We start from the raw sequence: 57,671 nt of genomic DNA on the forward strand, positions 1-57,671 counted from the left end.
TTAGTCTGGCACACTCGCGAGGTGTGAGTCTTCTGGGATTAGAGTTTTCACCCTGCGGTATAAGTACTTCAGAACCATCTTTATAATATCGGGCACTTAATGTTCGTGAGATTCCATTTAAATCAGTCATGCCATAACCAAAACCATTACCTTTTGCTTTATGTTTTTCTGCATAATTTCGAAGATATCCCCATAATTTATCTGATAGCGTATATTTATCTTCAGGATTAGGTTCAAGAATATCACTTATTGTTTTTTGAGGTTCTGATAATTCAGGGAAAGAAAAACTTTCTTTGCCTTTGAAATATAGCTTATCAAAACCTATGATCATAATACGCTCTCTGTGTTGAGGAACGAATGCTTTTCCATCCATTATTTGATAATAAATATCATAATCCAAAGCTTTTAACGTTTCTGAGATAATTTTAAATGTATTACCTTTATCATGTGAAACGAGATTTTTAACATTTTCTAGAAAAAAGGCCTTAGGCCTTTTACGATCGATAATATCTGCCACATCAAAAAATAACGTACCTTGGGCTTTATCCAGAAAACCATGTGCACGCCCTAAACTATTTTTTTTGGATATTCCAGCTATTGAAAATGGTTGGCAAGGGAAACCTGCACATAGAATATCAAAATTATCTGGTATGTATTTTTTAGTATCTTCTTTGGTTATATCTCCAAAAGGCATCTCTCCGAAATTTGCCATATATGTTTTTTGGGCAAATTCATTCCATTCAGAAGAGAATACGCATTTTCCTCCTTGTTTTTGCATTGCAATGCGAAAACCTCCCATCCCAGCAAACAGATCAATAAATGTAAATAGGGGTTTTTCTGGAGAGGGATAAGGTATATTGAAGATATCCTTGAAAAGACCATATTGTAAAGGATTTTCTGCAACAAAACTTTTTAGATTAATATTGGGATATTTATATGTAACTAGTTCTTTTATTCCTGCAACGGCTTCCTCTTTATATGTTTTTGCACTTTCTGAGTCTCTATTGTGCAGATAATGAGTAATAAGAGCTAACTGCTTGTTCAAAGAATCAGGTCCATATATACGGATTTTCATCTTTTTACCTGCAATATCACTAATATATATTTTTTCCGGAAACAGTTCAAGATTTACTTTTTTCTCCATGTCATTATTCTCTTTCTAATACAAAGGTACAATAATCATTCATTATTTATTCAATGATTGACTCTGTAATTTTTGTAAGTGTATTTTCTCTTTGGTTTGGCTTAAGTTCACATTCCCAAATAATCAAAACCTTCCATCCTGCTTCTTTCAATTGTTTTTGTTGTTCTATATCTCTGATTTTGTTTTTGTTGATTTTTTCCATCCACCAGTCTGTTCTTGTTTTGGGGACGACGAAATAGGGGCATCCTTCATGTTTATGCCAGAAACAACCATTTATAAAGATAACGATTTTGTAACGAGGTAATACTATATCAGGTTTGCCGGGAAGATTTTTGACGTTAATGCGATAACGAAATCCTCTATGAAAAAGGTATTTACGAACTATGATTTCCGGTTTAGTGTTGTGATTCTTTATCCGGGACATATTATAGCTCCGTGTCTCTTTTGAATGTACGTCTGCCATTTGCTATTGTCATTTTTGATACAAACCTATAAAAAAGAATGGATTTAAAATATATAATTATATTATTTTTTGAGGCATGTTGAAGAATGGAATGAGGAAAATATTCAAATTCGTGCCCATGAATTAGCAGAAAAGGCAAAAGAAGTTTGGAAGTATCCTTATTTGCCAGTAGATATTCTTGAAGCCTATAAATCATCAGATATTGAAAATCCTGAATACACATTAGAGCATTATGAATATTTGAAAGATGATATATTGACATTGTATTATGCTTTACGTAAGAGGATTATGAATACAGATCCTTCCGTAAAAGAGGAAATGAAGAAATTGTATATTGCTTTTAAGGCTTATACAAATTTTGTTGATATTGTCCCTCAGAAATCGAGGTTGCGCTTGTCTTTGAATATTGCTTTTCCGGATATCCTTGATCCTAAAGGGCTATGTAAAGATGTCTCGGAAGTGGGACGATGGGGAAATGGAGATGTAGAAGTTGGCTTATATAACTTGAATGAAATAGATGATGTTATGGATTTAATTCAACAAGCCTTTGATAAGCAAATGGAAGATTATTGAATTTTGATAAAATAGGACTATTTTAAATGCATCCGAATATACTTATTCACCGGTTTTTCAAAATAGCGGTATGATAGTAGGCTGCAACAGATGGTAATCAAGAGTAATATTGGGATTACTATTTGCCACGGATAATTCCAACCGGTGCTTTTGTATAATTCTATAATAAACAGGTGGATAAGGTACATGGCGTAACTTATGTCGCCACCGATTACAAGATATTTATTACTCAGAAAGCGGGAAATCATTCCTTTGTTCATTGCAAAGACATAAAGGAGCAAAGAGACGGGTAACCAATAATATACCGAATACCGATATACTTTAGGTAGTACACCGGCTGAACCACAATAATAAAACGCAATGAATAATGCTACCGCTCCGATTTCAAACCATGTCGCCCGATTTACACTCCAATTTCCTGTACTCTTGTCATACAGTTTGAAGAGCAACATTCCCACAAGGAAATCCGGTAGCCGAGTCAATGGATTCACATACCAGTAAGCCCGTATCTGCTCTTCAGGAGTGAAATACATACCACAGGCAACTATTAAACCTGTTGCAATCAATATCCAAAACAACTTACGGGTATCGTTTAGCCATAAAGCTAAAAATGGAAACAAGAAATAGAACAGTTGTTCACACCCCAAACTCCAGGAGGGGGAGTTGAAAGCAAAGAAGTAGTCCGTCTGCGGAATGAACGGGTGAACCAAAAATAATTGTGACACAAGTTTTAATACCGTATCCCAGTTCATTGCCAATAGAGCCCCTCCGACCAGAGGATACAACATAAGAGTGGCGATATGCAATGGATAAACTCGTGCGAAGCGGGCTATCCAAAACTCACGACGAGATATACTTTTAGATTCAAATTTTCGTTGATAATTGTATGCGATGATAAAACCACTTAATACAAAGAAAAAACTTACCCCGACAAACCCTTCTTTATATAAAAAATGGGAGAAATGAGGATCGATTACATAACAATGTGCGGCAAATACCATCAATGCAAATATAAACCTTAACGAGGTAAGAGGTTTTATCATGTCTAAATTTTTATTTCTGATTATGGCTGCAAAGATAATTTAAAGTAATCTCACGTCCTAACGATTCATCTAATCATTACAGATTGTCATTTTGATAATTATCCCTTCATTCTCTTGCTTTGTATGGAGAAGGGTAGGTGAGGAATGCTCTTTGGGGGCCTCAGCAGAGGTTGAGGTTTATCATAAAGATTTTTGTAGGAGATAGAAAAGAAATTTGATAAGACAATAAAACAATCATCGTGATGATTTCAGGGCTAGTGATAGGGAAAAAGCAAAATCTGCAGCAATCTGTCAACTGAAAATGAACTGTTCAGAAAGAGCTTCTAGCTTTCAGAAAGACACGTAAACCTGGTATTAGAGTATAATCCCGAAGATAATTTCCCAATATTTTGTAGTGTTAAAATTTTCATCACAATGATTGTCCCACTTCATTGTGATGAGTGCGTGAAGTCATTGTGATGACTCTGTCGGGACATTGTGATGATAAGGAAGATTCATTGCAATGATTTCCGAAAGGAGGGGTTATGAAGAGAGGAAAACAGGGTGATAAGGTGGTCTTTTCTTTCGGAACAGCTGTTTGAGTGAAAACCGCTGTTAGCCTGATCAGTAAAAATCGAACATTCTGAAAGCGATGAATGTTTATCTTTATCTTTTTGATTAATCCGAATAAAATGGAGGAAGAGTATGAAGAAAAGAGATTTTTATGGACAGATGCTGTTGCAGGAAGAGGATAAACGTTCCTGCGGAGATGAAAGTACGGCTGACCTGTATCGGGCAGTCAGGAATCATTTTATATGTTTCTTGGGTGGTAAGGAATTGTGCCTGAAAGATGTGACACCGACTTTGGTTGAGGCGTTTCTGAAATGGTTGCGTGAGAAAGGGCTGCGTGTGAATACGGTGAACAGTTACATGAGTAACCTTCGGGCGATGTATAACCGTGCCCGAAGGGAATCGAAGGAGAAAACGGGAGAGTCGCCTTTTGCCGGGATTCACCTCAGACGGGAAGAGACGCACAAGCGTGCTGTGCCGGTGGAAGTGATAAAGGAAATAGCCGCTCTGGATTTGAAAAGTGAGCCGAAGAAACAGCTTGCTATTGATTTGGCACTGTTTTCGTTTATGGCTTGTGGCATTCCTTTTGTGGATATCGTGCATCTGACGGGTGAGAATCTGGTGGAGAACGGTACGGTACTACAATACCACCGGCAGAAGACGGGAGCCTTTATCCAGATGGAAGTGACTTCGGGGATGCAGATGCTGCTCGACCGGTATAAAGACGAAGAGAGGCGTTACCTTTTCCCTGTATTGCCGGAAGATGCGACCCACGAACAGTATAAAGCCTGTCTGGCGACGGAAAATCGTTACCTGAAAGAAATCAGTGTGATGCTGGATTTGCCGGAAACATTGACGACCTATTCGTTCCGCCATGCCTGGGCTTCGGAGGCGTACCGCCTGCATGTAGCTATCGGCGTGATCAGCCAGGCACTGGGGCATACATCGGAAAAAACGACCCGTCTCTATTTGCAGAAGTTTGACGTATCGGAAATAGCCAAAGCAAACCGGCAGGTTTCCGAAGCGGTCGGCAGCTGTTTGCGGGTGGGGTAAACCTTATTTATATAATAAGGGAGAACATCCTCTTTTAGTCTTACAATCAGTGTTTTATAAATAAGAAAAATCCTGAATTGTAATGAAGTACGTGGCAAACGTAAGAAGAAAAAAATGAAAAAACAAGGAGTGTAGGGTGTTTTCTTAAAAAACGCATATTTATTTTACTAAATTTCACAAGTTAACCTATTTTTTAGCCATATAATATGAATTTCATTACAAGATGGTATAGAACAGGCCCGGACTGCCATCGTTTTTAAATCTGTTAAGAGAAAACTGTTATTTCCGCAGTTCCGTTTCTTCCTCTAAAAAGACTCAAAAAGACATCAATCCTTCATTTTTTACCCTAAAAACTCCCTAAGGAGGTTCTTCGGGGAAGGGCTTTTTTCACCCTCTACCCTTATTATATAAATAAGGTGAACATTTACAGAGAGTTAGTGATAATCATAGTCACTGTTCAGTATTGAACAAACTGGTATTATATATTAATATGTATAGGATAAAAGGTCCACACCGGAAAATACAGGTAAGAACAATCTTCCTGTTACTGCTCAACTTCCTTTTGGGGATAGGAGCGGATGCCCAGACTACGACCTATTATAAGGCAGAATCGTTCCTTTTCTCTTTCCGCCGGGATAATGACCTGTTCCTTGCCGACTACGGAGACAACGCTTATCAATTGGAACGTATGGGCGGTTTACTCGACGTGTCCCGTGACCAAATCCTAAAAGGTGATTGCCATTTGTTGATCGTCTCGCATGTGAATGCCTATGAATACGAAGATAAAGAGGTGGTGAACGAAGCCTCACTGCGTGCAGGTCGTATCCGTGCCTACCTGAAAACCCGTTTCGATATACCCCATGATTGTGTTGCCTTTTATATTGACCGTAGCGGAAATTATCGTGATCAGGTGCATGTCTATAAGGTGTATAAACCACTTCCGTGGTTTGCGAACATTTCGATTCATTACAGTGAAAGCCGTTATCCGGTAGCGGTAGCGGCTGCCATCGGTGAATATGGGGCAGTCCCTTATGTAGACCTGTACCGTCGTGGTGAGACAGGAGGTTACGACCGTGAAGTGTACCGTATCGACGATCCTCTTTTTGACCGCACGGAACTGGAAGATTACCGTTTGGCTTCCGTAATGGATACGGTACGCCATAGTAAACGGATAGAAGAGCCGGACATCGCTTTAGCCACCACCGTAACAACCAGGGAAACAGTACGGAAGGTGACAAAGTATAAAGAGACAACCGGGAAAACAGTTGTTTCCGAGAAAACCGGATTGCAAGCAGATAATAAAGAACAGACGGAGAAAGACCGGAAAAGACAACCAACTGAATCTGTAAGGACGAAAGAAACTCCGATGAAGCAAAACCTAGTATATCTGGGGGTAAAAACAAACCTTCTTCCCTGGTGCGGTGTAGTCCCTTCGATCCGTTTAGGAACCGGGGAAACAAAGATAGAAACGGGGGCATTTATGCCGAACCTGGAAGTGGAGTGTTGTTTCGCCGGTCGTTGGTCGGTAGCCTTGTCGGGAATATATTCCGACTTTGCCTATAAAGACAAGACGCGCGATCACTGGGCTGTATCCGAAATCTCCCTCGAACCTTGTATCTGGCTATCTCCTTCGGGTAGGTTTACCGGATTGAATACCGGCTTGTTTGTCGAATACGGAGATTTCGATGTACGTGGAAGCGCGATCGACGTGTCGGAAGATATGCTTTATGGACGGACAGGTTGTTTCTGGTCGGCAGGTCTGTCGATGGGTTATCGCTTCTCTCTGGTCGGTGGCTTTGGAGTAGATATGCGTGCCCGTGCCGGTTACCGCTCAGTTTTTAGTGGGAAGAAATACCGGTATGATCCGCTTGATAACCGTAATTATCTGGAAACCCGTTTTGTTTCGACAGGTTTTATGATTGGTTTAAAGATCAGTCTATCCTATCGTTTTCAAATCAGATAAAAGGAGGTGAGGATATGGAAAGATATAGAAATAAAAGAGGTATAAGATATAAAGGATATAGGATGATGCAGGTAGCCGTTTGGGTGATCGGTATCGTCTGGATTATGATGATTTCATCCTGTGCCTACCGCATGACGGATGAAGATTGGGAGAAGAACGGAAAAGTACGTTTGCTGCTTCGAAAGTCAAACAGTAGTTGCCCGGATAATATGACCTGGTATTTCTACCCGGAAGATTCGGAAAGTCCGCTCATGCGTACAGGGGACGTTTCAGGATATGAGGGTACGTTGCCTTTGGGGCGTTACCGGGTAGCCGTCTGTAACACCGGTTGTACGGGTGTCACGCTTGAAATGGAGAAGGGGTATGAGGAAGCCTGCGGAAGGGCGAAACAACTCTCTTCCTTAAAATCAAGTTCCGTACAGATAGCCTGTCCGGGTAGCTTGTATGGTACAGGTCTGGAGCAGATTGAGGTAGTCGGAGGGGAAACGGTAGCAAAGGAGTTGACTCCGGCAAACCTTGTCCGTACTTTGGAAATGAATATAAAAGTCACAGGAGGGGATAAGGGGGATGTCGTTCCTACGGTATTGTCCGGAAGGTTGACCGGTGTATCGTCACGGGTTCATATACCTTCCGGCAAGCCGCTGTTCGATACGCCTGCTTTTATGACGTTCGAGCCGGAAGAGGTCAGTCCGGGTGTGTATGCCTCTTCCCTGAGCTTATTCGGTTTATCCCCGGGTGAGGAAGAGGAGGGAAGCGACGAACCCGTCGACCTTTCCCTTACGATGACATTGGCAGATGGAAAGGAAATCACTTCGTCCACGGATATAACGGAAGATGTGAAAGATGCGTTCACCGCAACTGTCACGACACATGTGATACTTGATCTGGTTGTCCGCTATGATGAAATAAGCGGTTTGACGATCACGCTGACGGACTGGAAACCGGGCAGTGACGGTTCGGGTGTGGTAATTCCCTGAAACGAAATGAAAATGAGAACAATAGTAACAATAAAAACACTGGTATAATATGAAAACAGGAAAATTATTGATCATGAGTCTGTTAGTGGCTGCTTTCTTAGGTGATTGCACGAACACGGAAGAGCCGGTGACGGATGGAACTGGCGAGGCAATAGAAGTGAATGCCGGAATAGCGGAGGCTACCCGTGCAGTGATCAGCGGCGGTTATACGAATGACCTGGAAGTCTCGTTCGCCCGTCTGGATAACCCCGGAACAACGGGTGCTCAATGGAATACCCCGTCTATCGATGCGGTTCGCACAGGTGGTACAGGTAACACGGTTCTAACGTTTGAACCGGAACAAACCTATCTGCCGGAAGAAGGCGAGTCCGTCTTGATCGGTTACTATCCACGCTGGGTATTGAACAGTGGAACCGCCAACCCGGTCAGTGTCACTTATACTATTGCGGGTGAGGAGGATATAATGGCAACAGGAGTGCAGACCGGTTCGCTGGTGAATAAGTTCGAGACTTTCACCTTCAGCCATCTGCTTACCCAATTGCAGTTTAAATGTACGGGTTCTACCGGAGCGATCGCAAAATGGACGGCTATAACTTCCATTAAAGTAAAGAATGTAGCAACAGGATTGAAACTATCGCTCGATAAAACCAAGGGGGCTCAACTGACGGCAACAGGAATAGCCGACCAAACGCTAACGGTTAAAAACTGTCCGTCTACAGTTTCGGCTTTGGATGCCGAAAAACCATCGACCGGCTATCTGTTGCTTTACCCGACAGCGAATATGGGAACAGAAGATTTACCTGTCAGTTTAGAAGTGAAAGGAACTTATGACGGAAGTCCCAAAACATTGAACGTAACCGTCTCCAATATCAGTGAAGGCGTGAAAGCCGGTTATTCGCACCTTATCACGCTCACCTTTACGGAGGACGGCAAAATAGCAGTAGAAACCGGTATCTCCCAGTGGCAACCGGGTAATAACGGCAGTACTATCATTACCCCCAAAGAGTAACCTTTCCCCTCTTCGAGAGGGGGCAGGGGGTGTGTAAATTAAAAAAACAAGACAACTATCAAAATCATGAATAACTTCATAGTCATAGCATTCATATCCATCGCCATCCTTCCGGGCCTCGCCGCCTGTTCAGACAGCAATCCTACTCCAGAGCCGGTTCCGGAAACAGCGGTCTGCCTGGAAGGGGCGATCGGACAATCAACGCGCGGAGTGATCGGTTCCGGCTATGAAAAGGATTTAGAGGTTTGCTTTGCCCGGCAGGATGAAACGGTTGTTCCAAGAGAAAGTTATGGTGCATGGGGTATATATGAAGCAGTGCGAACAGGCGGTAAGGGGAATCGTCCGATCGTGTTTGTCGAGTCCCAGTCATACCCGGAGGATGGTCGTCATATCCACCTGCACGGCTATTATCCGGCAAAGGGTGAAGCGGAAGCTGTGGCAGGAACGGGCAAAGTAACCTTTATAGTGGATGGTACAATTGATATTATGTCAACGGGAATCCTAACAGGCAGCGGATATGTTCCGGTACAAACCTGTACGTTCCGTCATTTACTGACACAGGTTCGTTTGGTTTGTTACAGTGACCAGGCTGATAGATGGGGAACGATAAAAACAATCGAAGCAATAGACGTACATACACGGCAGGAACTGGATTTGAAACAGGAAACTCCCCATTTGGATGATATATCGTCAGATGATGGAATAAAAAATATTCCGGTACAGGATATAACAAACTTACCGGTCCCGGAGGCAATAGCCGGTGAAGATCTTCCCGAACCGCAAGGATATCTCCTGCTTCCGGTTTCCCCGGTGGACGGAACTGCAGAACACCCGTTGCACCTTCGGATAACAACGACGAAAGACGGCAGGGGAACCGAACATGAAACAGTTTCGGAAATCTCTTTCTATATAGAAGGTGGCTTTCAGACAGGTAAAAGCCATGTTGTAACACTCTTCTTTACGGATAAGAGTAAAATACAAACAACTTCTGTCAGTGTGGAAGCCTGGACGGATCATGAACAGGATGATATGCCGATATAAAATATTACATAGAAACACTTTAAAACGAAGGAAAATGAAAACAACTAAGACAATGTGGGTTATGTTGATAGCCCTTCTGACAGCGACAAGCTGCTCGGAAACAGAAACAGAAATCGACCCTGAACCGGGTAGTGGCGGTCAGGTAGCTTTGGGTATCACTCCCAACCTGAAAGTGGATGCGGGAACCAGGGCGGAAACGAAATCGGTGGTAAGCGGTGGAGCAATCACCTATCCGGTAGACCAATACGCCAGTTCCGATTATGCGCCGGGATTGGGCGTATGGGTTACCAATAGCGGGGCAACCGGTTGGTACACTCCCGACGGAACAGAGTATGAAGGTCACCATGTCTGGTATATGGGTGACGAAACAGGAAAGAACTGGATTTCGGTCAAGGATAAGAAAGATACTTATAAATTAACGAAAGAAGTCCCTTATTATCTGACCAAAACGGTCGGAAAGGTTTATGCTTATTATCCTTATGATGCAACTCTAACAACTACCCTTTCTTCCATAAGTAGTGAATCCGACCTTAAAATCCCAGTAAAGGTCCTTGCCAGCGGTGAGATAGATGCCTCTACAGACAATGCTAAAAGACGTTGGGTAGATGGTAAGTGGTCACCTGTAAGTAATAAAACTCCGGAAAACTTGTCGTTGTCGACCGAGAAGGATTACCTGTATTTTGCCGCAACAGAAGGCCGTTATGTCAACAATGGACGTGCGGACGGACAAACCCCTGTAACACCGGATGCCGATCCGGATAATAACAATGCAGACAACCCCGGTTATAAGATCAATCTGGATATGCATCATGGGATGGCGATGATCTCTTTCCGTGTGTACGATGGCGGGCACTTAAGCGATAACGATGTGAAGTTTACAAAGTTTGAGGTAAAGAACCATACCGGTGGTACGAACCTGTTTAAGACCGGCAACGGAAAGATGGCACTGAAAGACGGGGCAATCACGGAAACATCTACCACTACCGGTATGGCACGTACGATAACTAATTATATATTGATGAGACAGATAGAAGAAGGAGGGACTGAAGGTGCACATGCTTTCATTGCTGCCGGAAGCGGTTCGTCTGCTATAAAAGGTACATTCGTTTCCCGGACAGTCAGTGCGGTTATTTATCCGATTGAAACTTTTGGAGACAATGAAATCGATGTGGAGATCACGTTGCAGGAAGGGTCGAAAACGGCAGTCGTTTATCCGATCACCTTGCCCGGAAACAGTTGGGATGCCGGAAGCAATTACATCTATACGTTTTCAGCCGGACGTAACAAGCTGACGATAATGGATGTAACGGTAGAAGCCTGGGCTGAAAGTGAGCAGGAAGAAATACCGTTGTAATTAACTTATATTAAAGACAAAGCCCATGAAACAGAACTTATACATATTACCGGTTATACTCCTGTTGCTGTGTATCGGTTGTACCGAGGCGGATATCGTTTCGCCCGGGCCCGGTGGTGGTGAAAGGGAAGAAGGTGTTCCTCTAGGTATCAGGGACCTGGGCTTGTCATTGGAAGTAGAATCCCGGAGTGTCGTTACAGGAGGGCCGGGGGAGGAAGACAAGAATCCGAACCCGCTCACCTCTGTTGCAGTATGCGTTACCAAACAAAATAGCAGCGGTGCTGTCAGTTTCTATGAAAGCAGTGTCCGGGGTCAGTTATTTACATACAATGCCGTGGCTACACTGCCTGTCTGGGAGTTGGCGGAAGGAGAAGAACCTCTTTGCCTGTATACCGAAAAAGGAACTGTTTATGCTTATGCCCCGTCCGAGAAAAGCGTTTCGCTTTCGGGAACTCCGAAAGTGCCGTTGATGAGCGGTGTCAAGGTATTGGACAAGCAGAAGTTTTACTTCTATGACGGCGGTCAGCCGGTGGATGCCGCGACCGATGTGCAATGGGAAACCGACCAGGACGATTACCTCTACTGCATGGCGGCGGAACAGGTAGACCGCTGGCATCCGGAGGTATCGCTTCTGATGCAACATGCGCTCTCGAAGGTGAGCTTCCGGGTCTCGGAGGAAGGTTCGGCTTTTGCCGGTTGCCTGATAGAGAAGGTGGTATTGAAAAGCAGCGGAGGCTTTAACAAGTCAACCTCCGCGAAACTGAACCTTTCGACGGGTGGCTTGGAAGGTACGCTGACGGCAGTCGATCAGCTGGTGTTTACGGCAGGTGGCGATATGCGTGGTATCGGGAGCGTAACAGGAACGGGAGATACCCCAAAAACACCTGTTCAGGCATTCGGGTTGGTTGTTCCGGTGACGGGTGCCGGTGTCACATTGGAACTGACGCTGGATGATGGCCGGGTATTTACGATGAAGCCGTCTGAGAGTAGTGGAACGGATCCCGGCACGTTTACTGCCAAATGGGAAAAGGGATATAATTATATCTACAATATCCGTATGCAGGCGCAGGGTATCGAACTGACGGATATACAGGTGGCAGGCTGGAATGATGGCGGTGAATATGATATACCGGTAGAATAATGGAACACACATAAAACATTATAACATGAAACGATATTTGATCTATCTGATAGGGTTACTGTTTTGTGGATTACTGATCGGTTGCACAGCCGGTCCGGTGGAGGAGATGCCGGAAACGGCGCAGCTGGTGGCAATCAGTTTCGGGAAGCCCGACCTGGGTATCCCGGTCGTCCTGACCCGTGCAGATGAAACGGTAACGCCAGCCCCGGAACCGGCCTTCTTACCCGCAGGTGCGACCGTGCGTATCTGCGGCTATCTGAGGGGAGAGGCGGGTACGTCTACCTCTCCTGTATCTTTTGCGACGGCTGCCCCTTCGTTTGAAGTGACCTATGTGGTGGAAGCGGACGGTTCTTTATCTCCCTGTGTGGTGGATGATACCGGAACGGAGCTTCCCGGAAATGCCGGAGAACTGATCGTAAGGGGAGGTGTCTATGATTTTTATGCCGTTTCCCCTGCCCGAAAGCCGGTGAAGGATGCCGATAATCGTTATACAATGACCGCTCTTCCTCATAAGGAAGACATAATGACCTCTTTTGCCCGTGAGGTCACGATCTCGCGTACTTCGCGTGTAGTGAAACTGGAAACCTTCCGCAGGCAATGTGCGCTTCTGGTGTTCAATGTCGCCCCTTCGCCGGGTAACGCACTCTCGTTTGAACAACTATTCGGAACGAAGCTGGTATTGAGCAATATCTCTTCCTCCAATGCCGGTCTGATCGTCGGTGCCGATACGGGAATATCCCCGACCGGCGGTGAAGGCGGTGCGGAGACGGAGGTGTTATTCGGTAGCGACGAGTTTGTTCCTGTGGAAGAAGGTTCCGATCCGAAGAATATGAAACTGAACAAGGCAAAAGGAGTTATCCTTCCTAAAAACGACCTGCCTTTCGAGGTGGAGATCAGCGTGCAGAGGGATAACGAGACAGCCACCCTGAAAGCGACCGTCGACAAACGGATCACTTTTGATGCGGGCAAACGGTATGTATTTACCCTGGAAGTAAGGAACGACGAAAGCCGTTTGAATCTGAGGGTATTGGCATGGAATGCCGTTCCTTTTTCCGACGGAAATGTGGGAGGTCCCGATAAACCTTATCCTGACCCCGATATTCATCAGGGGATAGGTGTCGTGATGACTGTGGCAAGTTGGAAGAATATCATCTGGAGCGGAAACGGAGAAGTCGGAAACTGAGAATAATGTAAGAAACAATACGACAATGAAACAGATGAGTGAAATAAAGAACGGACTAAGGCTTTGCTTGTTTTTCTGGATGGCTTTTCATTATTTGTCCGGTTGCACGCAAACGGAAGTGGTGGATGAACCGCAGTTGCCCGAAGAAGGAAAAGAGGTTCGGGCGACGTTTCACCTGAATGTGCTGGCGAACCGGGACTCTCAGACACGGAGCATCGCGTTTACAGCCGACGGTACGACTGAAACGGATTCCATTCCGGCAAATCCGAAAGATACAGTTGTGACAAAAGCAACTACAGCATTGCCTGACGCAGAGGAAAGCGGGATCGCTCATCTGTGGATCGGTCAGTATGATACGGATGGCAATTGTATCTTCAACCAGTATTTTTCTGTAATAACCGGTAACGAGGTAGATGTCCGTTTGAAAGATAGCGGAGGCAAAGAACATCATATCTGGTTTGTAGCGAATACCAGTGACCTGGGAAAGATCGAAACCGAAGCGATTTTGCAGAAACATGTGTTGACGTATTCATCAGAAGGAGACGGTCTGCCTTCAAACCGATTGTGCGAGATGGTGGGTTCATGGAGTGGTTCCGTTGATGAGGGAGGTGTAGAAAATATCCATGTGGATTTGACGCGGTTGGTGGCAAAAATATCGTTTGCCTATCTGATCGGAGGAACAGGCTTCTCATTTACTCCAACGTCGGTGACGTTAAACTCCGTACCGGACAGATATCAGGTTAAAGCTCCGGTAAACCAGTTGACAGCCGATATGATTTATAAAACATATAATGGAACGGCCAGTAAGGACGGTGCTACGATGTATTGGTACCTGCCAGAGAATATGGCTGGTACGGTAAGCGACGAGAATACTGTCAAGTCAGATAAGAAGAAAACGGGCAAAGGAGTGACAAATGCCACTTATATAGAACTGACCGGTCGGGCAGTGCAGTCCGGTGTGACTTATGAGAATGTCCGTTTCCGTTTTTATCCGGGCAGCAATGAGAATAATTACGATATCGAACGTAACTCCCATTATACGATGAATGTCACACTAGCCGGTATAGATATAACCGACGAACGTATCACGGTGGGTACGATTCCTCCGGTCGAGATCACTCCGGGGAATATGCCTGCGGGGATAGGTGGCGAAAAAGAGTTACAGATCACGGCTCGTCCGGGACAGTCATGGGCAATTCGATTGCCGGATTGGCTGTCGGCACTGATAAAAGGCAAAGATCTTTCCGTACCCACAAGCGGAAGTATCACCTATCAAGGCCCTGCTCAACTACTGTTTAAGGCGGAAACAGCCAATCCCAAAGCGGAAACGCGCACTTTTTCTTTTCCTCTTACTATAACGAGTGAAGAACAAACGATAGAGATCGTACAGGATGGTTCGACTTTGGAGGCTGGCGGTTCGATATCTCTTGGCGCCGTTTCCGGGTCGGAGGGCAGTTCTATTTTTACGGCAACGAAAGGTTTGCCGTGGCGTGCTGTCCTGTCGGATGGAGGTTGGTTGACCTGGGCATCAACCAATCCGGGAACCGGCGGTGATGCGGCCACAGGTGAAAGCCAGAATTTGATAGTAAAAGCTACGGCTAGTAATCCGTATGCAAAGGAACGCTCGGTAAATATAACGGTGGAAGGGGGAGAGTCGATCGGAAGTATGGATTATCATAATCTTCAAAAGAATATATCGGTTTCGCAGGTAGCTTCTACGGTAACTTGTCCGTCCAATCCGGTTGTAGTGACAGCCGAAGGGGTAAATGACGCAACTTCTTCATTTACTGCGACCTCCGGTCTATCATGGCAAGTAGCAGTATCGGAAGATAATAAGTGGATAGGCTTGACCGGTCAAACGACAGGCACGACGACGGCTGAATCCCAAAATGTAACGTTTAATGTTCCTGTAAATCCAAACTCCAGTGTGCGCAGTGGAGCAATAGCCGTACGTATAGGAGACGAAAGCGAGGGACCGACAGGAACGATAGCTGTGCAGCAGGGGGCATCGTCGTTAACAGTAGAAAATAACCCAACTCCTTTGGATCCGACGGTCGGAACTACAGCCACATTAGGATTTACAGGAACCAAAGGCTTGAGTTATAATATCGTTTGTCCCGATTGGCTTGAATTTACCAATGGGACTACGGGAACGACAACAGGAAGCCGGCAGGCTATTGAGTACAAAACAAATAGCGTAAACAAAAACAAAGAAGCACGTAGCGGTCAAATATCAGTAACAGCAGGAAATATTGAAAAAGAAACTGCGATTACTCAGAATGCTTCGTCATTCACGGTCGAACCTACTGAAATAAATTTGCCGTATAAAGAAAGTACGGGAACTGTGACTGTGACAGGAACTTTGGGATTGCCTTGGACGGTGATGCGGAGCGGTGGAGACGACAATGCTGTAATAGCAGCAAGTACAGCGAGTGGTACAGCAACAGGGGAAGGGCAGACTGTTACATTCAGTGCACCGGTCAATGAGAATAATGTACGTTTTGCAACATTTATTATAGCAGTAACTGGAGGAAACCATTCTGCAACAATTATAGTGAATCAGAATGCGACTTTGGCTGCAACCGAATTTAAAATAGATGAGTCTGTTTTAAAAAGATATTATAATCAGATTGTTACTAATGTGAATCCGGATTATAGTTGGATAACTCACCCGCCGTTTAATGTTGAAGGTGCAGATAAGTCTTCGTCTTTTGGTATAACGAATGTGGTATTGAATGATAATCCCACGATGACAGGGTCTTATATATTGCAAGTACAGAGAGGACAAAACTCTGCAGATGCTCCTTATAGTAATCAGAAGAATTATTGTGAAAATTTAGTGGAAGATGGCTACAGTGATTGGCGTATACCTACTGAGTTGGAAGCATATGAAATGTGTGCTAATAGGGTAAAAATAGAAAAGGGAGAGGGGGTTACACCTTTCTGTGCGGCATGTAATGAAGATATTGAAAGCAAAGGTCGATGGATGTTGAGTTGTTCACGTTTTAAAGGAGGGCCTGATTATTGTAGGGTACGGTCAGTTGATTGTGTACTTGATTATAATCGTTACTACTATGGAGGATTTGTCCGTTGTGTGCGTATGGTAAAGAAATAATTATTATTGAGTTTGAATTGAAAAAATATAGACGAATTAAATTTAGTTATCATGAACAAAGCTGAATTAGTGAATGAGTTAGCCGCAAAAATGCATATTACGCAGGGACAATCGCGGCAATTTCTCAATACCTTTCAGGAAGTATTGACAGAAGCAATGAAAAAAGATAGCCCTGTCATGCTTCAAGGTTTCGGAACGTTTGCCCCTTGGGTACAAAAAGAACGTTCCGGTCGTAATCCTCGTACGGGGATTTCCTGTGCAATACCGGCACGTACGAGTGTCAAGTTCAAACCCGGAAAATTTTTACTCAAAGAGCTAAACACTTGAAAAGGCTAGTACACAGAGGGTAGTGGTGCAGGATTTTAATTTGCCGGATATTCATCAGGGAATTGGTATTGTGATGACTGTGGCAAGTTGGAAGCATATCGTCTGGAGCGGAAACGGAGAAGTCGGAAACGGAGAATAATGTAAGAAACAATACGACAATGAAACGGATGAATGAAATAAATAACGGGTTCTGGGTCTGCCTGTTTATGTGGACGGTCCTACATATTTTGTCAGGTTGCACGCAGACGGAAGTGGTGGATGAACCGAAGTTGCCTCAAGGAGGTAAAGAAGTTCAGGCGACATTTCACCTGAATGTGCTGGCGAACCGGGATTCTCAGACACGTAGCATCGCGTTTACAGCCGACGGTACGATCGAAACGGATTCCATTCCGGCAAGTCCGAAAGATACGGTTAAGACAAAAGCGGCCGACCAGTTGCCCGAAGGGGAGGATAGCCGGATCGCTCACCTGTGGATCGGCCAGTATGATGCGGATGGGCATTGGATCTTCAACCAATATTTTTCTGTAGTAACCGGTGGTAAAGTAGATGTCCGTCTGAAAGACAGCGGTGGAAAGAAGCATCATGTCTGGTTTGTTGCCAATGCCGGTAACCTGGGAAAGATCGATACCGAAGCGGCTTTGAAGGAACATGTCTTGACGTATTCTTCCACTGATGTAGGCCTGCCGGAAAACCAATTATGCGGAATGACAGGTATGTGGAACGGTGTAATCAATGATGGGGGAGTAGAGAGTATCCATGTGGATTTGACACGGTTAGTGGCAAAAATATCGTTTGCCTATCTGACCGGAGGGATGGCCTTCTCGTTTACTCCGACATCGGTAACGTTAAACTCCGTTCCGGACAGATACCAGATTGAAGCCCCGTCAAATCAGTTGATAACCGATGTGACTTATAAAACATATAGCGGAACCGCCAATAGAGACGGTGCTACGATGTATTGGTACCTGCCTGAAAATATGGCCGGTACGGTAAGCGGCGAGAACGCTGTGGAATCGGAGAAGAAGAAAACGGGCAAAGGAGTGACAAATGTCACTTATATAGAACTGACCGGTGCCGCAGTGCAGTCCGGTGTGACTTATGAGAATGTCAGTTTCCGTTTTTACCCGGGTAGCGGTAAGAATAATTACGATATCGTGCGTAACTCCCATTATACGATGAATGTCACACTAGCCGGTATAGATATAACCGACGAACGTATCACGGTGGGTACGATTCCTCCGGTCGAGATCACTCCGGGGAATATGCCTGCGGGGATAGGTGGCGAAAAAGAGTTACAGATCACAGCCCGTCCGGGACAAGAATGGGTAATCCGATTGCCGGATTGGCTGTCGGCGCTGATAAAAGGCAAAGATATGTCAGTACCCACAGGTGGAAGTATCACCTATCAAGGTCCTGCCCAACTACTGTTCAAGGCGGAAACAGCCAATCCCAAAGCGGAAACCCGTACTTTTTCTTTTCCCCTTACTATAACGAGTGAAGAACAAACGATAGAGATTGTACTGGATGGTTCCACTTTGGAGACTGCCGGTTCGATTTCTCTTGATGCCGTTTCCGGGTCGGAGGGCAGTTCTACTTTTACGGCAACGAAAGGTTTGCCGTGGCGTGCTGTCCTGTCGGGTGGAAGTTGGTTGGGTTGGGCAGAGACTAATCCGGCAACCAGCAGTGATGCAGCCACCGGTGAAAAACAGAATTTGATAGTGAGAGCTACGTCCAGTAACCCGTATGCAAAGGAACGTCCCGTAACTATAACGGTGGAAGGTGGTGAATCGGTCGGAAGTGTGGATTATCATAATCTTCAAAAGAATATATCGGTTAAACAGGCAGCTTCTACGATACAAGGGTCAGAAGTAGAGGTGGAGCCGGAAGCTGCCAATGCTCAATCATCATCCTTTATCGCTACCCCCGGCTTAGTTTGGGTGGCCAATGTGACAAATGGTGATTGGATCTCTTTTTCGGGGGCAACATCAGGCAGTCCCACAACAGGAAGTGCCCAGAGTGTTTCATTTGATGTAATGGTGAATCCGACAGCCTCCCAACGGAGCGGTGCGATCACAGTTCGGGCAGGTGATGAAACCGAAGGTCCGACAGGTGTGATAACGATAAAGCAGAAAGCTTCATCGCTAACAGCTTCCGGTGACAAAACAACATTGGAAGCAACAGCCGATGACAGTGGTGCACTAACGTATCAGGCAACTAAAGGATTACCTTTGTCTATTACCCATCCTGAGTGGTTAACTCTGATAACACCCAAATCGGAAACTGCGACCGGTGGTGAACAGAGACTTGAATATAGAACAAGCAATCTGAATTTAAACGGTACAAACAATAAAGGTAACATATCGGTAACAGCCGGAGAAATGACTGCAAATGTGGCGGTCGAACAAGAAGCATCCGTTTTTAGCATTACCAATGGAGCAGCGACAATAGCAGCAACTGGAGGGAGGACAACCGGTTCGGTAACGGCTACTCCCGGTTTGCCTTGGACTATATCTCCGGAAACCCATAATGGTATAACCGTGAGTCCGACCAATGGTAGAGGTAATGCTGAGTTAATCTTTGCGGGAGCTGCCAATACCGGTGCCGATCGTACAGGTACTTTTACTGTATCGGTAACAGGTGCCAGTCCAACACGAACAGTGACGGTAACAGCTAAACAGGCGACAGACAAAATGGTTACGATTGATGTAGCTATCGTAGAAGATTATAGAGAGACAGGGAAAAGTTTAATTTATTTTCCACCATTTAATTATGATGGAGGGATTTCTTTTGGAACAACAGGTTCTGATAGGAATGGTGTTTCGTCTAACTGTAGTTTAACTAAAGCTTATTCGATAGAAGTAGAAAAATCACAACGAGTAGGAGCTTTTACTTATGCAAATGCCATAAGTCAGTGTCCATTAGGTTGGCGCTTACCTACTATGATAGAGTTGTATGCGATATGGAGTAAGTGTAAAGGAAGTAATAGTAATGCTGCGGATGAAGAAGCAGCATCGACGGCACTTGGCGATAAATTTATCAGCGATTGGTACTGGAGTAGTTCGGTTGGCAGCGGCGTCATTGATCATCGCTGCAGGGTGGAGTTCAGTAACGGCGCTTTTAATTACTACAAAACGAACCTCACTAGTTATGTTCGTTGTGTACGTGATATCTAAGTGCGCCCAGCTTAACTTAATAAATGATGATGGTCTGTATTCCAAGGTTTGGAGGGCGTTAGAATACCCTTATGACAAAGAACACAGAGACTGGTCCATCGGTAAAGAGTGATCAAGCACATTTACCAAACCACGCTCCGGTGCTTTACTCCAACGGGTAAGGTATTGAACGGAAGAGTGAAAAGGCAGCGGTGAGAGAACCGTGTCAGGTGAATATATAAGAACAGATAAAAGCGATCTTTGACATATTGAGGGTTTGAAGAAAAATAGTAAGGTAAGCTGTAAATGATATTGATTGGAATTGATTACATTTGCATGTGAACGATTAATCGTATTGCCTTATGAAAGATAATTACATCCGTTTCGACTGGGCCATAAAGAGGCTTCTGCGGCAAAAAGCCAATTTCGGAGTGCTGGAAGGTTTACTGACCGTGCTGCTGGATGAAAAGGTGGAGATCATCGAACTGCTGGAAAGCGAAGGCAACCAGCAAACCCTTGACGACAAATTCAACCGGGTAGACATCAAGGCTAAAAACAGCAAAGGAGAGATCATCATTGTGGAGGTGCAGAACACTCGTGAACTGACTTTCCTGGAACGTATCCTCTATGGTGTGGCGAAAGCCATTACCGAGCATATCTCTTTGGGTGATAGTTATTACGAGGTGAAGAAAATCTACTCCGTAAATATTCTTTACTTCGATATCGGTAAGGGAAACGATTATCTGTATCATGGGCAGAATATCTTCACCGGCGTACATACTGGCGATCGTCTGGAAGTGAGTGTAAAGGAAAAAGATGTCCTGGTGCATAAGCTGCCGGCGGAAATTTTTCCGGAGTACTTTCTGATTCGTGTGAACGAGTTCAACCAGGTGGCTGTCACTCCGTTGGAGGAATGGATAGAATATTTGAAAGACGGAACCATCCGTGCCGATACCACCGCTCCCGGTTTGAAGGAGGCTCGTGAAAAGCTACTCTATCACAATATGAGCGACGAGGAACGCCGCGCCTACGACGAACACCTCAGCGATATCATGATACAAAATGATGCGTTGGACGGAGCCAAATTGGAAGGACGTATGGAAGGTGAACTTCTTAAACAAAGAGAGATCGCAACCAACATGAAACAGTTAGGTGCGGATATTCAGTTTATTTCGCAGGTAACCGGTTTGACTGCCGAAGAAATAGGTAAACTGTAACATACTGTAGAAGACTATTTATCTTTAAACCCTCAATATCTCAAACAGAGAGATATTGAGGGCTTTTTTATGCCCTCACAAAGAAAGTAAGGTTAAAAACGATAATGATAACATTTTAAACAACTGATTATGAACAAAGCAAAATTAGTAAACGAATTAGCGGAAAAGATGAATATCACGCAAGAGCAGTCGCGCCAATTTGTCAATGTCTTTCAGAAAATATTAATGGAAGCGATCAAGCAGGAGACTCCTGTCATGCCCTAAGTCTGTATTTGATTTCCCTCAATAGATTATTCATTCAACGCCTATCAGAAATACCCATGAAGAAGCAAAACAAATTAGAAGCATTATTCCCCAACGGGAAAGTGCCGGACGCAAAAGACTTTAACCGAAGCCTCGACAAAATGTCGAAAGAAGGTCGTAACCATTTCCATGAAAAGATCTACAAAATAGCCTTCACCGTCTGGTGCACCTTACCTAAAAAACACCAGAAATTTATCCGAGAAGTAATCATCCACGACCGCCAGTCATATGTCGACTTCATGCAGCAAAGAACCGTCATGTCCTGCCTTCGCTGTCCCCTCCGTTACCCTGTTTTGTTTATCCGAATGCTCCACCTAACCGAAATCGTCGAACGCACTGCACAAACCTCTGTAAATCATATTGTCATGTCCGTCCTGATCTGCTTTCAAATTTGTGGCAAGATCGGTACGCTTGCCGGACATCTTGGCAAAGATGAGATTGCTTATGAAGAGGCGTTAGTGTTGGTGGGGAAGATGACGATTGTGGAGTTTTGCGGGGAAATGAGGTATTAAAGGGTAAAGGTAAATAACACGATTATGGATTGTTTAGAACATAAAGGATATCTGATTTAAAATAACCATTCTTTATGATTGGATGATAAATCTTGTAATGATTGCACGAATCTCCCGATGTGAAATCCGTCACATACAGCATGATGAACTTGTATCGAGAGCGGCATTAAAACAGAATCTTCTGTTTCAATAAATTTACCTATTGTAAAAATGGGTGGTAAATAACATCCCTCATTAAATACATTCACATTAAATCCTGTAAAGCTCACCCAAGGTAAACTCGAAATCGTAAAAGAATTAGGGGGCTCATTTTGTTTCGGTTTTAAGGAAGTTGATTGTGAATAGTTACCCATATCAGCAATACAACTGTCATAAAATCGACTGAAAACGCGATTATAGTTAGTCCATATACTGGAAAATGTTTCATTATCCTTATTAAACACCGTATAACTTGGATGTACCTCATCCCAATAACCTAACTCTCCGTAAGAATTAATATCCATTCGAAATTCCTTATACTGATTTACAATGTTTGCAATCATATATATTTGTACAGGATATATCTTTTTATTCATTTTTCTTACAACTGCTTTTACATTTGTAATGTCAATATTAACGGTCAAACTATATGTGCAGCGTAATTCATTCATGTAGTGAATGTAATATTCCTTACGATTCCATTTTTCGATATCTATCTGATTAAATTTCATGTCTTTCATTTTTTAACAAGCAAACACATTCATCATTTTATAATAAGCTCTGGAGGAATTTGGGAATGAAAACTTGTGTCAAGGAGATATTCCCTGACAAGCCCGGAAGAAGTAACTATATGGTGTCGATTGATGCCATAAATTAGATAATGCATTAATTCACAGATACAAAAATATGGAATTTGCAATAGATTCCAAAGAAAATCAAACAATCTTTGTTTGATTTTTACCGTTTGTTCCATGCCGGATTCTTTTCCAGAATCTTTTGATATATGGGGCAATCCGGTGTATGGGCCCCTTCAAGATAGCCGGTACTTAGCAGGAATTCGTTGACGATCTCACCACCGGTGAATTTGAATGTCTTTTTGAATAATTTGGTCCATTCATCTTTGGTTTTAGGGTGATGATGGTCCAGCCAGTTTTTGAATGAGCCGTATTTGTTTTGCAGTTGTACAATGACCTGGGCATTGTGGATGGCAGCTTTGATTTTTAATTTATTCCGGATGATGCCGGAATCGGATAAAAGTCTGGCTTCATCTGTTTCCGTGTAGTTTGCAACCTTTTCAATATGGAAATTATCGTAAGCAGAACGAAAGCTCGGTTCTTTCTTTAATATCGTCGACCAACTTAGGCCCGCCTGGTTGATCTCCAGGAGAAGTCTGCCGAATAACTCGTTATCGTCTTCGATAGGGAAACCGTAACTTGTATCATGATAGGCTTTATTAAGCTCGACGGCTGAATCCTTAGATGTTTTTACATATTCGCAATAGGACATAAATTCTGTTTTGTTTGTTATGGGAGATAAAAGTAATCAAATATCTTTAATTCAGTCTATATGCCTAGTTATTTGTTTTTCTTGTAACTTTGTAGTTTTAATAAAAATGAACCGTTGATGCCCGAAAATCAGATATTGATCATTGCGTTAAGTAACCATCCTGTTTTGGGACCTTTGCTTATTCCTTATTTTGCCAGAACTGTATCGCCGGAAGTGATCAGCGTGGAAGAGCAAGCCACGCACGCCGGAAATGAAGCGGGGTTGTCTGATATGGAGAAACGGGCAATCGCGATCGCACAGAGTTACTCGGAAAAGAAACTGATGCAGGTGTATTCCCGGCAACAGACAGTTACCGGCTTTCTGAATTCGGTGACACCGGAGATGCTGAAGAAACAACTCCGACCGTTCATCGATAAGAAGATAAGGGAGATGGTCCGGTTGATACAGGCAAACCATTTATCTGTATATATAAAGGAAGCTGGAAGTAAGTTGCTTTATGAACATGACCGGGTGCGCTTTTCCGGGGAGGAGGCTGAGATCTCTTTTCGTTTCGAGATAACAGACCATTCTTTTCGGTACACAGCCTTATGTCACATGAATGGAGTGGAAGTGTCTTTATTGAAAAAGAGGCGGTTTCTGTTGTTGTCATCAAAGCCTGCTATATTCCTGCTGGATGACCAGTTGTTAGCATTCAAACGTATAGAAGCGGCGAAAGTTACACCTTTCCTTTCACGGAAATACGTGGAAGTTCTGTTGGCTGAGACAGAAAAATATCTGGAACTGGTGGCACTTCCTTTGATTAGTGATTATCCGGCCAGTTCTTCCGGATTTGATATGATCCATGAGCCCCGCACTTGTGTCCCGGAATTGTCTGTGGAGCGTTCTATCAATGATGAACCGGCACTTCAACTGCGTTTCAGGTATGGAGAACGTTCTTTTTCGCCGGGAAAAAGAAACCAGTTCGCTTATCCCCGGTTGGAACATGTCGAAGGGAAACCGGTCATTTATTATTTTACACGTGATTTGCAATTGGAACAAACGTACATCTGCTTACTTGAACAATGGCATTTCAAGCAGATAACCGATGTACAGTTCGTTCGGACCACAGAAGCGGGTGGTTATACATTTATCGATTGGCTGCAACAACATAAAAGTGAGTTGGAGGCTTGTTTCTCTTTTGTGCAGACCGATACCTCTCTGTGGTTCTATCTGGGAGATATTTCGCTGACACAGGAAATTTCCCCTTCTCCCGATTGGTTCGATATTCGTATCACGGTTCGTATGGGTGATTTTCAATTCCCTTTTATCCGCTTCAGAAAACATATTCTGGAGGGGAAACGTGAGTTTGTTTTACCGGACGGGCAGGTCGCCTTATTGCCTGAAGATTGGTTTGAGAAATATAGCGATCTGTTTGCTTTCGGCGATGACCGGCCCGGGGAGATCAGAGTCCGTAAGATGCATTTGGGAATTGTCTCTGCTTTGGAGCAGGATGAATCCGTATCGAAGGAATATGTGCAGAAAGAATCGGTTGCTATTCCACCAAAGATAAAGACGACGTTACGTCCGTATCAGCAGGAAGGTTTTTCCTGGTTGGTCCATTTGGCGGCGAATGGTTTCGGTGGTTGCCTGGCGGATGATATGGGATTGGGGAAGACATTGCAGGCTATTACCTTGCTGCAACAGATATATGATCCGGAGGAACCTAAAGAGGCCACGATTTCTCCATCCGCTCCGGAGAATGTTACAGTCGATCAAAGCGGGCAACTTTCCTTTTTCGGAACAGATTCGCCGGATGACAAACCCTATGAGGAAGTGAAGGACAGACAGGAAGAATCAGTGGCTATTCCCGCTTCCCTGATTGTTGTGCCTACTTCTTTATTGCCTAACTGGAAACGGGAAATCCGTAAGTTCAGTACATTGAGTGTCTATACTTATACCGGAGATCAGAAAAGGAAAGATCCCTGTAAAAACTTCAACCGGTATAATATCGTGCTGGTCACTTATGGACTGTTGCGGCGTGATATCGAGCTGCTGGAGAAGTATCGTTATACTTATGTGATACTGGATGAAAGCCAAAACATAAAGAATCCGGCTTCCATGACCTATCATTCGGTGGTCCGTCTGCAATGTGAACACCGGTTGGTACTGACCGGAACACCTATCGAAAACTCACTGAAAGATCTATGGGCACAATTCAATTTTATCAATCCCGGTTTATTGGGATCGGCAGATGGTTTCCGGAAACATTTCATCCATCCGATTACCAGGGAGGGGAATGAGAATGCCCGTAAACGTTTGCAACAAATCATCCGTCCTTTCTTTTTGCGACGGACCAAACAACAGGTGGCACCGGAACTTCCGCCATTGACGGAAGAGGTCGTATATTGCGAAATGACACCGGAGCAATGCGAAGTGTATCAGAAAGAAAAGAATGCGTTGCGGAACACGATCTTGCAGGAACGTTACAAAAATTCTTTTGTCGCTTTGAATGGTATCACCCGCTTACGTCAGCTGGCTAATCATCCGCAGATGGTTTTACCGAAATATACGGGTGGTTCGGGAAAGATGGAACAGGTGCTGGATGCTTTTGAAACACTGGTGAGCGAAGGGCATAAAGTATTGATCTTTTCTTCTTTTGTCACACACCTGAAATTGTTGGCGGATGCTTTTACGCAACATGGATGGCAGTTTGCAATGCTGACCGGCAGTACATTGGACCGGGAGGGCGAAATTGCCCGTTTCTCAACCCGCCAGGATGTGTCCGCCTTTTTCATCTCGCTGAAAGCGGGTGGGGTAGGACTGAACCTGACGGATGCCGATTATGTATTTATTATTGATCCCTGGTGGAATCCGGCGGCTGAGATGCAGGCGGAAAGCCGTGCCCATCGTATCGGGCAGGATAAACAGGTCTTTGCCTACCGCTTCATCACTGCCGATACGATCGAGGAAAAGATCCGCAACCTCCAGGAATCCAAGAGTGAGCTGGCTGAAACATTTATTACGGAAAACGACCCGTTCAAGTCGCTGACAGATAAGGATTGGGAAGAGCTATTATGAATAAGTGTTATTAATTATATCGTATATCTCCGTTCTCCTTACAAATTTTATGTCGGGAGTGGTTTTCGGCTATGTAATTGTAACTTTGTCGAAACAATACGGAAATATATAATATTTTAACCAAATGCCGGATAAAATGATTATTTCTATTAATGTGTCAATTATTTTGCATTAATATGAACATTGTGTTTGATAAAGTGCGTATCTTTGTGGTCGAAATAAACAAGATAGAACCAGATGGAACAACTTAAACATGAGTGTGGAGTCGCCATGGTCCGGTTACTGAAACCTTTAGAATATTATCATCAAAAGTATGGTACCTGGATGTATGGGCTGAATAAACTCTATTTACTGATGGAGAAGCAGCATAACAGGGGACAGGAAGGAGCCGGTTTAGCCTGCGTGAAGTTAGAAGCAACCCCCGGTGAAGAATACATGTTTCGGGAAAGAGCATTGGGAACAGGAGCTATAACCGAGATATTCGCCGCCGTTCATGAACATTACAAAGATTTACCGCCCGGTAAATTGAATGATCCGCTTTTCGCAAAATCAAATCTTCCTTTCGCCGGAGAGCTTTATATGGGTCACCTCCGTTACAGTACGACCGGTAAGTCCGGTATTTCCTACGTCCATCCTTTTTTACGCCGCAACAACTGGAGAGCCAAGAACCTCGCTCTTTGCGGAAATTTCAATCTCACAAACGTAAACGACATCTTTAAAGAAATTACAGCGATCGGCCAGCATCCGCGTAAGTTTGCCGATACGTATATCATGCTCGAACAGATGGGACACCGTCTGGACCGGGAGATCGAACGTTTGTACCAGAAGTATGAAGACGAAGGAATGAAGGGGATGGATATAACCCATGCGATCGAGGCACATGTCGATCTGTCGAACGTGTTGAAGCGTTGTGTACCGACCTGGGACGGCGGATTTGTGATCTGCGGTCTGACCGGTAGCGGCGAATCGTTCAGCGTACGTGACCCCTGGGGAATCCGTCCGGCGTTCTATTATGCGGATGACGAGATCGTGGTACTGGCTTCCGAGCGTCCGGTCATCCAGACGGCGATGAACGTGCAGGCCGAAGATATAAAGGAATTGCAACGCGGCGAAGCGATGTTTATCAGTAAAGACGGCCGTTTCCGCACTTCGCAGATCGTGGAGCCGAAGGTGAATAAAGCCTGCTCTTTCGAGCGTATCTATTTCTCCCGCGGCAGCGACGTGGATATTTACCGCGAACGTAAGAAGTTGGGGGAGAATCTGGTTCACCCGATACTGAAAGCTGTCGATTACGACCTCAAACATACTGTCTTTTCTTTCATTCCCAATACGGCGGAAGTCGCCTATTTCGGTATGCAGGAAGGACTGAACAACTATCTGAACAAACTGAAAAAAGAATGGATCGCCGACCGCAGCCATCTTTTGCAGGAAGAAGAACTGGATCAGATACTTTCCATGCGCGTTCGTGCTGAAAAAGTAGCGATTAAAGATATAAAATTGCGTACCTTTATCGCCGAAGGTAACAGCCGTAACGACCTGGCAGCCCATGTGTACGATGTTACTTACGGAAGTATCGAACCATTCGTCGATAATCTGGTTGTAATAGATGATAGCATTGTTCGCGGAACGACCCTGCAACAAAGTATCATCGGTATCCTGGACCGTCTGCATCCGCGGAAGATCGTGATCGTATCTTCATCTCCGCAGGTGCGTTATCCGGATTATTACGGGATCGATATGTCGCGGATGAACGAGTTTATCGCTTTCAGGGCAGCGGTGGCTTTGCTGAAAGAGCGGGGAATGGAGTCGGTGATAACGGATGCTTATTGGAAAGCCAAGAAACAACAGGCACAGGAGGACGGTACGATTGTGAATTTTGTAAAGGAAATTTACGCACCGTTCACCGATGAGGAGATTTCGGCCAAGATGGTCGATTTGCTTACTCCGGCGGGTACACGTGCCAAGGTAGAGATCGTCTACCAGACATTGGACGGCTTGCATGCTTCCTGTCCGAATCATCCGGGAGACTGGTATTTCTCCGGTGATTATCCGACACCGGGCGGTGCACGGATGGTGAACAAGGCTTTCATCAATTATATGGAAGAAGAATATTTAATCAGATAACAGTTGACAGATGACAGTTGACAGATTCGCTCTAACTGTCAACTGTCACTTGTCAACTGTCAACTCAAACATAAGTTTATGCAAACAGAAAAAACAGCAACATTGATCTTAGACGACGGGACTGTTTTTCGCGGTCTTTCTTTCGGCTGCGAGAAGGAGGTTACCGGCGAAGTAGTGTTCAACACGGCCATGACGGGATATCCGGAGAGTTTGACCGATCCTTCTTATGCCGGTCAGCTGATGGTTCTGACTTATCCGCTGGTAGGTAACTACGGTGTACCTCCCCGTACATTCGGTCCGGACGGGATCGCCACGTTTATGGAAAGTGAAAAGATCCATGCGGAGGCGATTATTGTAAGTGATTACAGTCATGAATACAGTCATTGGAATGCTGTCGGAAGCCTGGGAAGCTGGTTGAAAGAAGAGGGTGTTCCCGGAATTTACGGAATCGATACACGTGCGCTGACCAAGAAACTGCGTGAGCACGGTGTCATGATGGGAAAGATCGTGATCGGTGATGCAAAGACCGACCTTACGGATTTCGGACAATACGGAAATGTGAATTATGTAGACAAAGTGTCTTGTAAAGAAGTCATTACTTATGGGGAAGGTGAAGGAAAGAAACGAGTTGTCCTGGTGGATTGCGGCGTGAAACATAACATTATCCGCAGCCTGCTGAAACGGAATGTGACCGTGATCCGGGTTCCCTGGAACTATGATTTCAATACACTGGAATATGACGGCCTGTTCATTAGCAACGGTCCCGGCGACCCCGATACCTGCGACGCAGCCGTTCAGAATATCCGCAAAGCGCTGGCAGGCGACAAACCTATTTGTGGTATCTGTATGGGAAACCAGTTGCTGGCAAAAGCAGGAGGTGCTTCCATCTATAAACTGAAATACGGACACCGCAGCCACAACCAGCCGGTTCGGATGGTTGGAACGGAGAAATGTTTCATCACCTCGCAGAATCATGGATACGCGGTGGATAACACGACGCTGGGTGCCGATTGGGAACCGCTTTTTATCAATATGAATGACGGTACGAACGAAGGTATCAAGCATAAAACGAAACCATTCTTCTCGTCGCAGTTCCATCCCGAGGCTTGTAGCGGGCCGACGGATACGGAGTTTATGTTCGATAAATTTGTCGAGTTACTATAAAGAGGAATGCAGGTGATGCATCTTTGCGCGATCAGGCAACACACCTTTGCATGGTAAGGCAAAGACCCTTTGCGTGAACAAGCAAAGCATCTTCGCCAACGGCAGCGACACCTCCTAAGTGGGGGCAGCGACAGTGTCTCTCCGAAGGCAGTGAGGCAAGCTCACCAACGTTGGTTAGTCGGTGCGCCTAAAAAGTGTTAACAAGAAAAATAAGGTCAATATGAAAGAAGATATAAAAAAAGTCCTGATATTAGGTTCCGGCGCTCTCAAGATCGGTGAGGCGGGCGAGTTCGATTATTCAGGCAGCCAGGCGTTGAAGGCCATCAAGGAAGAGGGCATCCGGACGGTGCTTATCAATCCGAACATTGCAACGGTACAGACTTCAGAAGGGGTTGCGGACACGGTTTATTTCCTGCCCGTTACTCCTTTCTTTGTAGAAAAGGTTATCGAAAAGGAACGTCCCGAGGGGATCCTGCTGGCATTCGGCGGACAGACGGCTCTGAACTGCGGGGTGGCTCTCTATCAGAGCGGCGTGCTTGAAAAATATAACGTGCGTGTGCTGGGTACTCCGGTACAGGCCATCATGGATACGGAAGACCGTGAACTGTTCGTTCGCAAGCTCGACGAGATCGATGTAAAGACGATCAAGAGCGAAGCGGTAGAAAACATCGTAGATGCACGCCGTGCTGCTCGCGAACTGGGATACCCGGTGATCGTGCGTGCCGCTTATGCACTGGGTGGTCTGGGATCGGGCTTCTGTGATAATGAAGAAGAACTGGATGTGCTGGTTGAAAAAGCCTTTTCTTTCTCTCCGCAGGTCTTGGTTGAGAAGAGCCTGAAAGGTTGGAAAGAGGTGGAATACGAAGTAGTGCGTGACCGTTTCGACAACTGTATCACGGTTTGTAATATGGAGAACTTCGACCCGCTGGGAATCCACACCGGCGAATCGATCGTGATCGCTCCTTCACAGACACTGAGCAATACGGATTATCACAAACTGCGCGAACTGGCTATCCGCATTATCCGTCATATCGGAATTGTGGGAGAATGTAACGTGCAGTATGCCTACGACCCTGAAAGCGAGGATTACCGAGTGATCGAGGTGAATGCCCGTCTGAGCCGTTCCTCGGCATTGGCATCGAAGGCAACAGGTTATCCGCTGGCTTTTGTCGCTGCTAAATTAGGTTTAGGCTATGGCTTGTTTGACCTGAAGAACTCGGTAACGAAAACGACCAGTGCCTTCTTTGAACCGGCACTCGACTATGTGGTCTGCAAGATACCGCGTTGGGACCTGGGTAAATTCCATGGCGTTGCCCGCGAACTGGGTTCCAGCATGAAGTCGGTAGGAGAGGTGATGGCTATCGGCCGCACATTTGAAGAGGCTATTCAGAAAGGTCTGCGTATGATCGGTCAAGGTATGCACGGCTTTGTGGAAAACAAAGAGCTGCTCATCCCGGATATCGACAAGGCGCTGAATGAGCCGACTGATCATCGTATCTTCGTGATAAGCAAGGCTTTCCGTGCCGGCTATACGATTGACCAGATCCATGACCTGACAAAGATCGACAAATGGTTCCTTCAGAAACTATATAATATTATCCAGACCGCAGGAGCTTTGGAAAGTTTCAGCCGGATAGTCGATATCCCCGACAATCTGTTCCGTCTGGCGAAGAAGCAAGGTTTCTCTGATTTCCAGATTGCCCGTGCTATCTTCAAAGATCAGATGGAAGACGGTGAAAAGGCGATCCTTCAGGTTCGTCAGGACCGTAAATACCGCGGCATCCTTCCGGTGGTGAAACAGATCGATACGCTGGCAGCCGAATATCCGGCACAGACCAACTATCTGTACCTGACTTACAGCGGAACGGAAAGCGATGTGCATTATCTGGGAGATAAACGCTCTATCGTGGTGCTGGGTTCGGGTGCTTACCGTATCGGTAGTTCGGTAGAGTTCGACTGGTGCGGTGTGCAGGCGCTCAACACGATCCGCAAGGAGGGCTGGCGCTCCGTTATGATCAACTACAATCCTGAAACGGTTTCGACCGACTACGATATGTGCGACCGTCTTTACTTCGATGAGCTGACATTCGAACGTGTAATGGATATTCTCGAACTGGAGAATCCGCACGGTGTGATTGTCTCTACCGGAGGCCAGATCCCGAATAACCTGGCGATGCGTTTGGACGAACAGCATGTCAATATCCTTGGAACATCGGCCAAGAGTATCGATAATGCGGAAGACCGTGAGAAGTTCTCAGCCATGCTCGACCGTATCGGGGTGGATCAGCCTCGCTGGAAAGAGTTGAGCAGTACGGAAGATATCAATCAGTTTGTGGAGGAAGTAGGTTTTCCTGTATTGGTTCGTCCGAGTTACGTACTGAGTGGTGCGGCCATGAATGTCTGCTCCAACCAGGAGGAACTGGAACGCTTCCTGCAACTGGCGGCTAACGTCAGCAAGAAGCATCCGGTGGTAGTAAGCCAGTTCATCGAACATGCCAAGGAGGTGGAGATGGATGCGGTAGCCGATCATGGGGAGATCGTAATGTATGCGATCAGCGAGCATATCGAGTTTGCAGGCGTACACTCCGGTGATGCAACGATCCAGTTCCCGGCGCAGAAGTTGTATGTGGAAACGGTTCGCCGTATCAAACGTATCAGCAAGCAGATTGCGAAGGAATTGAATATCTCCGGCCCGTTCAATATCCAGTATCTGGCTAAAGGCAACGAGATCAAGGTGATCGAGTGTAATCTCCGTGCTTCGCGCAGCTTCCCGTTCGTGAGCAAGGTCCTGAAGATAAACTTTATCGAGCTGGCTACCCGTATCATGTTGGGTTTGCCTGTCGAAAAGCCGAATAAGAATGAGTTCGACCTCGATTATGTAGGTATCAAGGCTTCCCAGTTCTCTTTCAACCGCTTACAGAAAGCTGACCCTGTACTGGGTGTGGATATGGCTTCGACCGGTGAGGTGGGTTGTATCGGCGATGATGTCTCCGAAGCGATCCTGAAGAGTATGCTTTCCGTCGGTCTGCGTATCCCGGAAAAGAATATTCTGCTTTCGACCGGTACGCCGAAACAGAAGGTGGCGATGCTGGATGCTGCCAAGATGTTGGCAACAAAGGGTTACAATCTCTTCGCGACAGGCGGAACACATCGTTTCCTGAAAGAGAACGGCATCCCGAGCACCCGTGTTTACTGGCCGAGCGAGGAAGGCAAACAGCCGCAGGCACTCACCATGCTCCACGAAAAAAAGATCGACATGGTAGTAAATATCCCGCGTGACCTTTCCGCCGGTGAGTTGGATAACGGCTATAAGATCCGCCGTGCCGCTATCGACCTGAATACGACACTTATCACAAATGCCCGTCTGGCAAGTGCCTTTATCGAAGCGTTCTGTACGCTGACGGTAGATGATATACAGATTAAGAGCTGGCAGGAATATAGGTAAGAACGAAATGAAAAGGAGGATGTTACAGCATCCTCCTTTTGTTTTATCTTTCAATCCAATTAATAACAGTAAGTTTCGATATTCGATCAAAATGCTTTTCATTATCAGTGACCATAACCAGATTGTTAGCACTGGCAGTACAAGCAATGAACAAATCAAAATCATCAACAAGTTTACCTGCTTTCCTTAATTTTGCTTTTTCTTCTGCGTACCTATCGATGGCTGTGGCAAACGGGATGATTGTAATTTTCTCAAGGAAAGCTTTTAGAATAGTCTCATTTGCTAGGGGATTAGAGCAACATTCTACTCCGTATTTCAATTCTGCAACAGTCACTTCGGATATACAACAATTATTCCATCCTACCTGACTAATCTTTTTATTGATATCGTATTTACCTCTGAACAGGAAAACACAGATATTCGTATCTAATAGATATTGTGCTTTCATCATTCAAAGGATTCTATATGTCGTGTCCCTAATACCCGGCTGTTACGTATTTCGTTGATTAACTCTTCGGCACTTTTATCATCTTCCCATGCTCCATAAAATTTATCTGGCAAATCTTTGTATTCTTCTTTTGCTTTATCATCCAGGATAGAGTTAGAAAGTCTAGCTATTAGTTTTAGCTTTATGTCTGTACTGAGGTTCTTCAATAATCCCCAATAGGTTTCTATTATGCTGGTCTTTTCCGGGTTGGCATAAGATGCTATAGGTTCGGAAACCTTGTCGGATGGCTTGTTCTCATTTTTGTAAGGCTTTGTTGTCATAAAGATTATAGATTAAGTTGTTTATACTATGCGACAAATGTAAGTATAATATTTTACACCGCATGAGATATCAAAACAGAATTACAGCAAATGGTTTATATAACTTTACAGAAGCTGAATCATCCTTTCGGATGGTGTGGAAACCGATGATATGGGTTTACACATAAAATTAAAATATCCATTTAAATTTATTAGCTTTAGTTGCACAAATATATGGAGAATAGTTAAGAAGTTATTTTAATTTTGTAGTTCGTTGGAAAACATATCTTAAGAGAGAACAGTTATACTTATGTTATAATTCAACCAATATGAAGATAGGACTATTTATCCCGTGTTATATCAACGCGGTGTATCCGGAGGTTGGCGTAGCCTCCTACAAACTCTTGAAGCATTTGGGCCTGGACGTCGATTATCCTTTAGACCAGACTTGTTGCGGCCAGCCGATGGCAAATGCCGGTTTTGAAAACGAATCCCTGAAACTGGCTCTCCGTATGGAAGATTTATTTAAACAGTACGACTATGTGGTCGGACCGTCTGCCAGTTGTGTTGCATTCGTAAAAGAGAATCATCCCGGCATCCTGGAAAAGGCCGGACATGTTTGTCAGAACAGCAGTAAGATATACGATATCTGCGAGTTTCTGCATGATGTAGTGAAACCGGAAGAACTGCCTTCTGTTTTCCCCCATAAAGTGAGTATTCATAACAGTTGCCACGGGGTGCGCGAGTTGCATCTGTCATCCCCCAGCGAAATGAATATCCCATACTTTTCCAAACTGCGTGATCTGTTGCAGTTGGTAAAAGGCATCGAGATACTCGAACCGAAGCGCATCGACGAATGTTGCGGTTTCGGAGGAATGTTTGCCGTCGAAGAGCCGGAAGTCTCTGTTTGTATGGGACATGACAAGGTGAAAGACCATATGAGTACCGGGGCCGAATATATCACCGGAGCCGATAGTTCCTGTCTGATGCATATGCAGGGTGTCATCGAGCGTGAACACCTGCCGATAAAGACCATTCATATCACTCAAATATTAGCCGCAGGATTATGAGTACGAAACATTCAATAGCAGCTGCCCGTTTCATAGCTAACAGGAAACAGGAAGCCTGGCACGATGAGACCCTTTGGATGGTACGTGTCAAAAGAGATAAGATGAGTCATTCGCTTCCCGAATGGGAGCGTTTGCGTGAGTTGGCCTGTGATATCAAAATGTATTCCAACAGCCATTTGGATACGTTGCTGGAAGAGTTTGAAAAGAATGCCATAGCCAACGGAGCCATCGTACATTGGGCGAAAGATGCGAAAGAGCATAATGAGATCGTCGAAAAGATCCTTCAGCAGCATAATGCGCATACGCTGATCAAGAGCAAATCCATGCTGACGGAAGAATGCGGTATGAATGAGTATCTGTTCAGTAAGGGGTATGACATCGTCGAGAGTGATCTCGGTGAACGTATCCTTCAATGGATGCACCTTCATCCGAGCCATATCGTGATGCCTGCCATCCATATCAAACGCCAGGAGGTGGGCGAGATGATGGAACGTGTCCTGGGTACGGAGAAAGGCAATTCAGATCCAACTTATCTGACACATGCTGTTCGTAAGAATATGCGTGAAAAATTCCTGACGGCTGATGTTGCTATGACGGGAGCCAACTTTGCTGTTGCTTCGACCGGTGAGATTGTGGTTTGTACCAATGAGGGAAATGCAGATATGGGGACTTCATTCCCTAAAGTCCATATCGCTACATTCGGGATGGAGAAGATCGTTCCCAACCAGGAGGCTTTGGGCGTCTTTACCCGCCTGCTTGCCCGTTCCGGTACCGGACAGCCGATAACCTCTTATACTTCTCATTACCGTAAACCTCAGGATGGCGGTGAGTTTCATCTAATCATCGTAGATAACGGACGTAGTGATATTCTGGCAAAGCCGGATCATATCCGTACGCTAAATTGTATCCGTTGCGGCGAATGTATGAACACCTGCCCGGTATATCGTCGGACTGGCGGTTATTCCTATACCTATTTTATACCCGGTCCGATCGGTATCAATCTGGGCATGTTGAAAAATCCGGAAGAGTATTCTGATAATGTTTCGGCTTGTTCCCTGTGTTTATCCTGTTCAAATGTCTGTCCTGTAAAGATAGACCTGGGCGAACAGATTTACCGTTGGCGTCAGGATCTGGACAAGATTGGAAAAGCCAGCTCGGAGAAGAAAGTAATGTCGGGCGGTATGAAGTTCCTGATGGAGCGTCCGGCACTGTTCAATACAGCGTTGAAGTTTGCTCCTCTGGTAAATAAATCACCTCGTTTTATGATCTATAATGGATTGAATGCCTGGGGAAAGGGGCGTGAGTTACCGACCTTTGCCAAAGAATCGTTCAATGATATGTGGAAGAAAAACAAGATACAAAAACCGTAGGGGTAGGGTTTGCCTGCCTGTAAAAACATAGGAAAGAATGAGTAGTAAAGAATCTATATTATCCCGTATCCGTAGTCATACCGGTACTCGTTACGAGCAGCCGGAAATCACATTGGATGCCATTCATTATGAAGATAAAACCGGACAGTTTTCCGAATCGTTAAAGGCTGCGGGTGGTGCGGCCGTTGTTCTGCAAGCGGGGGAAGATATCAATGAGCTGATCCGGAAACATTTTCCTGACGCGAAACGTATTGCGTCGAATCTGTCTGAAATAACTTGTGCCACTTTCGATCCTGATTCGGTATCCGACCCCAGGGAATTGAATAATACAGACCTTGCTATTGTGGAGGGTTGTTTCGGGGTTGCCGAGAATGGTGCCGTATGGATTACGCAGCAAGTAAAACATAAAGCACTTTATTTCATCTCGACCGGATTGGTGATCCTTATCAATAAGGAAGATTTGGTTAATAATATGCATGAAGCTTATAAGCGGGTGGAAGGTACAGACTATAAATATGGCTTTTTTGTCTCCGGTCCGTCCAAAACAGCCGATATAGAACAGGCATTGGTGTTCGGTGCACATGGACCGATGAATGTCTTGGTTATTTTAAGATAAAACTACTTTTTATTTGATGGAAAATGGTCAAAAGATCAGGGCTGCACCGGCTTCGCTGTTCCAATGAAAGACAAAGCGGACGCTTATTAGTTGAGGTCTTGATCTTTTGGTCACATTTCTTTCAAGAGAAAAGCAACATCCAAATCTGATTAGGACCGACCCCATAATCTGTATCCTCTCAAATCGTTTTTCACTTTATAGATTACGTGTGTACATTATAATATATATATATAACTATTTAGTATAGAATGAAACAATTGGAACTCATTATAAAAGAACTAGATCTTCCGGCTGGCTATTATGATAGACTGACAGAACTATTAGAAGAGAAACAACTTCCCCAAAAAGAATATCTTCTGAAGACCGGACAGGTTTGTACTTTTATCGGAGTAGTGGAAGAAGGTGTGTTACGGTCATTCCGTGAACAGGATGGAGAGGAGTTTATAAGCGACTTTTATGTCCCAGGTTCTTTTGTCACCTCTTATCGGAGTTTTCTGCGAAAAGAACCGAGCGTAGGAGCTATTCAGGCATTGGAAGATACAACGCTTAGCAGTCTTTCATATGCGAATTTTGAACTTTTGACAAATGAATCTCCTTTATGGTTTAAGTTTGGAAAACACATTGCCGATACCCTGTTTGTGAAGAAATGTGTCAAGGAAACTTCTCTTTTGAAGGATTCAGCCTTGGAAAGATACCGATTGTTAGTAAAAAACTATCCCGGTATAGAACAACATGTAGCACAGTATCATATCGCTTCTTACCTAGGAATCAAACCGGAATCTTTGAGCCGGATCAAATCTCTTAACATAGGTCAATGAAATAGTCGCTCTTTCACTCTTTCTTTGCCATATAATTAAAAACATAGAAAGATGGTACAAGAAAAAGTATTCAGAAGAGATTTGTTGACAGCCTGTTTTTCAAAGCAGACCGTGTCGAGAGTTGAGATAAAAGAAGTAACTCTTCCTCCTGCAGGAAAAGCTGATTATCATTTACATCGTTGCCCGGTGGTAGGATGTATCGTTTCCGGGGCCCTTCTGTTCCAGTTGAAAGGAGGAGATCCGATGATAATAAAAACAGGCGAAGCTTTCTTCGAACCCAGGGATCAGCCGGTACTTCATTTTGATAACGCTTCGGAGACAGAACCGTTGGTTTTTACAGCCTTTTATTTGGTAGAGGAAAATGAGGACCTGATCACAATCCTTCCTGATATATCTTGATTATTCACTCTTTTCTGTTAAAGTTCGGGTAATTAGGTAAATAGTATTATTTTTGTGAAATCCTTAATCTGTATTCACGAAAATAATACTCAATATTCTTTTACCATGAGCAACATAAAAATGATGAACAGAAGAAAATTTATCCGGACAGGTGTTGCCGGAGTAGCTGGTTTGTCGCTGGCACAGGTTGGTTGGGCTGATATGCAGCGGGTACTTCCTTCCGATGTGACGGTCGATAAAGTGGAGTTAGGCAAAACAGGACTGGAAGTTTCCCGTATCGCTTTGGGTACCGGAACGAAAGGATGGAATTATGAATCCAACCAAACCCGTATCGGAATGGATAATTTCCTGAAACTGGCTCATCACGGCTATGAAAGGGGAATCCGTTTCTTCGATATGGCCGATATGTACGGTTCCCAGCCTTTCGTGGGTAAGGCCTTAAAAGAACTGCCTCGTGAAAAAGTAACTCTGATGACAAAGATGTGGACGTATGATGATGGATCGGAGAAAAGAGAACCGGTCAGGAAAACCCTCGACCGTTTCCGTCAGGAAGCCGGTACCGAATATTTCGATATCTTACTGATGCATTGCATGACCAGCGGCGACTGGCCTGAAACACGTAAATTCTATATGGACGGTCTTGCCCAGGCAAAAGAAGAGGGTATTGTGAAGGCTGTCGGAATATCTTGCCATAACTGGGAGGCTATGAAGGAAGCAGCCGATAATCCGTGGTGCGATATTATTCTGGCCCGTCTGAATCCTTTCCAGAGCCATATGGACGGAACACCCGAAGATGTGAATGTTCTTTTAGGGAAGGCCCGGGAGAATGGAAAAGGTATCATGGGAATGAAAATATTCGGTGAAGGAAAGCATGTTGCAGATGATGAACGCGAACGTTCGATCCGGTTTGCTGTTACCGGGAGCAATTTACACTGTATGACGCTTGGCCTGGAGTCGATCGCCCAGATGGATGACGCCATTGAAAGGGTAATGAGGAATGTAAAAAATATCCGATAGTGCTACGCATTGGCTTGTTTAGGGGCAACGGTGACAAATAAAATATTAGCAGGAATCGCATTGATCCTGCTGATAATATCGTGTATTTTACGGTTTTTTTATTCTTTATCTCAATTGTCCTAATATGCGTTCCCAGCGAATTGATTTCCAAAAACTTTTTTGGGGAGTCAATGAAAATAGAACGAAGTCGGATTTTCCGATAATAGCTTCTTCCGGAATGAAACCGAAGATACGGCTGTCATGTGAATTGTCGTGATTATCCCCTTCCATGAAATAAAAAGATTGTTTAGGTGTGTAAAAGGAAACATGTTTCCCATTAATAATTATATGAGATTTTAATTCAGAAACTTTATTGTTTTCGCGAATGATTAATGACCGATATAAAGGTAGAGTGTTCCGATTAATTATCAATGTATCACCTTTTTCAATCACTTGTACAATACGTTTGACCAATAACAGTTGTGGATTTGACGGACTATTGAACACGACTATATTCCTATTTTCATGTTCAAATCTCTTTCTTTGTTAGCAGATATTTCTTATCCTCTTTCCAAACCATATAAAAACAAGTCTCTTGGCAGTATCTGTTATCAGCTATAAAGTCTGAGACAAAGACTGAATATCCCGGAACAGCTTCTTCCATACTCTCTTTATCAACTTCTTGACAGATTATGAATGTATTGTTTTTTGTGTATGACTCATTCTTATTTAAAAGTTGTATCAGTTGGTAATACATGTTCATTGTTGTATCTGACGGTATAATAACAGCGTATTGATACGTAGGTTTCCATATGGAATCCAATTCAGGGAACATAAGTATTATTCTATTATTGAGAGAATCGTTTTTATTATCTCCAATAGTAATAGTTGCATTTCTACAAAAATTAAATTGATAATGAGAACAACACCAAACTATTGTACATAATATGATGCAAAGAATAATTGAGCCTTTCTTCTTCATAATTATAAATATTTTTTGTTAGCTAACGAGTTCCCTGCATAAAATAGTGAAGCTACACTTTTGATATAAAAATCTGTAAGTTCCGGCTTTGATTTTTCGGGAAGGAAGAAGTCAGAAGCCATTTTGTTTGGATGTAAAACAAAATAATAAGGAGCTTCATATTGTTCTATATACCAATTATCATATAAACAATCATTCGGTATATGAAAAATCGTAATATTGTTGCACTTTTTTGCTCTCAGTAATTTTTTTATTATGGATGGACTATAAGTTACCAATAATGCACATTTGATCCCATTTTCTTTTAACTCTTTAATTTTATCTAATTCATTGGATACGCATGTTTGACAGCTTGTTTCTTTGATACGTAGCATTAAAATTGGTTTTTTCAATTTTTCAACGAAAGCACATAAACTGTCGTTTTGAAATTTTTTATCAGGAACAAAGTTTCTCCATTGATTATTGGCATTTGCTTCCGCATTTCTTAAGAGAGTGAACATCATCATATCATCAATATTATCAGAAGGCCGTCGATTATTGTAGAATAAGCCGGCGGCGATAGCCAAAGTGATAACTGAAACAATTATATTGATCAAACTTATTTTCATAAATTTTTGATTTTAAAGAATACCAAAACTAGATTATCATCCTCTTTTATATTCTCGAATAATCTCATATTTTCCTCTTTTGCTGAATAATGAGTTATTTCATCTATATGTTGTTTCAATCCTTTCAGGGTTGTAGGAGGAACTAAGGCTACGAAATAATCATTATAACTGTATATGCCGCTTGAAAATTCCATGGAAAAATCCGTATCATAGTAAAATCCTGCAGTATTTACTGTTTTTTTACTTCTTTTGTCGTAAAACGAAACAAAACGCCTGTCTTGTTTGTCGCATGTCACAAACAGAATATGTGTATCATTCTCAGCATAAATAAATAGATAAGTATGAGCTAATAGATAATTGTTAAAATCATCGTAACTTTCAAATGTTCCCATTTTATTCTTTTCGAAAGGAGTAAAATCACTGTAATCGAATTTATACCTCATGTATAAAGCCGTATCTGTTACAGTATATACTTCATTGAGATACATAGGGGTATATAAAATTTCATCTCTTTTCCGACTTAAAGGATCGTATCCCAAAGATGAGTGAACTGTTTCTGAATAAGTACAGGCTGCTTTTTTTAAGTGTCCTAAGCTGTCAGTATATAAAATTTTATATTCGCTATATTGCCCTAAATGGTTGTTCCGGTCCCCTTTATCTGTGGCTGTTACATATTCACCATTAGGAAGAATTTGAAAATTGCGTCCTATTCTAAAAGGAACATCATGGGATGCTATATAATTTCCATCTAGGGAAAATTTCATCCATTTTCTTTTTTGATTGTCATAAATGACAATTTGTTGTTGTTTTGTGTCGATTGCAAATGCTTTTGGTAAATAGAATTCGAAAGGAGCACCACCTTTTTCTCCCAAGGCCTTTAAGAACTTTCCTTTGTTATCAAAAATATAAAGCTTCTCTGTTCCAAGTCTGTCGAATGCATAGATTTTATTATCATAAAATCCAATGTTGGTGCAATAGGCAAATAGAGATTCATCTGTTGTTTCTAGCGGAACATAATGGAATTCTTCAATCAATTCAGACGATGGAACCGGTTCTTTGATGTTATTTGTTACTTTTATAATTTCAAATTTATCTTCTTCTACCGGAATTACGGTTATACTATCTAAACTGACAGTAGGGAAAGGTCTGTTTTTCATTCTGATTTCTTGACAACCAAAACACAAAAAGCCTATTCCTAAACCTAAAATCATATTTTGTAGATACCATTTTTTCATATTTGTTATATTTTTAAGAGGATGCGCTAAAAGTATTATCCTCCTTTTGTACATCCTCTGATTTGTTCGAAATTACATTTAATTAGCTCTACAGTCTTTTGTGCAAAATGGATTCCAACCATCATTACATTCCCAAGTATTCCCTTTATAGGTTATAACGGCACCACCTCCTGCATATGTGATCTTTTGACCCTTGATATAACGGAGATAACATAGTAGTCATAGTAAAAAACTAAAAAAACGCATCCAATATGCCATAGATTGTCGATTGTCCATCCATTTTCCGTATAATGGCTGAACACCATCCATTGGTCATCCTATCCTGTCAGAAAACTATTCCTCAAGATAGGATAATATACAATAAAGCAGATTATTAATAAAAAGAGGTTAATCCACTTTGAATACAAATAGTCATTGGCCTTAATCTTTTTCATAATATACGGTATTTGTTTCAGTGTATGAAATTTACTAATTGAGTAAAGTTTTGATAACTAGCGTGTTTAAGGTGTAATTAGCTGTTTTTTCAATTTATTACCCGAATCTTGGTGATAAAAATAGTTATTTATTTTAGAAAATTGTATTTTAATTGAAAAAAAACGACTTGATTGAGTTTTTTATTTTTAGATATTTGTCAGTAATCCGAATAGCTATACAATTGATTTGGTTATTCTGAAAAAATACCTATCTTTGCCCCATAATTTTATAAATACACCGATGAAAATATCCAAGTAAGCCGGTTTCAGAACATATTTATGAGTAGCTCCCGATCCGAACGGGAGTAAGTTTCTGTATAACCTTCCGGCTATGTCCTGCGCTGTATCCTGGCGCATTTTTTATTTCCAGATTTTAGTTTCTAACATTTTTAAAGCAGATAGACTATGTGCATATCAGTACAACAACTTTGCTATATCCATGCGGATAAAGAACCACTATTTCAAGATATCAGTTTGACGGTAAACAAAGGGGAGCAATTATCATTAGTGGGAAATAACGGTTCCGGTAAATCAACTTTGTTACGTATTATTGAAGGAAGTCTGAAACCCTCCTCCGGGGAGGTCGTTTGTTCTTCCAAACCCTATTATGTGCCGCAACATTTCGGTCAATACGATCAGTTGACTGTGGTACAAGCCTTGTTGGTCGAATCCAAAATCAATGCATTACATGCCATTATAGCGGGAGATGCGTCGGCCGATAATTTTACCGTTCTGGATGATGACTGGAATATTGAAGAACGAAGCCTGGCCGCCCTTTCCTCCTGGGGATTGGAACATATCCGGCTGGACCAATCGATGAGTACATTGAGCGGCGGTGAAAAGACGAAAGTGTATTTAGCCGGTATTCAGATACATTCTCCTGAGATCATCCTGATGGACGAACCGACCAACCATCTGGATGTAAATAGCAGAAAGAAGCTTTATAGCTTTATCGAGTCGAGCCGTGCCACCATGCTTATTGTCAGCCATGACAGGACACTGCTCAACCTGCTGCCTTACACCTGTGAACTGGAAAGAAGTAAGATTACATTGTATGGTGGAAATTACGACTTTTATAAAGAACAGAAAGAGGTCGCATTGACAGCCTTGCAGAATCAATTGAGCGAGAAAGAAAAAGAGTTGCGGTTAGCAAAGAAGATTGCCCGGGAAACACTTGAAAGAAAGAGCAAATCGAGTGTAAGAGGGGAGAAAGCCGCCATAAAGAAAGGCATTCCCCGGATAATGATGGGAGCCATGAAACAGCATGCCGAACAAAGTACCGTTAAATTGAAGGATATACACGATGAGAAAATGGGGTCGATCAATTCCACCATTACGGATATCCAGAACACGCTGCCGGATATGAAACAGATGAAAACGGATTTCAATTCCCCCAATCTTCATACCGGTAAAACATTGATCACTGTAAAGGATATGAACTTTGGCTATGATCAGGATGGTTTATGGAAAGAACCGTTGAACCTGCAGGTTCGGAGTGGCGACCGTATCCAGTTCAGCGGAAATAACGGAGCGGGAAAAACGACATTGCTGAAGTTGTTGCTGGGCGAATTGGAACCGACTGAGGGAACAATTACCCGTGCAGACTTCAAATATGTATATATCGACCAGGAATATTCGATCGTGAAACCTCACCTGACGGTTTTTGAACAGTTGGAGCAATTCAACCTGTTTGCCAAACCGGAGCATGAGTTAAAAATGATCCTGAGCCGTTTCCTTTTTCCGGTCGGCACATGGGATAAAAACTGTTCAAAATTAAGCGGAGGGGAGAAGATGAGGCTTGCTATTTGCTGCCTGATGGTCAGTAATAGCACGCCGGATATATTTGTTTTGGATGAACCAACGAACAATTTGGATATCCGGAGTGTTAGTATAATAACAACGGCCATCAAGGACTACAATGGTACAGTGCTTTTGGTTTCGCACGATCTTTACTTTGTGAAAGAAATAAAAATAAACAGGTTCGTTGAACTTTTTTCTTCAACCCCTGTTATTAAGATATAGTGTTTTTCATGGTATTAGAATTAAGTTAGATTAGGTTATCCGTCTTGTTCGTGAGAATAGGGCGGTTTTTTTATGTCTTATGGTTTATATTTGGATAGAGTTAGTATATCCTGTGCATTTTCGTTTTTCATCAGTGCTTCGGGGGTTGCATTGGTTTCATTCATATACTTCAGAATGATTTGCAGTCCTACCCAGCTTCCGATATTGCCGGGAGCATCGCTTGCCAGGAATTGTGCGGGCATATCTTCAAAATATTTTGTAGTAGCCATCTGATCCGGTGTGTACAAATGTTTACGTTCGACAATCGCTTTCCAAAGATTTGCTTCATTGTTTTTGCACCATTCCCATGCTTCGTCCGTGTAACCGAACAATTGGGCGGGAGACATATCCGGTAAGGCAGATAAAACCAGATATTTGATCTTACCTTCATAGACCATCCGGTCGAGTAGTACATTCTCTTTGCCGGTGAAAGGATATTCGGACATCAGCCAACCTGCGACATAATCGGGAACTATATGTGACGGTTGCATTTTGCGAAGTTGATAATCATAGAAAAAATCCTGGTATAGCGGATAATCCTGCCCCATATATTTATCGATGGAAATAGACAATAGGCTATCTCCGACCAGCACATTCTGATTTAAACCAGAAATGTGCATATATAAAGCCGGAATCTGCATTGCTGGAAATTTTTCATGTACCCAGGCAAATGCATTACCAAGTGATTGTTCCATCTCTGTTACCGATTCGTATTTTGCAATAGCATCCGCATAGAGCTTTTTCAGGGTCGGCTCCGAATAAAAGTTTTCCAACTTGGTGAAAAAGCCGGGCAGATCCGGTGACTGCATATTCAGAATACCTTTCCCCAGAATCTCTGTCATTTGAGGATATTGATTTAATAACTGCTGATTGAGCGTGGTGTCATCGGAACAAATCAGTTCATACAACGCTTTATCAAACCGGTTAACAGGCATCGGAGTCGCATCCGTGATATTGTTTGCGTTCGTATTTTGTCCGTTACAACTACAAAAGCAGACGGTCATAAGGAATGTCAGGAATATTTTGAAATTCATCGTTCTATCTTTATGTTATATATTTACTTTTTTCTCTGTCATTTTAATACGTTAAAAAATATTACCCGCGGGGGTATTTTCATTTACCCGGTATATTAATCCGATTTATCCGGCATAGTAATGACAAATTGATAAACGGATATTTATCCGTTATATTGTGTGGAAAACTTCTTATTACTACCTTTGCAGCCCTTTTGAATATCCTTTATGCAATTTACGAATAAACAAATCTGGCAGATTACCTATCCTGTACTTATCAGTTTGCTGATGGAACACATGATCGGGTTGACCGACACGGCTTATTTGGGTCGGGTAGGAGAGGTTGAATTAGGTGCATCGGCATTGGCCGGTGTGTATTACCTGGTTATTTATATGTTGGGGTTCGGCTTCAGTGTCGGAGCACAGGTTCTGATTGCCCGGCGTAACGGTGCTCACGATTATACACGGATCGGTCCGGTCTTCATGCAAGGGACACTTTTTCTGTTGTTACTTGCGGCGGTTTTATTTACCGCATCTCATTTGTATTCTCCGTTGATCCTTCGGAAACTGATTGGTTCGGACGATGTATATCGGGCTACCATGAGTTATGTCGACTGGCGTGTGTATGGCTTTTTCTTCTCTTTTATTGCCGTCATGTTCAGGGCGTTTTATGTGGGTATTACCAAGACAAAGATATTGACTGCCAACTCAGTCGTGATGGTATTGACCAATGTTGTCCTGAATTATATCCTGATATTTGGTAAGTTCGGTTTTCCTGCATTGGGAATTGCCGGTGCGGCGATTGCTTCCTCTATTTCAGAGGCGGTGTCGGTCCTGTTCTTTATTATTTATACCTGGAAGAAGATCGATTATAAGAAATATGCGATGTTCAGTTTTGTGGGGATCGATTTCAGGATGCTCAAACAAATATTGAATGTGTCTGTCTGGATTATGGTACAGCATGGCATTGCATTCGTGGGGTGGTTTATCTTCTTTGTGGTGATGGAGCATCAGGGAGAACGTCCGTTGGCTGTTACGAATGTGGTGAGGAGTATTTCTTCTTTTCTTTTTATGTTTGTGAATGCGTTTGCTTCCACATCCAGCTCTTTGGTCAGTAACCTGATCGGTTCCGGTAAATCGGATCAGGTTCTGGGATTATGCGGACGTATGATACGGCTTTGTTATTTCTTCGTGCTGCCGTTAGCTATATTGATCGCCTTGTTCCCGGATTTGGTTTTGCGCATCTATACGGATAATCCGGACCTGATACAGAGTTCGACTCCTTCTCTTTGGGTGATGCTTTCTTCTTATATATTGGCCGTTCCTGCTTTTATCTACTTTTTTAGTGTGTCGGGAACCGGGAATACACAGTCGGCACTGATGATAGATATGGCTAGTATCTTTGTGTATGTGGCTTATACATTTCTGGTCGGTATCTGGTTGCATGCCGATGTCGCTGTTTGCTGGACAACCGAACATGTTTATAACGGGATGTTGCTGATTTCGTTCTTTTATCTCTGGAAGGGAAATTGGAGGAACAAAAGGCTATAAGTTTATCCTGAACAAAACATATATGTTTTGTAATTAAAAGTCCCTTATTTTGAAATCAAAAGTCCTTTATTTAAAACTCAAAAGTCAGGTCTTAACATTTCAAAGGATAGATATTTTATCCAAAGCCTACTGATAGATGGTCCGGTGCTTATCCAACTAACTTTAACATCCCCCTTGTTCCCCTCTCCGGGCATGGAAAAGTTATTCTTGCATTATAAAAGAAAGGCTCATCTCTTTATAATGTAAGCTATTTGCGGATATAACCGGAATTTCCTATTGCCATATTTTTTCGCATTTTCATATTTGTTGTTTAAAGGTATCCTCAGTTCTAGTGGAACTATGTTAATTTAATCCGGATTGTTAATTGTTACAAATATCCGTATTAAATAAAAATCACAAGTTACAAAAATGATATTTAATATAATAAAACTGGCACTATCCTTAATTATGTTCCAAAAATTATCCTGAAAACAATTACTTGATCAACTGAATCTTTATGTGTTAATGATGTGTAAAATGATTAATGCGTTGAAATACAATGAATAGTCTCTTCCTGTGTTTGTGCTATTAACCATAGTTCCACTAGAACTAAGAGTCAGTAACATTAATATAATTGCTTATGAAGACATAAAATGAACCTATTTAATTGTATCAATAATTAACATATTTAATTGTTAAACTTAATATCAATATAATGAATAAATCTATATACAGTAATATAAAAGGAAAAGCTGTATCCCTAACTATTCTATGTGCTTTTAGCTATACAACATCTTTCGCATCGGTTAATATAGGAGTAGATAGGGGCAAATCGGCTTCAAGTGGGATAATACCGAATCAAAGTCAGACAACCTTTAATTTAAAAGGAAAAGTAATAGATGATATGGGAGAGCCTCTTCCCGGTGCAAATATAGTTCTTGTAGGTGGTACGAGAGGTGTTGCCACAGATATCGACGGATCGTTTGTGATCAGTGTTTCGATTGGTGAAAAACTAACTGTTTCTTATTTGGGTATGGAAGATCAGATTATAACGGTCAAGGATAAGAAAGATCTTATAATCACGATGAGACCTAAAACAGATGAACTGGAGGAAGTGACCGTTGTCGCTTTTGCCAAACAAAAGAAAGAAAGTGTTATCGGATCTATTACTACTTTGAATCCATCGGAACTAAAAGTTCCTTCCAGTAACCTGACTACAGCAATGGCCGGTCGTTTGGCCGGTGTGATTGCCTATCAACGAAGTGGTGAACCGGGAAAAGATAATGCCGAGTTCTTTATTCGTGGTGTGACTACTTTCGGTTATAAAAAAGATCCTCTTATTCTTATTGATAATAATGAAGTTACCACAACGGAATTATCCCGTATTCAACCGGACGATATTGCCTCTTTCTCTATTATGAAGGATGCCACAGCAACTGCCCTTTACGGTTCTCGTGGTGCGAATGGCGTTATCTTGGTTACAACGAAAGAAGGAGCGGAAGGGGCTGCACAGGTCAGTGTCCGATTGGAAGGTTCTATGTCACAGCCAACGAAAATGGTGGAATTAGCCGATCCGATAACTTATATGCGCCTTCATAATGAAGCCGTATTGACACGTAACCCGATGGGAGCACTACCTTATTCGCAACAGAAGATAGATAATACGATTGCCGGTGTGAATCCGTACGCTTATCCGGCTACGGACTGGTATAACGAACTGTTCAAGAAAAATACGTTCAACTACCGTGCCAACTTTAACGTAAGTGGTGGTGGTAAAGTAGCTCGCTATTACATTGCCGGTAGTTATATTTCGGATAAGGGTGTATTGAATGTCGATAAAAAGAGTAGTTTCAATAATAATATCAACCTGAAACGATATATGCTTCGTGCCAATGTAAATATCAATGTTACTAAAACAACAGAAGCAGTCGTTCGTTTGAGTGGCGCATTTGATGACTATACCGGACCGATAGATGGTGGCGATCAACTGTTCGCTAAAGTTATGCGTACTAACCCCGTTTTATTCGCTCCTTCTTATCCGGCAGATAAAGCCAATCAATATACCAAACATATATTATTCGGTAATGCAGATAAGGGACAGTACAACAACCCATACGCGGATATGCTGAAAGGATATAAAGATACGCAGACATCTCAGATGGCAGCTCAGTTCGAAGTGAAGCAGAATCTGGATTTTATCACGGAAGGGCTGTCTCTTCGTGCTATGTTTAATACGAACCGATATGGCTATTTTGATGTCTCTCGTCAATATATACCATTCTTTTATAGGATAGGCTCATATAATAAGTTGGAAGATACCTATATTTTAGCACCTCTTAACGAACAGGATGGGCGGGAAACATTAGACTTTGTTCCCGGTAATAAAGTTGTTAGTTCTACAACTTATTTTGAAACAGCAGCTAACTGGAGTCAAACTTATAATGAAAAGCATGCTGTCGGTGCTATGTTGGTTTTCACACTTCGTCAATCCCTGACTTCCGACGCCAATACATTACAACTTTCATTACCTTCACGCAATGTGAACTTTGCCGGTCGTGCTACTTATGCTTATGATTCGCGTTACTTCCTTGAAGCAAACTTTGGTTATAACGGTTCCGAACGTTTTGCAAAAAAAGAACGTTTTGGTTTCTTCCCTTCAATGGGACTTGGTTGGCTTGTTTCCAGTGAAGCGTTCTGGAATGACGATCTGAAGAAAACGATTAATAAATTGAAACTGAAAGTTACTCACGGATTATCCGGTAACGATGCGATTGGTAGACCTGAAGACCGCTTTTTCTATATCTCGGAAGTAAATATGAATAGCGATGGTAAGCAATCGTCGTTCGGTACCTACGGGAATTTTGGAGGACGTACGTTGAATGGTGTTTCGATTTCTCGTTATCCGAACGAAGATATAACCTGGGAGACTGCCCGGAAAACAAACATGGGTGTAGAGTTAGGATTGTTTGATAAGTTAGAATTGCAAGCAGATTATTTTATGGAATCTCGTTGGAATATTCTAATGTCACGTGCTTCTATTCCTACTACTATGGGACTTCAGGCCGATGTAATGGCTAATGTGGGAAAAGCTAAAAGTAGTGGTATCGATCTGTCGTTGAACTATAACCACATGATCAATAATGATGCCTGGTTGACGGGGATGGCCAATTTCACTTATGCGACCAGTGAGTTTACAGCCTATGAAGAACCGGATTACAGCGATACCCCCTGGAAATCTAAACTGGGGACTTCCCTAAATCAGAATTTCGGTTATGTAGCTGAACGTTTGTTTGCAGATGAAGAAGATATCCGCAATTCGCCGACTCAGTTTGGTAATTATATGGCCGGTGATATCAAATATAAAGATATCAATAACGATGGTAAGATTACCGAATTGGATATGGTACCGATGGGATATCCGACCAGTCCGGAAATTGTGTATGGTTTCGGTCTATCCGGAGGATATAAACAATGGGATTTGTCTTTCTTCTTTCAGGGATTGGCTCGTGAATCATTCTGGATCGACACATCAACGGATAACGGAACTCTACCTTTCCTCAACGGACAGAATGCTTTGTTAAAAGCGTATGCAGATGATCACTGGTCTGAAGATAATCGTAATCTGTATGCTTTGTGGCCACGTTTATCTTATGAAGCTGTAGAGAATAATCAGAAACCGTCTACCTGGTTTATGCGCAATGGTTCGTTCTTGCGTTTGAAATCATTGGAGTTTGGATATACTGTTCCGACCAATGTGGTTAAAAAAGCCTTTGTAAAGAACCTTCGTATCTATTTCAGTGGTACGAATCTGCTAACATTCAGTCCTTTCAAATTGTGGGATCCTGAAATGGGTGGAAATGGTTTGGGCTATCCGGTTCAGCGTGTATTCAATTTGGGAGCTCAGATTTCCTTCTAATGAGAGTAATAACGAGTTTTGTCTTATTTGATTCTATTAATCAATAAATTAGTTTACATGAAAGCATTTTATAAAATATTAATGTTTACAGCATTACTACAGGTATTAACCTCGTGTGACGGTTATCTGGATTTAGTTCCGGATAACGTAGCAACGGTTGAGTCGGCTTTTACGAATCGAGCTGCTGCTGAAAAGTTTTTATATACTTGTTACAGTTATCGTCCGCAGTGGGGGGATTTATTTAATGATCCGGCTATTAACGGGGGAGACGAGACATGGCAGTTTTATCCGATAGCATCACATGTATTTCCTACTTTTACAGCTTCTTATTTGCAACGTGGTTTTCAAAAACTAGATGATCCTTATCTGAATTTTTGGGATGGTCTGCAAGGTGGTAAAGGGTTATTCATTGGTATCCGTGATTGCAATATCTTCCTGGAGAACATAGCTAGTACGGTTGATTTGGAAGAATCTGAACGTATTCGTTGGATTGCTGAAGTGAAATTCCTAAAGGCATATTATCATTATTATCTGTTGAAATGTTATGGTCCTATACCTATTATAAATGAAAACCTTCCGGTTTCTGCTTCACCTGAACAGGTTGCGGTTTATCGTGATAAAGTGGATGATGTGGTGACTTATGTAAATGATCTGATTTTAGAAGCATTGCCAGATTTGCCGGATTATAAAGACATGGTTATGAGTCTTGAGGCAGGTCGTGTAGACAAACAGATCGCTTTGGCTGTTCGTGCAGAGATGTTAGTTATGGCAGCCAGTCCTTTGTTTAATGGCAATACGGAAATGGCGGGACTGATAGATAATCGCGGAACAGTTTTATTTAATCAGACTTATGATCCTGAAAAATGGAAAATTGCAGCAGAAGCTTGTAAAGAAGCGATAGAATCCTGTCATAGTGTCGGTAAGAAACTTTATACGGAAATTGAACCGATCACATTGACTCAAGATCCTGTATTTCAAATACAAACCATGTTGCGTCAGGTCGTTTGTGAACGTTGGAACTGTGAGTTGATATGGGGAGGTACAAACAGTCAATGTAATGATCGTTCCAATCATGCGACCCCTCGTGTTTTACGTGTTAATTCAGAAGTAATCAATACTATTAGTGCTCAATGGGCTCCGACAATTAAAACAGTAGAAAGTTTTTATACATCCAATGGGGTTCCTATGAACGAAGATAAGGAATGGAATAAAGAATCTTGGTATGCAAAGCGGTATGAGTTACGTCCCGAACCTTCTTCCGGAGATGAGAAATATTTAGTCAAAGAAGGGCAGCGCACTTGTTATATGCATTACAACCGTGAACCTCGTTTTTATGCCAGTATAGGTTTTGACCAGGGAATCTATTACGGAAACGGAAAAACTGAGTTCGAGTCATGCAATTATACCAACTTTTTGAATTTGGGCTGGTCCGGTTATCAAGGAGGTAGTTCCTATTCCATAACCGGTTACGCTCCTAAGAAAATGGCCAGTTATAAAAACGGTATTACTGCCAATAATATTTCATCTCCAGAATTTTATCCTTTTCCTGTTATCCGTTTGGCCGATCTTTATTTGCTCTATGCGGAAGCTTTGAATGAATATTCCGGTCCTTCGACAGAAGTATACGAATACATAGACCGGGTTCGTGAACGTGCCGGATTGGAAGGTGTAGTAGAGTCATGGAGTAAATATTCTACCGATCCGTCTAAACCAACAACGAAAGATGGTTTGCGTAGTATCATTCACGGTGAAAGAACGATTGAGTTTGCGTTTGAATCCAAACGTTACTGGGATGTACGTCGTTGGAAAGAGATCGACACTTACAATACTCAACCTCAGGGATGGAATATTATGGGTGAGACACCTGAAGACTTTTATAAATTGCAGAATGTGGCCGAGGTTCCTGTAAAAGTAACGGTGAAAGATTATTTTATGCCTATCCGGGAGACGAATATTATTACTAATAAGAATCTTATACAAAATTACGGATGGTAATGAATTTTATATCTAATACATTATAATAAGATGAATATGAAAAATAAGATTATACTGTCTGTTATGACACTGGGTTTGATCACCTGGTCATGCAGTGAGTCACCTGTTGGACAACAACCTCTAGATTCTATAGCTCCTGGAGCTGTATCGAATGTGAGTGTGAAAAATATTCCCGGAGGGGCTATTCTTAGTTATACTTTGCCGGATGATGAAGATTTACTTTATGTAAAAGCACTTTATGATTTGAAAGAAGGTGTCGCTGAGGCTAAAAGTTCTCTTTATAATGATACGATTAAGGTAGTAGGTTTTGGCGATACCGAACCACGTGAAGTCTCACTTATAGCAGTGGATCGGAGTCGTAATGAATCTGTCCCTGTGAAAGTAACAGTGAACCCCGAAGAACCTCCTGTGTTAACAATCGGTAAAACACTTGATTTAGTGCAAGACTTTGGTGGTGTACAAGGACAATGGACAAATACAAATCGGGATGAAGTCACTGTTCATATAGTACGTAAAGATGAATACGGAGATTATCAACCTTTGGAAACATTCTATACGACGGTTGTAGAAGGTAGTGGAGCTGCTCGTGGGTTGGATACAATTCCAATGAATTTTGGAATCTATGTAAAAGATCGCTGGGGAAATGTCAGTCCGACTCTTTATAAAGAGTTGACACCTATGTTCGAAACCTCATTTGATAAGACTAAATGGTCCGATGCTAAATTACCGAACGATATTGGTGAAGGAGTAGGTTGGGGAATGTCTCGTATATGGGATGGTATTTATGGTCCAGGTGATAATGGCTTTAGTTCGCCAGGTGGAACAGGGGTTTGGCCTCAATCGATTACTATTGATTTAGGAGCGGTAGGTAAGATCAGTCGTTTATTACTCTATCAACGTGGAGATGCCTATATTTTTTCTGAAGGAAACCTAAAACAGTTTGAAGTTTATGGTACTACAGATCTAGATCCTACGGGTAATTGGGATAGTTGGACCTTATTGGGTACTTTCGAATCTGTAAAGCCTTCAGGTCTTCCTTTAGGTCAGCATAGTTCGGAAGATGATGATGTTGCCCTTACATCTGGAGAGAATTTCATTATGCCGTTGGATGTCCCACCTGTTCGTTGGATTCGTATCAAGGTTACCAGAACTTGGGCTGGTGGTGATAACTTCCAGATTGGAGAATTGTTTGTGTTTGGAGACAACAGATCCGAATTATATCAATAATTATAAAAAGAATAGTTTATGAAATTCAATAAAATATATTTTGTATTACTGATGCTGTTGGTGGTTGCCAGCCAGTCGTGTTCGGATATGAATGAGCTTACTGACAAGTATCTTGACGAAGGGGAGATTACTTATGCAGCGAAAGTAGATAGCGTGGGTGTCCGGGCTGGTGAGAACCGGATTCAATTAGATGTTTATGTAAAAGCTCAACGTGTAGAAAATTTGCGCGTTTATTGGAATAATTATGAAGATTCTGTCGATGTGGAGATCGGAGGAAAGACTGGTGTTTTTCCTATTATGCTCGATGGTATGCCAGAAAGTGGATATCTGTTCCAGTTAGTCAGCTTTGATAAGTTTGGTAATCGTTCGTTAGAGTTTGAAGCTACCGGATCGTCTTATGGAGAGAGCTATAAGAACAGTCTTTCTAATCGAACTTATACTACCGAATTTACCCATTATGATGTGGAAGGCGATTCGATGGTGATCTATTGGGGAGGAACAGTTAGAGGTGCGGTTGGCATGGAGTTACAATATACTGATACTTCCGACAAAACGGTTCGCATGGAAGTTCCGGCTGATGCTACTACGACAACTCTGTATAACTTGAAGGGAAATATAAGTTACAACTCACGCTTCTTACCAGAGGAGAATGCTATAGATACTTTTATTTCTACTTCTAAAAGTATACCGGTTTATTATGAACGTCCGATAGACAAATCGAATTGGAAGATTGTCGGTTTCAGCTCAGCTTCAGCTTCCCCTGAATGGCCGGCAACGAATGCCATCGATGGTGATATTAATACTCCTTGGCATACGGAGCATAACCCTACGGCTCCTTTCCCTCATTATTTTATTGTAGATATGGGAGAAGTGGTTGATATATCGAGTTTTGAAGTATATCGCCGTATGGATGATTCAGGTGGTGCTCAACCGACTCATCAGATATTCTATGCTGAATCGTTGGCTGATCCGACAGATGCAGATGATGCAGGCTGGATGAATTATGGCATTTACAATTTGGATAATGTAGTCGATATCCCTCAATTTTCAAGGACGGCTAATGTTGTTAAAGCACGCTATTTCATGTATTATGTCGCTTCGAACTCTCGTTCATCGTATGCTTATATTGGTGAAATAGGGGCTTATTCTCCGGCAGGTGATGGCTTGATTCATTAGGTATTTATTACCCTTTTCATTTGCTAATCCGGTGTCAATAGTAATACTTTAATCACTATTAGCACCGGATTTGTTTATAATAACCGGTTTGCAGAATATATGAGATATTCTTTGATTAAAGAAATATGTGATATGAACTATAAACTTAGTTTAACCTTATGGATAATATATTGAAAAACAAATTACGTGAACGGGTATTGTGGTTTTGGGGATTCTTCGGTTCCAAAAGAGACAAGGTGGCATATATAAGTACAGAAGAATGGCCTTATATAGAGCGTTGGACAAACTATATTTTTGATGATTTTCTTGTGCGACTAAGTAAGCATTATCCAAATCTTTCTCATAATGATTTGAGAATATGTTGTTTAATAAAACTAAAAGTAGATCGTTTGCATATTGCTTCATTAATGGGAATATCGCCATCCTCTGTATCTACCTGCAAGTTTAGGATTAAGAAAAAAATTGATGCAGGGAATGTTAATAAAATACTTAATCACATGTCTTTGGAGTCATATTTATTGACTTTTTAGTTGATAGCGTTATAAAAAGATAAGGATATGTTATAGATGGAAATAGTAAATCTAATTCTTTCAGTATTATTGTTTGCTAATATATTGGTCTATTAGATATTTATTCTTCATTGTCTATGTTTTTCTTTTTTGTTGTATGACTAATAAATTGATTAATAGTGTTCTATGGTGTAATGATGTGATGACTTTGTCTATCGATGAAATGTTATAATTAGATTTTTTTATTGTTTATTTGTAATGAAAAAAATGGTGATTTGATGTGTGTTGATTTTTGAAAATAAATTTACTTTAAATGAATGATGTTTATAGAGTATTCTTATTGTTTTAATTTTAATTGATTCAAAATGAAAAAAAACTATTTATTATTAAGTGCTGTTTTATTACTATTTTCTTGTAGTAATGCTATTTTGCCAGATGAGGAATCGGCTGTCTCTGATTTATTAGCCCAGCCAAAGACTTGGCAGAAACAGTTAGAATATGCCCAAAAGAACAATGATCTAAAAACAAAAACAAGTTTTCAGGGGATTAGTTTTCAGGGGTATACGTACAAGGGTAAAATTGATAGAGAAGTCGATATTCCTGTAATAATTGAAGAATTACTTTCAGATAATTCGGCAATTGTTCAGTATACAGATTTAAATTTTTCAAATTTTGAGATTATTCCGATAGGGATGGTAAGGCAATCTGTGAAAACATTAAGTAGCGAAGATCCATTTTCATATCTCAAATCCCAACTACAAACTTCTATTATGATAGGAATGGAATTATTAGAGTTAGAATGGACTTACAAGGGAGATACTTTTTATTCCACAGCAATAGTCTCGAATGAACATGGTGGTCTTATTTATGATAATATAGGAATTTATATTATTGAAAAAAGCTCTAAATTAGAGCAAAAAGATAAAGAGATAGAATTGAATGTACCATTTGTTAAAACGAAATCTGAATCTGAAGGTCCTGTAGTACGGCAGTTTAGCCAGTCAGATTCGGGACGTAATTATTATGGTCAGACGGTTTTTTCATATAGCATTAGCTGTAATTCATATTTTAATGCAGGGGTCTTATATGATCGAAAATTAAGATCAAGTCATGATTCTGCTTTTGGATGGTCCTGTAGTGCTGATGTAAGAACAATTAGTGGTCAGATCAATATTTCAACATATCATGAATTTGCTTGGGCATATGCTTATGGTGCAGCTTGTTCAGTATCGATTGGATGGAATGGAAATGGTTTTAAGATATCTGGAGGAGGGACTGGGTCAACTGGAACGACAGTTCACAGACAATAATGAAATCTGGTGGTCAATAGTAACTGACGTAATATTGATTACTATTGATTATAGGGTTTGTAAATTATATACTCTTACTGGATATGGTTATTTTTTGATGATTAGAGAGTTGTGGTTGAACTAATGGCAATGATTGTGTTAGACGTTGTGCAGAGCAAAGAAAAGCAGCGGATATGATAACTTATTGTGCAACAGCTTTTAATATTGCAACATGCTTAGCAATTGC

The 57,671-nt window shown here is 42.5% G+C and carries 45 protein-coding genes (1 of these 45 running past the window's edge); 33 read left to right on the forward strand and 12 right to left on the reverse strand.

The window, feature by feature from the left end:
* Both dcm and IEY67_RS16880 read right to left on the reverse strand, forming a co-directional pair.
* A protein-coding gene (gene dcm, locus IEY67_RS16875) for a DNA (cytosine-5-)-methyltransferase (protein ID WP_221267815.1) crosses the window boundary here: on the reverse strand, positions 1-1,144 show its 5' portion. 152 nt of this gene lie to the left of the window's left edge; only the first 1,144 of its 1,296 coding nucleotides appear in the window; its start codon is at positions 1,142-1,144; its stop codon lies beyond the left edge, outside the window.
* 46 nt (positions 1,145-1,190) lie between these two features.
* Positions 1,191-1,607, reverse strand: coding sequence for a very short patch repair endonuclease (locus IEY67_RS16880; protein WP_183671816.1), 417 nt, complete (start codon positions 1,605-1,607; stop codon positions 1,191-1,193).
* Between the two features lie 69 nt (positions 1,608-1,676).
* On the opposite strand from IEY67_RS16880, the gene IEY67_RS16885 reads away from it, so the two are divergent.
* On the forward strand, positions 1,677-2,180 hold the full coding sequence (locus IEY67_RS16885) for a DUF5655 domain-containing protein (RefSeq protein ID WP_221267814.1): 504 nt from the start codon (positions 1,677-1,679) through the stop codon (positions 2,178-2,180).
* Positions 2,181-2,197: 17 nt separating this feature from the next.
* Here the strand turns inward: IEY67_RS16885 and IEY67_RS16890 are convergent, their stop codons facing one another.
* Positions 2,198-3,223 carry an acyltransferase family protein gene (locus IEY67_RS16890; protein ID WP_183671815.1) on the reverse strand — a complete coding sequence of 342 codons (1,026 nt, stop codon included), beginning with the start codon at positions 3,221-3,223 and terminating at the stop codon, positions 2,198-2,200.
* A 684-nt stretch (positions 3,224-3,907) separates the two neighbouring features.
* Between IEY67_RS16890 and IEY67_RS16895 the strand changes: the two genes are divergently transcribed.
* The 14 genes from IEY67_RS16895 (at position 3,908) to IEY67_RS16960 (ending at position 22,119) form a co-directional block, all read left to right on the forward strand.
* Complete coding sequence (locus IEY67_RS16895; protein ID WP_183671814.1) at positions 3,908-4,825, forward strand: tyrosine-type recombinase/integrase; 918 nt, start codon at positions 3,908-3,910, stop codon at positions 4,823-4,825.
* Between the two features lie 490 nt (positions 4,826-5,315).
* On the forward strand, positions 5,316-6,788 hold the full coding sequence (locus IEY67_RS16900) for a DUF3575 domain-containing protein (RefSeq protein ID WP_183671813.1): 1,473 nt from the start codon (positions 5,316-5,318) through the stop codon (positions 6,786-6,788).
* Positions 6,789-6,802: 14 nt separating this feature from the next.
* Positions 6,803-7,765, forward strand: coding sequence for a DUF5119 domain-containing protein (locus IEY67_RS16905; protein ID WP_229801105.1), 963 nt, complete (start codon positions 6,803-6,805; stop codon positions 7,763-7,765).
* A gap of 49 nt (positions 7,766-7,814) precedes the next feature.
* A complete protein-coding gene (locus IEY67_RS16910; RefSeq protein ID WP_183671812.1) occupies positions 7,815-8,774 on the forward strand; it encodes a fimbrillin family protein in 960 nt (319 codons plus the stop codon).
* A gap of 66 nt (positions 8,775-8,840) precedes the next feature.
* On the forward strand, positions 8,841-9,815 hold the full coding sequence (locus tag IEY67_RS16915; protein WP_183671811.1) for a fimbrillin family protein: 975 nt from the start codon (positions 8,841-8,843) through the stop codon (positions 9,813-9,815).
* 34 nt (positions 9,816-9,849) lie between these two features.
* Positions 9,850-11,169: a fimbrillin family protein gene (locus tag IEY67_RS16920; protein WP_075557036.1), complete on the forward strand. Its 1,320-nt coding sequence runs from the start codon at positions 9,850-9,852 to the stop codon at positions 11,167-11,169.
* A 25-nt stretch (positions 11,170-11,194) separates the two neighbouring features.
* Complete coding sequence (locus IEY67_RS16925) at positions 11,195-12,310, forward strand: fimbrillin family protein (protein ID WP_183671810.1); 1,116 nt, start codon at positions 11,195-11,197, stop codon at positions 12,308-12,310.
* A 25-nt stretch (positions 12,311-12,335) separates the two neighbouring features.
* Positions 12,336-13,493 carry a BF2992 family fimbrillin-A clan protein gene (locus IEY67_RS16930; protein ID WP_183671809.1) on the forward strand — a complete coding sequence of 386 codons (1,158 nt, stop codon included), beginning with the start codon at positions 12,336-12,338 and terminating at the stop codon, positions 13,491-13,493.
* A 25-nt stretch (positions 13,494-13,518) separates the two neighbouring features.
* Positions 13,519-16,608 (forward strand): DUF4906 domain-containing protein, encoded by a 3,090-nt coding sequence (locus IEY67_RS16935; protein ID WP_183671808.1) that lies wholly within the window; start codon positions 13,519-13,521, stop codon positions 16,606-16,608.
* Between the two features lie 51 nt (positions 16,609-16,659).
* Positions 16,660-16,935, forward strand: coding sequence for an HU family DNA-binding protein (locus IEY67_RS16940; RefSeq protein WP_183671807.1), 276 nt, complete (start codon positions 16,660-16,662; stop codon positions 16,933-16,935).
* A 158-nt stretch (positions 16,936-17,093) separates the two neighbouring features.
* Complete coding sequence (locus IEY67_RS16945; RefSeq protein ID WP_183671806.1) at positions 17,094-20,108, forward strand: BACON domain-containing protein; 3,015 nt, start codon at positions 17,094-17,096, stop codon at positions 20,106-20,108.
* Positions 20,109-20,449: 341 nt separating this feature from the next.
* Complete coding sequence (locus IEY67_RS16950; RefSeq protein WP_183671805.1) at positions 20,450-21,304, forward strand: Rpn family recombination-promoting nuclease/putative transposase; 855 nt, start codon at positions 20,450-20,452, stop codon at positions 21,302-21,304.
* Positions 21,305-21,433: 129 nt separating this feature from the next.
* Positions 21,434-21,568 (forward strand): HU family DNA-binding protein, encoded by a 135-nt coding sequence (locus tag IEY67_RS16955; protein ID WP_183671804.1) that lies wholly within the window; start codon positions 21,434-21,436, stop codon positions 21,566-21,568.
* Between the two features lie 56 nt (positions 21,569-21,624).
* Positions 21,625-22,119, forward strand: coding sequence for a hypothetical protein (locus IEY67_RS16960; RefSeq protein ID WP_183671803.1), 495 nt, complete (start codon positions 21,625-21,627; stop codon positions 22,117-22,119).
* 56 nt (positions 22,120-22,175) lie between these two features.
* On the opposite strand, the gene catA is transcribed toward IEY67_RS16960, so the two are convergent.
* Together catA and IEY67_RS16970 are read right to left on the reverse strand one after the other, a co-directional pair.
* The gene (gene catA / locus IEY67_RS16965) at positions 22,176-22,829 is read right to left on the reverse strand and encodes a type A chloramphenicol O-acetyltransferase (protein WP_183671802.1); all 654 of its coding nucleotides are present in this window, start codon (positions 22,827-22,829) and stop codon (positions 22,176-22,178) included.
* 226 nt (positions 22,830-23,055) lie between these two features.
* Complete coding sequence (locus IEY67_RS16970; RefSeq protein WP_183671801.1) at positions 23,056-23,604, reverse strand: DNA-3-methyladenine glycosylase I; 549 nt, start codon at positions 23,602-23,604, stop codon at positions 23,056-23,058.
* A gap of 117 nt (positions 23,605-23,721) precedes the next feature.
* Here IEY67_RS16970 and IEY67_RS16975 point away from each other — a divergent pair, with 117 nt between their 5' ends.
* The 4 genes from IEY67_RS16975 to carB all read left to right on the forward strand — a co-directional run bounded on the left by IEY67_RS16975 (position 23,722) and on the right by carB (position 33,394).
* Positions 23,722-26,661 carry a DEAD/DEAH box helicase gene (locus IEY67_RS16975; protein ID WP_183671800.1) on the forward strand — a complete coding sequence of 980 codons (2,940 nt, stop codon included), beginning with the start codon at positions 23,722-23,724 and terminating at the stop codon, positions 26,659-26,661.
* Positions 26,662-26,898: 237 nt separating this feature from the next.
* Positions 26,899-28,785: an amidophosphoribosyltransferase gene (locus tag IEY67_RS16980; RefSeq protein WP_122374571.1), complete on the forward strand. Its 1,887-nt coding sequence runs from the start codon at positions 26,899-26,901 to the stop codon at positions 28,783-28,785.
* A 78-nt stretch (positions 28,786-28,863) separates the two neighbouring features.
* On the forward strand, positions 28,864-29,949 hold the full coding sequence (carA, locus tag IEY67_RS16985; protein WP_122374570.1) for a glutamine-hydrolyzing carbamoyl-phosphate synthase small subunit: 1,086 nt from the start codon (positions 28,864-28,866) through the stop codon (positions 29,947-29,949).
* Between the two features lie 220 nt (positions 29,950-30,169).
* Entirely contained in the window at positions 30,170-33,394 is a 3,225-nt protein-coding gene (carB, locus tag IEY67_RS16990) for a carbamoyl-phosphate synthase (glutamine-hydrolyzing) large subunit (protein WP_183671799.1), read from the forward strand.
* Positions 33,395-33,437: 43 nt separating this feature from the next.
* On the opposite strand, the gene IEY67_RS16995 is transcribed toward carB, so the two are convergent.
* Positions 33,438-33,845, reverse strand: coding sequence for a type II toxin-antitoxin system VapC family toxin (locus tag IEY67_RS16995; protein WP_229801106.1), 408 nt, complete (start codon positions 33,843-33,845; stop codon positions 33,438-33,440).
* Positions 33,842-34,162, reverse strand: coding sequence for a hypothetical protein (locus tag IEY67_RS17000; RefSeq protein WP_229801107.1), 321 nt, complete (start codon positions 34,160-34,162; stop codon positions 33,842-33,844). Before IEY67_RS17000 ends, IEY67_RS16995 begins: the two co-directional genes overlap by 4 nt.
* 308 nt (positions 34,163-34,470) lie before the next feature.
* On the opposite strand from IEY67_RS17000, the gene IEY67_RS17005 reads away from it, so the two are divergent.
* From IEY67_RS17005 to IEY67_RS17030, 6 genes are all read left to right on the forward strand, one after another.
* Entirely contained in the window at positions 34,471-35,211 is a 741-nt protein-coding gene (locus IEY67_RS17005) for a (Fe-S)-binding protein (RefSeq protein ID WP_122362582.1), read from the forward strand.
* The gene (locus IEY67_RS17010) at positions 35,208-36,581 is read left to right on the forward strand and encodes a lactate utilization protein B (protein ID WP_183671798.1); all 1,374 of its coding nucleotides are present in this window, start codon (positions 35,208-35,210) and stop codon (positions 36,579-36,581) included. The genes IEY67_RS17005 and IEY67_RS17010 overlap by 4 nt, the downstream gene beginning before the upstream one ends.
* A gap of 37 nt (positions 36,582-36,618) precedes the next feature.
* The gene (locus IEY67_RS17015) at positions 36,619-37,197 is read left to right on the forward strand and encodes a LutC/YkgG family protein (RefSeq protein ID WP_183671797.1); all 579 of its coding nucleotides are present in this window, start codon (positions 36,619-36,621) and stop codon (positions 37,195-37,197) included.
* Between the two features lie 248 nt (positions 37,198-37,445).
* Positions 37,446-38,015: a Crp/Fnr family transcriptional regulator gene (locus IEY67_RS17020; RefSeq protein WP_183671796.1), complete on the forward strand. Its 570-nt coding sequence runs from the start codon at positions 37,446-37,448 to the stop codon at positions 38,013-38,015.
* 51 nt (positions 38,016-38,066) lie between these two features.
* Positions 38,067-38,414: a cupin domain-containing protein gene (locus tag IEY67_RS17025; RefSeq protein WP_122354120.1), complete on the forward strand. Its 348-nt coding sequence runs from the start codon at positions 38,067-38,069 to the stop codon at positions 38,412-38,414.
* 123 nt (positions 38,415-38,537) lie between these two features.
* Complete coding sequence (locus tag IEY67_RS17030) at positions 38,538-39,431, forward strand: aldo/keto reductase (RefSeq protein WP_183671888.1); 894 nt, start codon at positions 38,538-38,540, stop codon at positions 39,429-39,431.
* A 105-nt stretch (positions 39,432-39,536) separates the two neighbouring features.
* Here the strand turns inward: IEY67_RS17030 and lepB are convergent, their stop codons facing one another.
* The 4 genes from lepB to IEY67_RS17050 are packed head-to-tail and all read right to left on the reverse strand — an operon-like array spanning position 39,537 to position 42,235.
* Positions 39,537-39,923 carry a signal peptidase I gene (gene lepB / locus IEY67_RS17035; RefSeq protein WP_183671887.1) on the reverse strand — a complete coding sequence of 129 codons (387 nt, stop codon included), beginning with the start codon at positions 39,921-39,923 and terminating at the stop codon, positions 39,537-39,539.
* Between the two features lie 16 nt (positions 39,924-39,939).
* A complete protein-coding gene (locus tag IEY67_RS17040; protein WP_183671795.1) occupies positions 39,940-40,392 on the reverse strand; it encodes a hypothetical protein in 453 nt (150 codons plus the stop codon).
* A 2-nt stretch (positions 40,393-40,394) separates the two neighbouring features.
* On the reverse strand, positions 40,395-41,000 hold the full coding sequence (locus IEY67_RS17045) for a hypothetical protein (protein ID WP_183671794.1): 606 nt from the start codon (positions 40,998-41,000) through the stop codon (positions 40,395-40,397).
* A complete protein-coding gene (locus IEY67_RS17050) occupies positions 40,997-42,235 on the reverse strand; it encodes a DUF4934 domain-containing protein (protein WP_122374560.1) in 1,239 nt (412 codons plus the stop codon). The genes IEY67_RS17045 and IEY67_RS17050 overlap by 4 nt, the downstream gene beginning before the upstream one ends.
* A gap of 878 nt (positions 42,236-43,113) precedes the next feature.
* Here IEY67_RS17050 and IEY67_RS17055 point away from each other — a divergent pair.
* The gene (locus tag IEY67_RS17055) at positions 43,114-44,730 is read left to right on the forward strand and encodes an ABC-F family ATP-binding cassette domain-containing protein (RefSeq protein ID WP_183671793.1); all 1,617 of its coding nucleotides are present in this window, start codon (positions 43,114-43,116) and stop codon (positions 44,728-44,730) included.
* A 77-nt stretch (positions 44,731-44,807) separates the two neighbouring features.
* On the opposite strand, the gene gldB is transcribed toward IEY67_RS17055, so the two are convergent.
* Positions 44,808-45,803: a gliding motility lipoprotein GldB gene (gene gldB / locus IEY67_RS17060; RefSeq protein WP_183671792.1), complete on the reverse strand. Its 996-nt coding sequence runs from the start codon at positions 45,801-45,803 to the stop codon at positions 44,808-44,810.
* A 207-nt stretch (positions 45,804-46,010) separates the two neighbouring features.
* On the opposite strand from gldB, the gene IEY67_RS17065 reads away from it, so the two are divergent.
* The 7 genes from IEY67_RS17065 to IEY67_RS17095 all read left to right on the forward strand — a co-directional run bounded on the left by IEY67_RS17065 (position 46,011) and on the right by IEY67_RS17095 (position 57,445).
* Positions 46,011-47,333 (forward strand): MATE family efflux transporter, encoded by a 1,323-nt coding sequence (locus IEY67_RS17065; RefSeq protein ID WP_122374556.1) that lies wholly within the window; start codon positions 46,011-46,013, stop codon positions 47,331-47,333.
* A 694-nt stretch (positions 47,334-48,027) separates the two neighbouring features.
* A complete protein-coding gene (locus tag IEY67_RS17070; RefSeq protein WP_183671791.1) occupies positions 48,028-51,228 on the forward strand; it encodes a SusC/RagA family TonB-linked outer membrane protein in 3,201 nt (1,066 codons plus the stop codon).
* A gap of 57 nt (positions 51,229-51,285) precedes the next feature.
* Positions 51,286-53,223 (forward strand): RagB/SusD family nutrient uptake outer membrane protein, encoded by a 1,938-nt coding sequence (locus IEY67_RS17075; RefSeq protein ID WP_183671790.1) that lies wholly within the window; start codon positions 51,286-51,288, stop codon positions 53,221-53,223.
* A gap of 36 nt (positions 53,224-53,259) precedes the next feature.
* Positions 53,260-54,450 carry a DUF5000 domain-containing lipoprotein gene (locus tag IEY67_RS17080; protein ID WP_183671789.1) on the forward strand — a complete coding sequence of 397 codons (1,191 nt, stop codon included), beginning with the start codon at positions 53,260-53,262 and terminating at the stop codon, positions 54,448-54,450.
* An 18-nt stretch (positions 54,451-54,468) separates the two neighbouring features.
* Positions 54,469-55,626: a DUF4998 domain-containing protein gene (locus IEY67_RS17085; RefSeq protein WP_183671788.1), complete on the forward strand. Its 1,158-nt coding sequence runs from the start codon at positions 54,469-54,471 to the stop codon at positions 55,624-55,626.
* A gap of 158 nt (positions 55,627-55,784) precedes the next feature.
* Positions 55,785-56,156, forward strand: a complete 372-nt coding sequence (locus IEY67_RS17090; RefSeq protein ID WP_147382535.1) for a helix-turn-helix transcriptional regulator — start codon at positions 55,785-55,787, stop codon at positions 56,154-56,156.
* A gap of 344 nt (positions 56,157-56,500) precedes the next feature.
* A complete protein-coding gene (locus IEY67_RS17095) occupies positions 56,501-57,445 on the forward strand; it encodes a hypothetical protein (protein ID WP_122374551.1) in 945 nt (314 codons plus the stop codon).
* Positions 57,446-57,671: the final 226 nt, after the last annotated feature.

This window comes from Parabacteroides faecis, assembly GCF_014647375.1.
Classification (GTDB): Bacteria; Bacteroidota; Bacteroidia; order Bacteroidales; family Tannerellaceae; genus Parabacteroides; species Parabacteroides faecis.

Bases quoted from the DNA above. Each gene is read 5' to 3' on its own strand.
- IEY67_RS17040 (WP_183671795.1), bottom strand. From the start codon at position 40,392: ATGAAGAAGAAAGGCTCAATTATTCTTTGCATCATATTATGTACAATA.
- IEY67_RS16935 (WP_183671808.1), top strand. From the start codon at position 13,519: ATGAAACAGATGAGTGAAATAAAGAACGGACTAAGGCTTTGCTTGTTT.
- IEY67_RS17000 (WP_229801107.1), bottom strand. From the start codon at position 34,162: ATGACAACAAAGCCTTACAAAAATGAGAACAAGCCATCCGACAAGGTT.
- catA (WP_183671802.1), bottom strand. From the start codon at position 22,829: ATGAAATTTAATCAGATAGATATCGAAAAATGGAATCGTAAGGAATAT.
- IEY67_RS17045 (WP_183671794.1), bottom strand. From the start codon at position 41,000: ATGAAAATAAGTTTGATCAATATAATTGTTTCAGTTATCACTTTGGCT.
- IEY67_RS16995 (WP_229801106.1), bottom strand. From the start codon at position 33,845: ATGATGAAAGCACAATATCTATTAGATACGAATATCTGTGTTTTCCTG.
- IEY67_RS16960 (WP_183671803.1), top strand. From the start codon at position 21,625: ATGAAGAAGCAAAACAAATTAGAAGCATTATTCCCCAACGGGAAAGTG.
- IEY67_RS16905 (WP_229801105.1), top strand. From the start codon at position 6,803: ATGGAAAGATATAGAAATAAAAGAGGTATAAGATATAAAGGATATAGG.
- IEY67_RS16970 (WP_183671801.1), bottom strand. From the start codon at position 23,604: ATGTCCTATTGCGAATATGTAAAAACATCTAAGGATTCAGCCGTCGAG.
- IEY67_RS16915 (WP_183671811.1), top strand. From the start codon at position 8,841: ATGAATAACTTCATAGTCATAGCATTCATATCCATCGCCATCCTTCCG.
- IEY67_RS16900 (WP_183671813.1), top strand. From the start codon at position 5,316: ATGTATAGGATAAAAGGTCCACACCGGAAAATACAGGTAAGAACAATC.
- IEY67_RS17055 (WP_183671793.1), top strand. From the start codon at position 43,114: ATGTGCATATCAGTACAACAACTTTGCTATATCCATGCGGATAAAGAA.
- IEY67_RS17050 (WP_122374560.1), bottom strand. From the start codon at position 42,235: ATGAAAAAATGGTATCTACAAAATATGATTTTAGGTTTAGGAATAGGC.
- IEY67_RS16975 (WP_183671800.1), top strand. From the start codon at position 23,722: ATGCCCGAAAATCAGATATTGATCATTGCGTTAAGTAACCATCCTGTT.
- IEY67_RS17025 (WP_122354120.1), top strand. From the start codon at position 38,067: ATGGTACAAGAAAAAGTATTCAGAAGAGATTTGTTGACAGCCTGTTTT.
- IEY67_RS16925 (WP_183671810.1), top strand. From the start codon at position 11,195: ATGAAACAGAACTTATACATATTACCGGTTATACTCCTGTTGCTGTGT.
- IEY67_RS17065 (WP_122374556.1), top strand. From the start codon at position 46,011: ATGCAATTTACGAATAAACAAATCTGGCAGATTACCTATCCTGTACTT.
- IEY67_RS17080 (WP_183671789.1), top strand. From the start codon at position 53,260: ATGAAAAATAAGATTATACTGTCTGTTATGACACTGGGTTTGATCACC.
- IEY67_RS16980 (WP_122374571.1), top strand. From the start codon at position 26,899: ATGGAACAACTTAAACATGAGTGTGGAGTCGCCATGGTCCGGTTACTG.
- IEY67_RS17070 (WP_183671791.1), top strand. From the start codon at position 48,028: ATGAATAAATCTATATACAGTAATATAAAAGGAAAAGCTGTATCCCTA.
- IEY67_RS17030 (WP_183671888.1), top strand. From the start codon at position 38,538: ATGAACAGAAGAAAATTTATCCGGACAGGTGTTGCCGGAGTAGCTGGT.
- carA (WP_122374570.1), top strand. From the start codon at position 28,864: ATGCAAACAGAAAAAACAGCAACATTGATCTTAGACGACGGGACTGTT.
- IEY67_RS17090 (WP_147382535.1), top strand. From the start codon at position 55,785: ATGGATAATATATTGAAAAACAAATTACGTGAACGGGTATTGTGGTTT.
- IEY67_RS17085 (WP_183671788.1), top strand. From the start codon at position 54,469: ATGAAATTCAATAAAATATATTTTGTATTACTGATGCTGTTGGTGGTT.
- IEY67_RS16920 (WP_075557036.1), top strand. From the start codon at position 9,850: ATGAAAACAACTAAGACAATGTGGGTTATGTTGATAGCCCTTCTGACA.
- IEY67_RS16930 (WP_183671809.1), top strand. From the start codon at position 12,336: ATGAAACGATATTTGATCTATCTGATAGGGTTACTGTTTTGTGGATTA.
- IEY67_RS17005 (WP_122362582.1), top strand. From the start codon at position 34,471: ATGAAGATAGGACTATTTATCCCGTGTTATATCAACGCGGTGTATCCG.
- IEY67_RS16940 (WP_183671807.1), top strand. From the start codon at position 16,660: ATGAACAAAGCTGAATTAGTGAATGAGTTAGCCGCAAAAATGCATATT.
- IEY67_RS17095 (WP_122374551.1), top strand. From the start codon at position 56,501: ATGAAAAAAAACTATTTATTATTAAGTGCTGTTTTATTACTATTTTCT.
- IEY67_RS16895 (WP_183671814.1), top strand. From the start codon at position 3,908: ATGAAGAAAAGAGATTTTTATGGACAGATGCTGTTGCAGGAAGAGGAT.
- IEY67_RS16955 (WP_183671804.1), top strand. From the start codon at position 21,434: ATGAACAAAGCAAAATTAGTAAACGAATTAGCGGAAAAGATGAATATC.
- IEY67_RS16950 (WP_183671805.1), top strand. From the start codon at position 20,450: ATGAAAGATAATTACATCCGTTTCGACTGGGCCATAAAGAGGCTTCTG.
- IEY67_RS17020 (WP_183671796.1), top strand. From the start codon at position 37,446: ATGAAACAATTGGAACTCATTATAAAAGAACTAGATCTTCCGGCTGGC.
- carB (WP_183671799.1), top strand. From the start codon at position 30,170: ATGAAAGAAGATATAAAAAAAGTCCTGATATTAGGTTCCGGCGCTCTC.
- IEY67_RS17010 (WP_183671798.1), top strand. From the start codon at position 35,208: ATGAGTACGAAACATTCAATAGCAGCTGCCCGTTTCATAGCTAACAGG.
- IEY67_RS16880 (WP_183671816.1), bottom strand. From the start codon at position 1,607: ATGGCAGACGTACATTCAAAAGAGACACGGAGCTATAATATGTCCCGG.
- IEY67_RS17015 (WP_183671797.1), top strand. From the start codon at position 36,619: ATGAGTAGTAAAGAATCTATATTATCCCGTATCCGTAGTCATACCGGT.
- IEY67_RS16945 (WP_183671806.1), top strand. From the start codon at position 17,094: ATGAAACGGATGAATGAAATAAATAACGGGTTCTGGGTCTGCCTGTTT.
- gldB (WP_183671792.1), bottom strand. From the start codon at position 45,803: ATGAATTTCAAAATATTCCTGACATTCCTTATGACCGTCTGCTTTTGT.
- IEY67_RS16910 (WP_183671812.1), top strand. From the start codon at position 7,815: ATGAAAACAGGAAAATTATTGATCATGAGTCTGTTAGTGGCTGCTTTC.
- IEY67_RS17075 (WP_183671790.1), top strand. From the start codon at position 51,286: ATGAAAGCATTTTATAAAATATTAATGTTTACAGCATTACTACAGGTA.
- IEY67_RS16890 (WP_183671815.1), bottom strand. From the start codon at position 3,223: ATGATAAAACCTCTTACCTCGTTAAGGTTTATATTTGCATTGATGGTA.